This is a genomic window from Bradyrhizobium sp. UFLA05-89 (genome assembly GCF_059803475.1).
The window spans coordinates 52,780-109,971 of record NZ_JBANBA010000015.1; the positions used below are offsets into that span (position 1 = coordinate 52,780).

At 63.0% G+C, this 57,192-nt stretch carries 51 protein-coding genes and 1 pseudogene (2 of these 52 cut by a window edge); 28 read left to right on the top strand and 24 right to left on the bottom strand.

The window, feature by feature from the left end; translation table 11 throughout:
• The 6 genes and pseudogenes from SO139_RS10875 to SO139_RS10900 all read left to right on the top strand — a co-directional run.
• Positions 1-2,917, top strand: the 3' portion of a protein-coding gene (locus tag SO139_RS10875) for an autotransporter outer membrane beta-barrel domain-containing protein (protein ID WP_498540045.1). It extends 596 nt beyond the left edge of the window; only the last 2,917 of its 3,513 coding nucleotides appear in the window; its start codon lies beyond the left edge, outside the window; the stop codon is at positions 2,915-2,917.
• Between the two features lie 392 nt (positions 2,918-3,309).
• Positions 3,310-3,930 carry a hypothetical protein gene (locus tag SO139_RS10880; protein ID WP_498540046.1) on the top strand — a complete coding sequence of 207 codons (621 nt, stop codon included), beginning with the start codon at positions 3,310-3,312 and terminating at the stop codon, positions 3,928-3,930.
• 97 nt (positions 3,931-4,027) lie between these two features.
• Positions 4,028-4,296: pseudogene (locus SO139_RS10885) on the top strand (hypothetical protein).
• Positions 4,297-4,831: 535 nt separating this feature from the next.
• A complete protein-coding gene (locus tag SO139_RS10890; RefSeq protein WP_498540063.1) occupies positions 4,832-5,863 on the top strand; it encodes a PrsW family intramembrane metalloprotease in 1,032 nt (343 codons plus the stop codon).
• Between the two features lie 71 nt (positions 5,864-5,934).
• Entirely contained in the window at positions 5,935-6,513 is a 579-nt protein-coding gene (locus SO139_RS10895; protein ID WP_449381749.1) for an HdeD family acid-resistance protein, read from the top strand.
• 235 nt (positions 6,514-6,748) lie between these two features.
• Positions 6,749-7,834 carry a 3-deoxy-7-phosphoheptulonate synthase gene (locus SO139_RS10900; RefSeq protein ID WP_449381748.1) on the top strand — a complete coding sequence of 362 codons (1,086 nt, stop codon included), beginning with the start codon at positions 6,749-6,751 and terminating at the stop codon, positions 7,832-7,834.
• Between the two features lie 52 nt (positions 7,835-7,886).
• Here SO139_RS10900 and SO139_RS10905 read toward each other — a convergent pair whose 3' ends face one another.
• The 3 genes from SO139_RS10905 to epmA are packed head-to-tail and all read right to left on the bottom strand — an operon-like array spanning position 7,887 to position 10,331.
• Complete coding sequence (locus SO139_RS10905; RefSeq protein ID WP_449381747.1) at positions 7,887-8,141, bottom strand: hypothetical protein; 255 nt, start codon at positions 8,139-8,141, stop codon at positions 7,887-7,889.
• 46 nt (positions 8,142-8,187) lie between these two features.
• Positions 8,188-9,282 (bottom strand): lysine-2,3-aminomutase-like protein, encoded by a 1,095-nt coding sequence (locus SO139_RS10910; RefSeq protein WP_449381746.1) that lies wholly within the window; start codon positions 9,280-9,282, stop codon positions 8,188-8,190.
• Positions 9,279-10,331, bottom strand: coding sequence for an EF-P lysine aminoacylase EpmA (epmA, locus tag SO139_RS10915; RefSeq protein WP_449381745.1), 1,053 nt, complete (start codon positions 10,329-10,331; stop codon positions 9,279-9,281). The genes SO139_RS10910 and epmA overlap by 4 nt, the downstream gene beginning before the upstream one ends.
• A 162-nt stretch (positions 10,332-10,493) precedes the next feature.
• Between epmA and efp the strand changes: the two genes are divergently transcribed.
• From efp to SO139_RS10930, 3 genes are all read left to right on the top strand, one after another.
• Positions 10,494-11,060, top strand: coding sequence for an elongation factor P (gene efp / locus SO139_RS10920; protein ID WP_194476041.1), 567 nt, complete (start codon positions 10,494-10,496; stop codon positions 11,058-11,060).
• A gap of 53 nt (positions 11,061-11,113) precedes the next feature.
• Positions 11,114-12,721, top strand: a complete 1,608-nt coding sequence (locus SO139_RS10925; RefSeq protein WP_498540047.1) for a M23 family peptidase — start codon at positions 11,114-11,116, stop codon at positions 12,719-12,721.
• A 324-nt stretch (positions 12,722-13,045) separates the two neighbouring features.
• Positions 13,046-13,258 (top strand): hypothetical protein, encoded by a 213-nt coding sequence (locus SO139_RS10930; protein WP_449381743.1) that lies wholly within the window; start codon positions 13,046-13,048, stop codon positions 13,256-13,258.
• 37 nt (positions 13,259-13,295) lie between these two features.
• Here SO139_RS10930 and SO139_RS10935 read toward each other — a convergent pair whose 3' ends face one another.
• Positions 13,296-13,805, bottom strand: a complete 510-nt coding sequence (locus tag SO139_RS10935) for a cupin domain-containing protein (RefSeq protein ID WP_498540048.1) — start codon at positions 13,803-13,805, stop codon at positions 13,296-13,298.
• 28 nt (positions 13,806-13,833) lie between these two features.
• Complete coding sequence (locus SO139_RS10940) at positions 13,834-14,313, bottom strand: carboxymuconolactone decarboxylase family protein (RefSeq protein WP_449381741.1); 480 nt, start codon at positions 14,311-14,313, stop codon at positions 13,834-13,836.
• Between the two features lie 56 nt (positions 14,314-14,369).
• On the opposite strand from SO139_RS10940, the gene SO139_RS10945 reads away from it, so the two are divergent.
• Positions 14,370-14,870: a MarR family winged helix-turn-helix transcriptional regulator gene (locus SO139_RS10945; protein WP_449381740.1), complete on the top strand. Its 501-nt coding sequence runs from the start codon at positions 14,370-14,372 to the stop codon at positions 14,868-14,870.
• 11 nt (positions 14,871-14,881) lie between these two features.
• Here SO139_RS10945 and SO139_RS10950 read toward each other — a convergent pair whose 3' ends face one another.
• Positions 14,882-15,049, bottom strand: coding sequence for a hypothetical protein (locus SO139_RS10950; protein WP_449381739.1), 168 nt, complete (start codon positions 15,047-15,049; stop codon positions 14,882-14,884).
• A gap of 91 nt (positions 15,050-15,140) precedes the next feature.
• On the opposite strand from SO139_RS10950, the gene SO139_RS10955 reads away from it, so the two are divergent.
• The gene (locus tag SO139_RS10955; RefSeq protein ID WP_449381738.1) at positions 15,141-16,367 is read left to right on the top strand and encodes a lytic murein transglycosylase; all 1,227 of its coding nucleotides are present in this window, start codon (positions 15,141-15,143) and stop codon (positions 16,365-16,367) included.
• Between the two features lie 58 nt (positions 16,368-16,425).
• Here SO139_RS10955 and recJ read toward each other — a convergent pair whose 3' ends face one another.
• The gene (gene recJ, locus SO139_RS10960; RefSeq protein WP_498540049.1) at positions 16,426-18,267 is read right to left on the bottom strand and encodes a single-stranded-DNA-specific exonuclease RecJ; all 1,842 of its coding nucleotides are present in this window, start codon (positions 18,265-18,267) and stop codon (positions 16,426-16,428) included.
• A 268-nt stretch (positions 18,268-18,535) separates the two neighbouring features.
• Between recJ and SO139_RS10965 the strand changes: the two genes are divergently transcribed.
• From SO139_RS10965 to SO139_RS11000, 8 genes are all read left to right on the top strand, one after another.
• On the top strand, positions 18,536-19,624 hold the full coding sequence (locus SO139_RS10965; RefSeq protein ID WP_449381736.1) for a methyl-accepting chemotaxis protein: 1,089 nt from the start codon (positions 18,536-18,538) through the stop codon (positions 19,622-19,624).
• 408 nt (positions 19,625-20,032) lie between these two features.
• Entirely contained in the window at positions 20,033-21,265 is a 1,233-nt protein-coding gene (locus tag SO139_RS10970) for a serine hydrolase domain-containing protein (protein ID WP_498540050.1), read from the top strand.
• A complete protein-coding gene (locus SO139_RS10975) occupies positions 21,237-21,962 on the top strand; it encodes a PDZ domain-containing protein (RefSeq protein WP_498540051.1) in 726 nt (241 codons plus the stop codon). The genes SO139_RS10970 and SO139_RS10975 overlap by 29 nt, the downstream gene beginning before the upstream one ends.
• A 56-nt stretch (positions 21,963-22,018) precedes the next feature.
• A complete protein-coding gene (locus tag SO139_RS10980; RefSeq protein ID WP_449380838.1) occupies positions 22,019-22,378 on the top strand; it encodes a hypothetical protein in 360 nt (119 codons plus the stop codon).
• Positions 22,379-22,500: 122 nt separating this feature from the next.
• Entirely contained in the window at positions 22,501-22,686 is a 186-nt protein-coding gene (locus SO139_RS10985) for a hypothetical protein (protein ID WP_449380837.1), read from the top strand.
• A gap of 422 nt (positions 22,687-23,108) precedes the next feature.
• Entirely contained in the window at positions 23,109-26,021 is a 2,913-nt protein-coding gene (locus SO139_RS10990) for a PAS domain S-box protein (protein ID WP_449380836.1), read from the top strand.
• A 35-nt stretch (positions 26,022-26,056) separates the two neighbouring features.
• Positions 26,057-27,634, top strand: coding sequence for a CHAT domain-containing protein (locus SO139_RS10995; RefSeq protein ID WP_498540052.1), 1,578 nt, complete (start codon positions 26,057-26,059; stop codon positions 27,632-27,634).
• 21 nt (positions 27,635-27,655) lie between these two features.
• Positions 27,656-28,906: a hypothetical protein gene (locus tag SO139_RS11000; protein WP_449380834.1), complete on the top strand. Its 1,251-nt coding sequence runs from the start codon at positions 27,656-27,658 to the stop codon at positions 28,904-28,906.
• A gap of 122 nt (positions 28,907-29,028) precedes the next feature.
• Here SO139_RS11000 and SO139_RS11005 read toward each other — a convergent pair whose 3' ends face one another.
• From SO139_RS11005 to SO139_RS11045, 9 genes are all read right to left on the bottom strand, one after another.
• A complete protein-coding gene (locus SO139_RS11005) occupies positions 29,029-29,463 on the bottom strand; it encodes a response regulator (RefSeq protein WP_449380833.1) in 435 nt (144 codons plus the stop codon).
• Positions 29,464-29,530: 67 nt separating this feature from the next.
• Positions 29,531-29,881 (bottom strand): response regulator, encoded by a 351-nt coding sequence (locus tag SO139_RS11010; RefSeq protein WP_498540053.1) that lies wholly within the window; start codon positions 29,879-29,881, stop codon positions 29,531-29,533.
• Positions 29,882-30,106: 225 nt separating this feature from the next.
• Complete coding sequence (locus SO139_RS11015) at positions 30,107-30,277, bottom strand: hypothetical protein (protein WP_449380831.1); 171 nt, start codon at positions 30,275-30,277, stop codon at positions 30,107-30,109.
• A gap of 167 nt (positions 30,278-30,444) precedes the next feature.
• Entirely contained in the window at positions 30,445-30,861 is a 417-nt protein-coding gene (locus SO139_RS11020; protein ID WP_449380830.1) for an ASCH domain-containing protein, read from the bottom strand.
• 294 nt (positions 30,862-31,155) lie between these two features.
• Entirely contained in the window at positions 31,156-31,875 is a 720-nt protein-coding gene (locus tag SO139_RS11025; RefSeq protein WP_449380829.1) for a haloacid dehalogenase type II, read from the bottom strand.
• A 79-nt stretch (positions 31,876-31,954) separates the two neighbouring features.
• Positions 31,955-32,956: a class II fructose-bisphosphatase gene (glpX, locus tag SO139_RS11030; RefSeq protein ID WP_449380828.1), complete on the bottom strand. Its 1,002-nt coding sequence runs from the start codon at positions 32,954-32,956 to the stop codon at positions 31,955-31,957.
• A 157-nt stretch (positions 32,957-33,113) separates the two neighbouring features.
• Positions 33,114-34,430, bottom strand: coding sequence for a homoserine dehydrogenase (locus tag SO139_RS11035; protein WP_449380827.1), 1,317 nt, complete (start codon positions 34,428-34,430; stop codon positions 33,114-33,116).
• A 27-nt stretch (positions 34,431-34,457) separates the two neighbouring features.
• Positions 34,458-35,678, bottom strand: a complete 1,221-nt coding sequence (locus SO139_RS11040) for an LL-diaminopimelate aminotransferase (protein ID WP_449380826.1) — start codon at positions 35,676-35,678, stop codon at positions 34,458-34,460.
• 247 nt (positions 35,679-35,925) lie between these two features.
• Complete coding sequence (locus tag SO139_RS11045) at positions 35,926-36,210, bottom strand: hypothetical protein (protein ID WP_449380825.1); 285 nt, start codon at positions 36,208-36,210, stop codon at positions 35,926-35,928.
• A gap of 249 nt (positions 36,211-36,459) precedes the next feature.
• Between SO139_RS11045 and SO139_RS11050 the strand changes: the two genes are divergently transcribed.
• On the top strand, positions 36,460-38,268 hold the full coding sequence (locus SO139_RS11050) for a PHA/PHB synthase family protein (protein WP_449380824.1): 1,809 nt from the start codon (positions 36,460-36,462) through the stop codon (positions 38,266-38,268).
• A gap of 65 nt (positions 38,269-38,333) precedes the next feature.
• The gene (locus SO139_RS11055; protein WP_449380823.1) at positions 38,334-38,732 is read left to right on the top strand and encodes an MAPEG family protein; all 399 of its coding nucleotides are present in this window, start codon (positions 38,334-38,336) and stop codon (positions 38,730-38,732) included.
• 104 nt (positions 38,733-38,836) lie between these two features.
• On the opposite strand, the gene argC is transcribed toward SO139_RS11055, so the two are convergent.
• The 4 genes from argC to SO139_RS11075 all read right to left on the bottom strand — a co-directional run bounded on the left by argC (position 38,837) and on the right by SO139_RS11075 (position 44,134).
• Positions 38,837-39,820, bottom strand: coding sequence for an N-acetyl-gamma-glutamyl-phosphate reductase (argC, locus tag SO139_RS11060; protein WP_449380822.1), 984 nt, complete (start codon positions 39,818-39,820; stop codon positions 38,837-38,839).
• Positions 39,817-40,497: an FMN-binding negative transcriptional regulator gene (locus tag SO139_RS11065; protein WP_498540054.1), complete on the bottom strand. Its 681-nt coding sequence runs from the start codon at positions 40,495-40,497 to the stop codon at positions 39,817-39,819. The genes argC and SO139_RS11065 overlap by 4 nt, the downstream gene beginning before the upstream one ends.
• Positions 40,498-40,797: 300 nt before the next feature.
• A complete protein-coding gene (locus SO139_RS11070) occupies positions 40,798-43,323 on the bottom strand; it encodes a DUF3857 domain-containing protein (RefSeq protein ID WP_498540055.1) in 2,526 nt (841 codons plus the stop codon).
• Positions 43,324-43,603: 280 nt separating this feature from the next.
• Positions 43,604-44,134, bottom strand: a complete 531-nt coding sequence (locus tag SO139_RS11075; protein WP_449380842.1) for a DedA family protein — start codon at positions 44,132-44,134, stop codon at positions 43,604-43,606.
• 275 nt (positions 44,135-44,409) lie between these two features.
• Between SO139_RS11075 and parE the strand changes: the two genes are divergently transcribed.
• The 5 genes from parE to SO139_RS11100 all read left to right on the top strand — a co-directional run bounded on the left by parE (position 44,410) and on the right by SO139_RS11100 (position 50,068).
• Positions 44,410-46,455, top strand: coding sequence for a DNA topoisomerase IV subunit B (gene parE, locus SO139_RS11080; RefSeq protein ID WP_449380819.1), 2,046 nt, complete (start codon positions 44,410-44,412; stop codon positions 46,453-46,455).
• A 481-nt stretch (positions 46,456-46,936) separates the two neighbouring features.
• Positions 46,937-47,710: an outer membrane protein gene (locus SO139_RS11085; RefSeq protein ID WP_449380818.1), complete on the top strand. Its 774-nt coding sequence runs from the start codon at positions 46,937-46,939 to the stop codon at positions 47,708-47,710.
• Between the two features lie 243 nt (positions 47,711-47,953).
• Entirely contained in the window at positions 47,954-48,754 is an 801-nt protein-coding gene (locus SO139_RS11090; RefSeq protein ID WP_449380817.1) for an outer membrane protein, read from the top strand.
• 329 nt (positions 48,755-49,083) lie between these two features.
• Complete coding sequence (locus SO139_RS11095) at positions 49,084-49,269, top strand: hypothetical protein (RefSeq protein WP_449380816.1); 186 nt, start codon at positions 49,084-49,086, stop codon at positions 49,267-49,269.
• A gap of 28 nt (positions 49,270-49,297) precedes the next feature.
• Complete coding sequence (locus SO139_RS11100) at positions 49,298-50,068, top strand: SDR family NAD(P)-dependent oxidoreductase (RefSeq protein WP_449380815.1); 771 nt, start codon at positions 49,298-49,300, stop codon at positions 50,066-50,068.
• 70 nt (positions 50,069-50,138) lie between these two features.
• On the opposite strand, the gene SO139_RS11105 is transcribed toward SO139_RS11100, so the two are convergent.
• The 4 genes from SO139_RS11105 to SO139_RS11120 all read right to left on the bottom strand — a co-directional run bounded on the left by SO139_RS11105 (position 50,139) and on the right by SO139_RS11120 (position 54,489).
• Complete coding sequence (locus SO139_RS11105; protein WP_498540056.1) at positions 50,139-51,038, bottom strand: outer membrane protein; 900 nt, start codon at positions 51,036-51,038, stop codon at positions 50,139-50,141.
• A gap of 272 nt (positions 51,039-51,310) precedes the next feature.
• The gene (locus tag SO139_RS11110; protein WP_449380813.1) at positions 51,311-52,087 is read right to left on the bottom strand and encodes an outer membrane protein; all 777 of its coding nucleotides are present in this window, start codon (positions 52,085-52,087) and stop codon (positions 51,311-51,313) included.
• Between the two features lie 192 nt (positions 52,088-52,279).
• On the bottom strand, positions 52,280-53,539 hold the full coding sequence (locus SO139_RS11115; protein ID WP_449380812.1) for an FAD-dependent oxidoreductase: 1,260 nt from the start codon (positions 53,537-53,539) through the stop codon (positions 52,280-52,282).
• A gap of 38 nt (positions 53,540-53,577) precedes the next feature.
• Positions 53,578-54,489 carry a LysR family transcriptional regulator gene (locus tag SO139_RS11120; protein WP_449380811.1) on the bottom strand — a complete coding sequence of 304 codons (912 nt, stop codon included), beginning with the start codon at positions 54,487-54,489 and terminating at the stop codon, positions 53,578-53,580.
• Between the two features lie 102 nt (positions 54,490-54,591).
• Here SO139_RS11120 and SO139_RS11125 point away from each other — a divergent pair, with 102 nt between their 5' ends.
• Complete coding sequence (locus tag SO139_RS11125; protein ID WP_449380810.1) at positions 54,592-55,932, top strand: MFS transporter; 1,341 nt, start codon at positions 54,592-54,594, stop codon at positions 55,930-55,932.
• Between the two features lie 51 nt (positions 55,933-55,983).
• A protein-coding gene (locus SO139_RS11130; RefSeq protein ID WP_498540057.1) for a M81 family metallopeptidase crosses the window boundary here: on the top strand, positions 55,984-57,192 show its 5' portion. Its footprint extends 291 nt past the window's final position; the window shows 1,209 of its 1,500 coding nt (coding positions 1-1,209); its start codon is at positions 55,984-55,986; its stop codon lies off the right edge, out of view.

A 57,192-nucleotide genomic window follows, 5' to 3' on the forward strand; every position in this document is an offset into this window, starting at 1 on the left:
CGTTGCGTTCGCGATGCCAAACCTGACGGGGATTCCTCATCTGGCGGGCGTAACCTGGAGCGGCGGGAGCCTAACCTCCAGCGGAACCGAGGCTACTGGCATCCAGGCCGATAACCGCGGAACAGGAAATGCCGCAATAGTTGCTTCCGGCAATATCACGGGCACGCCGGGTGTGAGTGGGTCCGGCTTTTACGGCTTGATCGCTCATGCCGGAGACTCATTGCTTGTCCCGTCGGGAGCCGGCGATGCGTCGGTGACTTACAATAGCGGCACGATCAACGTGTTTGGAAACAGGCCTCGTGGCATCGTCGTATGGGTCGAGGGCGACGGGTCGGCATCGGTCACCACCAGCCCCGGCACCGTCATCACAGTCAGTGGCGCGAACCCCGGGGACAGCAGCCGTACACAACCTGTGAAGGCTGGGATCGCCGTCCAGTTGGATTCGGCCACCGCAGCAAACGGTCGGTCGCTAACTGCGAGCGTAGCATCGACCATCATGAGCTTCGGGACCGCGGTCCCCGATTCGAATATTTTCAACAACCCCGTAGCTATCCGAACCATCAGTTACGCCGACGCGCCAACCACGGTGACCTACACCGGTCCGGGCATTACCACCCAGGGCGGTGGCGGCGCTGGCATCGTTGCCCTTTCCGGCAGTGGCAGCATCACCGTCAATGCCACCGGGCCGATCGATACGACCAACAGCTCCAATGCTGTTGGCATATTGGCTGACAGTGGCACGATACTCGCCAGAAGCAACGGGCTGCTCACCGATACCCAGACTTTGCACGGGCCGATTGCGCGCTCCACAACGACAGGACATGTCGAAGTCAACGCGGCCAACGTATCGACACCGGGACAGTTCGGTACCGCAATCGGCGCAACCAGCGGCAGCGGTGGCGTGACGGTCAATATCGCGCCAGGCGGATCGATCATGGGCGGCTGGCAGGCCGACCTGACCAGCGTCGGACCAATTTGGGGTTTGCAGGCTACCGGTGTTTTCCTCAGCTCCGCCGGTGGGATCGCGACCCTGACCAATGACGGAAGTATTGGGGCACTGTCCGATCGCGCCATTGCCGGCGATCCGATCATCATCAACAACGGCACCATCACGGGTTTTGTCCAGCTCGCGGGTGTGAACGATGTCATCAACAACGGCATCTTCAACTTGCGCCATTTCGCCGACACCAATGGTGACGGAGTTCGCGACACGCTGCGTGTCGCGGTTTCAGATCTTGGTGGCGGTCCCAGTACCTTCACCAATAACGGAACGTTGGCGTTGCTGGGCGGTCCCGGGGCGACCATCCTTGATGCCACCGGCCAGTATTTGCCACTGGGACTGAATTTCAACGCGATGGCGCTCGGCGGCCCGGTGCAGGGCCAGATTCTCGGTGCGACCAGCTTCACCAATTCCGGCATCATCGATCTGCAGGCCAATCCGGTTGCCGGTGACGTGTTGCTGATTTCGGGTGGCCATACGCCCGGAATGAACGGTGGTGGCACATTCATCGCGAACGGCGGTCAGCTCCTGCTCGATACCGTGCTGAACGAGGGGGGCGCCAACTCGCATTCCGACGTGCTCGTGGTCGATGGCACCTCCCTTGGCGCTGGCGGTGCGACGCGGCTTTTTGCCAAGAATGCCGGTGGTGCCGGCGCGCTGACGGTCAACGACGGCATCCTGGTCGTGCAGGCACTTGATCCCGGCCGGTCAGCCGGTGGCGTATTCACGCTCGGCGCTCCCGCCGTCGCCGGCCCTTACGAATACACCCTGTTCCTGGGCGGCGTCGGCGCCGATGCAGGAAACGGCAACTGGTACCTGCGCTCGACGCTGAATTGCACGCTGACCCCGAACTTGCCGGAGTGTCAGACACCGGTTCCTCCCATTCCACCGACGCCGACCACTCCAAACTTCCGCATCGAGACCTCCCTCTATGCGGCGATCCCGTCGATGGCGCTCCTGTATGGCCGCAATCTGCTCGACACATTGCACGAGCGCGTCGGAGAGGAGTTCGATCCAACCGCGGCCCCAGCCGGATACTACAAGGCCGCCCCGCTCGTTCCCGGCTCACCATATCTTGGCTGGGGTCGGATCATCGGCGTCAACGGTACCCAGCACGGCGATAGCCTCGGCGTGTTGAGTGGTGGCACCGGCGGTCCGCGTTTTGAATACCAATTCCTGGGGCTGCAGGCGGGCATGGATTTCCTCCGCCAAGACCGACCCGATGGTTCGCGCGATCACGCCGGTGGTTATTTCGCAATCGGCGGCAACCAGGGACAGGTCACCCATTTCGACGGCAGGGAAGGCAACAGCGACTTCACCGCCTACACGCTCGGCGGCTACTGGACTCACTTCGGGCCGAGCGGCTGGTACCTCGATGCGATCCTGCAGGGCACCTTCTACGACATCAACTCGACGGCTAGCCGCGGCCTGCCGACATTCAGGACTCAAGGCCAGGGTTTGGCCACCTCGTTCGAGGGCGGCTATCCCTTCAAGTTCGCCGGCGGCTGGTTCATCGAACCGCAGGCGCAGCTGATCTATCAGAACATCAACATCCATGACGCCTCCGACGTCGCCGCCCAGGTCCGCTTTGCCGACGTCGATTCGCTCGCCGCTCGATTTGGCGCAAGGTTTGGTCGTACATGGGCACTTGACGGGTTCGCGCAACAAATTACCGCCTGGATCCGGCCAAACCTCTGGAACGAATTCCGCGGCAACCCGGTCACGTCGTTCTCTTCAGAGACCGGCTTCATTCCGTTCTTTGCTGATCTCGGCGGTCTCTGGGGCGAGCTCAATGTCGGTGTCAGCGCGCAGGTGAGACCGAACACAACGCTCTACGCCAACGCGTCCTACCAGAGCCGGTTTGACGGCGGCGGATTCGCCTACACCGGCAAGGCCGGACTGCGGGTAGGCTGGTGACGGGTAAGATTGCCATCGTCGAAATCAGAATGTCCCGTCCCGGCGAGGATAAGGAGCGCCCTCGCGTCGGAGACGCGAAAAAAGCTATTGGAGCTCCCCCATACGCTCATCAACCAATTGAGTTTGAAGGAACTACCGGCTCCGCCGGGGGAGCCAGCGCCGGACTTGCCGAAACCAACGTATAGCTATCGCAATACCGCGAATTCCGGCCTCATCGGTCGGCATGAGGAACGAAACAGTCTGGATCATCCTCCCCGCGATCGGGTTCGCCATTGTCTTGGCGACGATCGTCCTGCTCATCGGCCGGTGATATCTAGGTTCCGCCAGCCCGAGACCTCATCCGGACTGTCGCAGATCTGAAAATGTAATAGAGTTCGACGAGAGGATATTTCATGCTGCCTTCCGTCGATGACGTCCGCCTTCGTCCGGTCGAGCCACACCATGCACCGGCCTTCAGTTTCGCGCTGCTGATCGTCTCATGCATGCTTGCGAGCTTCGCGCTCGCCTGTGCAACGCCCTTTGCGGCGTTCTCGGTCATTGCCGCGGCGACACTGCCGCTACGGCCGGCGCTGCTTGTCGTCGCCGGTGCGTGGCTCGTCAATCAGACCATCGGGTTCGCCGCGCTTCACTATCCGATCGAGCCAAGCACGATGGCCTGGGGCCTTGCGATCGGTGCCGCCGCACTGACTGCGACCGCGGCAGCATCAGTCGTGCTCCAGCATCTCTCCTCGAAGAGCACGCTGCTCGTGCTCACGCTTGCGCTCCTTTGTGCCTACGGCGCATACGAGCTCACGCTGCTCGCTGTCACGCCTCTCCTTGGCGGTGCCGGTGCCTTCACGACGGCAGTCGTGGCGAGCCTCGGACTGCTCAACATCGCATGGTTGATCGGCCTCGTTGCGACCTGCGAAGTCGTCGGCTGGTTGCCCCCGTGCGTCGCGGTCACGTGCTTTCGCGATGACGGGCCGGCCCATGGTCTCGATGGCCGCGGGGCGGTCTTAACCGCGTTCGACTGATTGCCTTGTCTTGGCCCAAATTGCTGAGGCAAACTCATGTCGACCGTGCCTTGTGCGCGGCCATCGTTGTCATTGCTCGCTTGCGATCGGAGACCGAATGGCTGTCAACAAGATCACCTGGGAACGCGTCGGCCGAGTCACCGAGCCTGGACGCTACATGTACACGTTCGGCTGGCTGACAATCACGGAGGGCGACCTCAGGTCTGGCAGCAATATCCCGATGCGGCCTTCACGCTCCTCGCGCACGTGCCGTCGGCCGATGCCGTCGGCGATGAATTCCATCTCGGCGCGTTCGACATCTCGCCCGACGCTCAATCAGCTTCCGACAGCTCATATGCGGGTGCGGCGACAGGTGAGCTGCACTAGCGGCGCGTCTGCATCGGACGCGGAGCGCCGCCGGGAACAGATGGCATAGCTGTTGCTTTGTCAGGGGCATGATACACCTTGCCGCTCCCGATCAGGCCGTCGTGCTATTGCTCATCATCATTTGCCTAGGCTCATGTTTTGTGCGGGTCTTCTGGCAGCTGGAGCAGGTGCGCTCGCGCCGCAACCAATCGCCGCCTCAACGATAGGCGCTCCAAGTGCCTCCGCCTGCCCGGCTTTTGCGATTTCGCTTATGGACACGCGGTACGAACGCGCGCATCGTGGCGCGAAGAAAAGGTCTGAATTCTTTGATTTTTCGGACTAATCATCGCTCTATGCAATGTGCGCGGTGCTTGATGTAAAAATCGAGCGGAAATGGTTATGCACTTGATTGCGCTGGGGCTTTTGATTCGCGCGCCGCGCACTGATGAACGGAAGCTGTCGGGACCGTTAAGCGTTGCGACAGCAAGCACATGACACATCGTCGCATCGCTTCAAGTGGATAAGCTGACCAAGGGAACCTATTGTCCAGCCGATGATGACACTGCTTGAAGCATTGCCGACCGTGATCGGGACGGCCGCCGTCGCACCGGCCTTGTTGATGCTCTGGCTCGTCATCGCGGCCGAAGAGCGCCCCGGCCCGCCGGCCCAGGTCTGGACCGCCTTCCTGCTCGGCGCGGCCAGCATTTCGCTGCTGGGGCTCGCGCGTGCGCCGTTCGCCAAGATGGTCGCAGCCCCCGACGATCCCTGGGCAGCGCTCGCCATGCATTCGATCTTCGGCGTGGCGCTGCCGGAGGAAGCGGTGAAGGTCATCGCCATCGTGCTGGTCTCCTCGACCAAGCGGCGGACCTTTGCCAATCCGATGGACACAGTGGTCTATGGCGCCGCAGTCGGGCTCGGCTTTGCCGCCTACGAAAACCTCGCCTATCTCGTGCAGCATGCCGACATGTGGCGCGCGCTCGCGGCCTTGCGCAGCGTGCTCACAGTGCCCTTTCACGGCGCACTCGGCATCATTGCGGGAGCCTATCTCGCCATCGCCCGCTCGGGTACGGCGCTCGGCGCGCATCGTCATCATCGCGACTGGGCGCGTTTCTCTAGCCGCGTCCTGATGCTGATGGGGCCGCTCGCACTGCATGCGAGCTTCGATTTTCCGCTGCTGACCTTGCAGCGGATGCCCGACCTCGACCCGAATGTGCGGATGTGGTTCGGCGCGGCGAGCCTTCTGATCGGATTCAGTTCGATCGCTTTCGCCATCCGCCTGGTGCGGCGTGTCGCGCGCCACCACGCGCCGCGCACTGAGGTCGCGCGCGAGCGCCTCAGCCAGCTCCGGCGCATGTGGGCGCTGCTGGTGATCGGCGGCGGCGTCGGCTTTGTCGGCCTCGCCTTCGTGCTGACCTCGATCCATCACTGGCTGGTCAATCCCGATCACAACGTGACCCTGGTGCTCATTCCCATCGGTCTGACCTCGATCCTGCTCGGTATCGCCCTACTGGTTGTCACAACGGCGATCTACGTTCTCGGCCGCAACCGCATCCGCACCAGCGCGGAAGGGTTCTCATCCGCGCCCTGAGGCGGGTGGTCACCGCGGAACGCACACACTAGAGTGAGCCGCATCTCGTCGTTGCGGCCCTGGAGGTCTCCATGACGTCGCCCGAGCAATTTGCGCGCTTGCAGTCCGCCATGAGCCGAGCAGTCAAGGCGCATTGGAAAGCCTTCCTGTTCGAAGGCATCCTGCTCGTCATTCTCGGCATCGCCGCGCTGATCCTGCCGCCGCTCGCGAGCCTTGCGATCACGATCTTCCTCGGCTGGATGTTCCTGATCAGCGGCATCGGCGGGCTGCTCGTGACCTTCTGGGCGCGCAGCATGCCGGGCTTCTGGTGGTCATTGATCTCCGCGGCGCTCGCCGTGCTCGCCGGCATGGTCCTTTTGGCGCGGCCGATGCAGGCGGTGCTGACGCTGACGATCGTGCTCGGGGCATATTTCCTCGCCGAAGGCGTCGCCACCATCATGTATGCGCTGGAGCATCGCCGCGAGCTGACCGGCCGCTGGTCGTGGCTCGTGATCTCCGGCCTCGTCGACATCGTGATCTCGTTCCTGGTCATCACGGGCCTGCCCAGCTCGGCGGAATGGGCGATCGGTATCCTCGTCGGGATCAACCTCCTGTTCGGCGGCGCCACGCTGATCGGCATCTCGCTTGCGGCACGCAACAGCAACACTTGATCGGCGCGTCGCGCTCACCCTCTTGTTTGGGGGGTGACAAGCCCTAAATGCTGCGCTATAGAGCCCGCCATGATCACCTTCGCCACCAGCTATTTTTGGTACTTTAGCTACGACAGCTCGCTGGCGGCGGGAGGATCGCGCTCAATCTGACACATTGCAGCAAGACATCTGAACAGCCGCCAGACCTGGCGGCTTTTTTATTGGCCGGCAGGTTCTCTAACAACAGGAGCCCGCCGTGCTGAGCACGACCGACGATCTTCGCATCCGCGAACTTAAAGAGCTGAGCACGCCGGAAGAGGTGATGCGGGAGATCCCGCGCACGCTCACCGCAACCCGCGTGGTAATGGCGGCGCGCAATGCGATCCATGCCATCCTCAACGGCCAGGACGACCGCCTTCTGGTCGTCGTCGGGCCCTGCTCCGTGCACGATCCCGAGGCCGCGATCGACTACGCCGATAAGCTCGCACGCCTGCGCGAGGATCTTGCCGACCAGCTCGAGATCGTGATGCGGGTCTATTTCGAGAAGCCGCGCACCACCGTCGGCTGGAAGGGTCTGATCAACGACCCCGACCTCGATGGCAGCTTCGACATCAACAAGGGCCTGCGGCTTGCGCGCAGCGTGCTCTCGGCCGTCAACAATCTCGGCCTGCCCGCCGGCGCCGAATTCCTCGACATGACGACACCGCAATACATCGCCGACCTCGTGTCCTGGGCTGCGATCGGCGCGCGCACGACCGAAAGCCAGATCCATCGCGAGCTGGCATCGGGGCTGTCCTGCCCGGTCGGCTTCAAAAACGGCACCGACGGTAATGTTCGCATCGCTGCGGACGCGGTGAAATCGGCCGCCCATCCGCACCATTTCATGGCGGTGACCAAGCGCGGCCGCTCGGCGATCGCGTCAACCGCCGGCAACGAGGACTGCCACATCATCCTGCGCGGCGGCAGTAAGCCGAACTACGACGCTGCGAGCGTTGCGGCGGCCTGCAACGAGCTCGCCAAGTCCGGCGTTGGGCCGCGCCTGATGGTGGATGCGAGCCACGCCAATTCGAGCAAGGAGCCGGAGAACCAGCCGATCGTCACCGCCGACATCGCCGGCCAGATCGCTGGTGGCGAGAGCCGCATCATGGGCGTGATGATCGAGAGCAACCTCGTCGCCGGCCGCCAGGACGTGGTGCCGGGCAAGCCGCTCACTTACGGCCAGAGCATCACCGACGGCTGCATCGATTGGACGACGACGGCGAGTGCGCTCGAGCAGCTCGCCGACGCGGTCGAGATCCGGCGCAACGCACAGCGCGCGGGCATTCACGAGCGCTCTGCCTAGGCGGACCCTTGCGGGCGGGGCGAGCTGTCGCGCCCTGCCCGCGGAGAATAACCTAGCACCCGCGGCAGATGCTCTTGATCTTCTTGTCGAGCGCCTGGTTTTCCTTGCTCAGGGGATCACTGGGATCGCTGAGGTTCTTCTCGTTCGGCACGTCCGAGGCGCGCGGCTGGCGATGGCCGACCGGTGCGGGCAGTACGGATCCGCCGCCGGATTGACCCGACGTCGTCGATCCCTTGCTGCCGGTCTGGGCGATGGCCGTGCCGCCGAACAGGACCAGCAGCGACAGTGCCACGACGATTTTTCTCATTCTGCTCCTCCACTCCGAAAGGCCGGTGCGTCCTCGTCTTGTCCGCTCAGCTCTCAGGCGGATAGAGATGAACGTCGCCGCAATAGTCAACGATACGATAGCGCGTTTCCGACGCCGCATCACCTTTGGCGGCTGCGGTATTTTGCACCGCCAACACGTAATTCGGGCCAACCGGTGATTTGCCGGCGCCACCGGGAAGATCGAGCACGAACTCCGGCTGACACAATCCCGACACCCGGCCGCGCAGCTCGCGCATCAAGGCCTGCCCGTCCGCGAGCGTGGTGCGCAGATGCGACGTGCCCGGCGCGAGGTCGCCGTGATGCAGGTAGTAGGGCTTGATCCGGCATTCGACGAAAGCACGCATCAAATCCGACAAAGCGGCGACGCTGTCATTGACGCCGCGCAACAGCACCGACTGGCTGACCATCGGAATACCGGCATCAACGAGGCGGGCGCAGACGTCGCGCGCCTTGTCCGTAAGCTCGCGGGCGTGGTTGGCGTGCAGCGCGACCCAGGTCGTGGCGCCCTTCACCTTCAAGGCGGCGACCATCTCGTCGGTGACGCGGTCGGGATCGGCCACCGGCACGCGGGTGTGCAGGCGGATGACCTTGACGTGATCGATCCCGGCGAGATCGGCCATGATCTCGCCCATCCGCCGCGGCGACAGCATCAGGGGATCGCCGCCGGTAAGGATCACCTCCCAGATCTCGCTGCGCGCGCGGATATACGCGATCGCTGCGCGATAGGCGCTCTCCGACAGCGCGTTCTCCTTGCCCGGGCCGACCATTTCCCGGCGGAAGCAAAAGCGGCAATAGACCGCGCAGACGTGCACGAGCTTGAACAGAACCCGGTCGGGATAGCGATGCACGATGCCAGGAACCGGCGACCAGGCGTGATCGCCGATCGGATCGGCATCCTCGCCCGGCTGGACCTCGAGTTCCGCAGCATTCGGAACGAATTGCCGCGCGATGGGATCATCGGGATCTGAGCTGTCGATGAGACTGGCGAGCTCCGGCGTGATCGCGACCGCGTAGCGCGAGGCGACGCGCTCGAGCGCCGCGAGCTCCGGGGCCGGCGCGAGACCGCGCTCTACGAGCTCGCTGGGCTCACGCAAGGTGCGTGCAAGATTGGCCTTCGTCATGTCTCACCCTGAGGCGGCGTCCATACCACCTGATCAATCCGTTGTGCGCCGCTCGCCAGCATCACCAGCCGGTCGAAGCCGAGCGCCACGCCACTCGCTTCCGGCATTTGGCCGACGGCGGCAAGAAAATCCTCGTCCAGGGGATACGCCTCGCCGTAGCGCCGCTGCTTCTCCGCCATCGACAGTTGAAAGCGCCGGCGCTGCTCCGGGGCATCGGTCAATTCGCCGAAGCCGTTGGCAAGCTCCACCCCGCAGGCATAGACCTCGAACCGTTCGGCGACCCGCGGATCGTCCGCCTTCGCCCGGGCCAGCGCTGCCTCGGGAGATGGGTATTCGAACAGAATGGTCAAACGCCCCTGCCCCAGATGCGGCTCGACGTGCTCGACCAGGACCTTGCTGAAGATATCCGACCAGGTGTCGTCCTCCGTCACCCGCACCTTCGTCCCGGCGGCAGCGGCGAGCGCATCGCGGTCGCCCTCGTCGCCTAAAATGGTCGACAGCAGGTCGATGCCTGCGAATTGCTCGAAGGCATAGGCAACCGTCAAAAGCTCCGGCTCCGCGGAGGGGTCGGCGGTCCGGCCACGGAATGAGAACCGGCCGATTCCGGTCGCCTGCGCGGCGTGTGCGATCACGACGACGCAGTCGGCCATGATGGCGTCATAGGGGGCGCCAGCGCGGTACCATTCCAGCATGGTGAATTCGGGCAGATGCAGGTCGCCCCGCTCCCGGTCGCGGAACACCCGCGCCAGCTCGAAAATCCGGGGCTCACCGGCCGCAAGCAGCTTCTTGCAGGCAAATTCCGGCGAAGTCCGCAAATACCGCGTCACCGCGCTACCGTCGGGGCGAATGATCCCGGTTCGGGGCGCATGCAGATGGGTTTCATTGCCCGGCGAGACCTGCAAAACCGAGGTTTCGACCTCGACAAAGCCCTGCTCGGCGAAGAAGGCCCGGACTGCCGCCGTGATCGCCCCCCTTGCCTGGAGGAACGGTCGTCGGTCGATGTGCCGGTTGGGGGCCCAAAACGGGCTGATGGGCTTGTCCCCAACCATCAACGGACCATCCCGGGGGGCAGCAAAATGCTGGCATCCAACGGCAAAATCAGTATGTTGCGGCCCGAAAAGGGCGCCGAGGTCCGACTCAAGGCCCGCAGTCCCCCATCAATTTGACCACGCCCTGGCCGGTGCCGGGCTAAGCAAGCAGGAAATACAGCTTTGAGAGTCATCGCCAGTTCTATTCGCAAGGGCAACGTGATCGAGCAAGACGGCAAGCTTTATGTCGTCGTGAGCGCCGAGAACATCCATCCCGGCAAGGGCACGCCGGTCAGCCAGATCGAAATGCGCCGAATCTCGGACGGGGTAAAGATCTCCGAGCGCTACAAGACCACCGACCAGGTCGAGAAGGCCACGATCGAAGAGCGCAACTACACGTTCCTCTATGAAGATGGCGACGGCTTCCACTTCATGAACCCCGAGACCTATGACCAAGTCCAGGTCCCCAAGGACGTCGTCGGCGATGCCGCCGCCTATCTTCAGCCAGACATGACCGTCAAGCTGTCGACCCACGATGTCAACGTGGTCTCGCTCGCTCTGCCGCAGCGCGTGACACTGGAAGTGGTCGAGACCGAGCCGGTGACCAAGGGCCAGACGGCTTCGTCGTCCTACAAGCCCGCCGTGCTCTCCAACGGCATCCGCACCACCGTGCCGCCGCACATCTCGGTCGGCACCCGCATCGTGGTGATGACTGAAGACGGCTCATACTCCGAGCGCGCCAAGGACTAGGCAAAGCGGCCGAGCGGTCGGAACAGGCAAGGTCGCCGGGGGGCGGGACAACAGTGGGCAGGCACAGGTTCCGCTTCGTCTCGTCTCTTCTGGGGTTGCTTACGCTTCTGGTTGCCGAGGCGGTGCCGCTGTCCGCGGACGAATTCCGCACCCCCTCGCTCACGGCGCTGCGCATCGACTGGCGTGTAGCTCTCGACCAGCTCCGCAGCGAAATCAACGCCCATCCCGCGATCGCCGGTGACTTCGTGTTCGCACAGCGCCGATCGGTCGGCCGCTTCGACCCTCGCGCGCTGCCAGCGCTGGTGCAACTCAACGGGGTTTCCTCGCAATTCTTCTCAGGTATCGCCCGCAGCTCCGTTCCGGTGCTGCTGCCCTTCGATGCCGCCGCCTATCTCGACGCGCAGCGCAGCGGCGCGCCAGCGAACCTGTCGCTTACCCGCTACCAGTCCGACTTCAGTGCGGCCGACCTGTTCGATGCGGGACCTGCCGGCTACAACGCCGTTTTCTCGCTCGAGCCGGGTGCCGGCGACGGCCTGCCGCAACGGGTGTTCGCAAAGCCGGTAGAGGTCCAGATCACTGGTTCCGCCCTGATTTACGATCTTGCCGATCCCGCCGGCGGCAAGGGCGAGCCGGTCAAGTCCCTATCCGGCCAATATCCGGATCTGCGCCGTTTCATCCGCGAAGGCTATGTGCGCTACGCCTTCAGCCGCTTCGGCGCCGCCTATGTCGTGTCGATCCAGTGCCTCGACAGCGTTGCCAAGCCGCGGCGGCTCGCCTGCAAGGAGGCCTACCCGGTCGCGGAGCGTTTCCTGAAGGCGTTGCATGTGGCAGGCGGCCAGCGCGTGCGTCCGCTGACGGACATCGCCTCCGAAATCGTCGATCGGCCTTTGGGGCGATCGGCGGATTTCGACTACCGGCCGAGCGGCGACATCATTCCCAACACCGGCTACCGCAAGCAGACGGGCCATCCCGACGTCATGGCCTATGCGCAGATTCGCTTTCCGCTGGCGAAGGCGACGGCCTTCGTCCGCTCGCAATCCTATGGCAAGCGCGACCGGATCGACGGGCCGGCCACTTATCCCTGGCGCGATAATTTTTGCGAGTCCCGCAGCTTCGCGGTCTGGCAGTGCCCGGGCGGCTATGGCCACCAGGGTGAGGACATCCGCGCCGCCGATTGCGCGGCGAATACTGACGCCGGCCAACGCTGCGACCCCAAGCAGCGGAGCGTCGTCGCCGTGCGCGATGCGACCGTGATCCGCGGGCCGAATGACCAAGCGGCGACGCTCCAGGTCAACAGCCGCACCGAGCATATCCGCTTCCGCTATATGCACATGAACCCCTCCGCGATGAACGCCGACGGCCTCGTCAACGGCCACGCCGTCAGCGAGGGCGAGAAGATCGGCGTGATCTCCAACTATCTTGACCATCCCGGCGGCACCTCGCTGCACCTGCATTTCGACGTCCAAGTGTTCACCCGCGACGGCTGGATCTGGGTCAATCCCTACGTCACCCTCGTCTCCGCCTATGAACGCCTGATCCGCGGCCGCGGCCGCGAGATCGGCCCGGAGGTCGCCGGCGCGGCGCAACCGCTTGCGCACGCGCTACCCGAAGATGCGGTCAAGCCGGACCAGCGCGAAGGCTCAAGCAGCGAAGACAATTGAGGCGAGCCGCGCTTGGCGCAATGCGAGGCGCTTTGAACATCCTGGCGTTTGGAACGCCAATGGCATGCAAAAATGCTCTCACAGTCGCGATGTCCCCAATCCCCATCATCGTCGGCATTCGCAGTGTGGGAATGGCCGCAGGCTATGACGTCCGAGATGCAATATCGCGACAGCCGGCGCAGAAGGTCGAGGCGCGTCGGTTAGGTTCGGAACTTCCGTGGTTCACGATCTTCTGACGCTGCCCTCGGTTCCGGAACGCGCCGCGAGCCCCTATTGTGCGGCACGTCGCGCGCCACTGATTACACCGAATAGGATGTCCGGATCATGCAGAAAAGACCATCCACATTGGCCGTGCTTGCGAGCACCGTATTTCTGCTGTGCGCGCATCGGGATGCCTCCGCCATGCTGAAGGATGCCTCCATCAATCACGACACGGGCAAGGCCAAACGCAACTTCGAGCGCATGATCCATTCCGATCATGCCTCCGCGATCGACTGGAAGTCGATGGTGTCGGGCGCCGGCAAGGCGACGCAATAGCGCGAACTTACGCCGGCGCCATTCTAACCACACAGCGTTAGTCGATGAACGTCGTGAGCTGGGCGCCTTCATCCGCCACGAACACGGCGATCAGCTCCGCCTGCTCCGTGTTGCTCGCATTCGCCGACACCAGATGCGTCGAGCCCGGCGGTTCGAAGAAGGATTGCCCGACTGTGAAGGTCTCGACCGGGCCGCCGCCGAGCTGAGAGCGGATCTCGCCCTTGGTGATATAGGCGGTGACGGAACCGGCGTGCCGGTGCGGCCGCGAGAAGCCGCCCGGGCCGTAAGTGACGCGCACGATGGTGACACGCTTACCCGGCACGTTCGGCAGCGCATAGGAGCCGATAGGCTCGACCTTGTCGAGCGACGATCCATCCGCTGCGTTGGCGCACAGCGGCGCCAGCACACCGGAGACGGTGTCCATCGTTACCGGCAGCGCCTTTCCAACGGCCAACGCGCAGGCGAACCCCGCGACGATCGCGAGCGACAGCGGTCGCGATTGAAGCCGCCAGGGAGCAGTGGAGATGGCTGATATCGTTGACGACATTCTTGTGTCCTCCCGAAAGGGTAACGGATCATGACGCCTTGGCGTGCGCCACGGCCGGCCGCTGCGGCGGCGTCCAGCGATAGGCGACCCCAAAGCGGTTCCAGACATTGATCGAGGCGATCGCCGAGGTCAGGTACATTAGCTCCACCGCCGAGAATTCGCGGCTTGCCTCGGCATAGACGTCGTCGCTGACACCCTCGGGCAGGAATGTCAGCACCTCGGTCCAGGCGAGCGCCGCCCGCTCGCGCGCCGAGAAGATCGGCGCCTCGCGCCACACTGCGACCAGATTGAGCTTGTCGATGGGTACGCCGAGCCGTTCGGACAGCAGGATGTGATGCTGCACGCAGAAAGCGCAGCCGTTGATCTGCGAGGCGCGCAGCTTGATCAACTCGAGCAGATGCTTGTCGAGGCCGGCCTTGGCTGCAAGCTGGCCAAGCGCGAGCGTCATGTCATAGGCGTCCGGGGCAAGCGCCTTGAAGTCTTCATATTCACTGCGGGCGTGTGACATGGACCTCACCTCCTGATATTGTCAGTGTACTTACAAGTTATCAGGGCTCTGATATTATGCGCAAGCCTCGTCGGATCACAAATATGCAACTGGAGCGGACAATCGCTCCGCCCGCTCCCGGCGAAGGCAAACGCGGCGAAGCGGGCTATCTCGGCTATCTCTTGCGCCAGGCCCAGGCCGCCGTGAGGCTCAGCATGGAGCGCAGCCTCACCGATCTCGGCGTCACGCCACCGCAATTTGCGGTGCTGACCATGCTGAAGGCCTATCCCGGTCTCTCCGGAGCGGAGGTCGCCCGCCTGACCTTTTTGACGCCGCAGACCGTCGGCGTAATCATCGGCAATCTCGAACGCGACGGCGCGATCCGCAAGTCGCCCCATCCCGTGCACGGCCGCATCCTGCAATGGACGCTGACAGCGCGCGGCAAGATACTCCTGAAGACATGCCGGGAGCGTGTTCTCGCTTTGGAGCAGCGCCTTGCCGCAGGGCTCGACGCGAAGGCCGAAACTACCATCCGCCGCTGGCTGGCGCGGATCGCAACGGAGTTGCAGGCGGACTAGGAAGACCCGGTCTAGTCGTCCCAGGAAATGTCAGGGAATTCGGTGCCATCGCCACCGCGTCCGTAATGTTCCGCCAGAATCGCCACGATGACGACGATCAACCCGGCGGCAAAGGGCCATGGATTGGCGCGGATGAGGTCGAATAGCTCCTGCATGGCCGTCATTCTGTGCAATGACATGCGAAAGTTCCGTAAACCGATGGGCCGAAAGTCGCCCCTCCGGCTTCAGGTTTCACCAACGAGAGCGCCTGCTTCCGGCTAAACTGCCCGCATGAACCAGCCTGATTCCTCACCCCACCCGACCCGTCGCAGTGCGCTGCAATCCCTGCTCGGCGCGGCCGCCCTCATCGCTTCGCCTGCCCTTGCAGCCACCCCGCCCGGCTTCGAGGAATGGCGCGAGAGTTTTCGTGCACGCGCGATGGCGAAGGGCATTTCGGCCGCCACCTGGCAGCGCGCGATGGCGCATGTCGAGCCGGACATGAGCGTGTTCAAGGAGATCCGCAACCAGCCGGAGTTCAACGAACAGGTCTGGCAGTACATCAACCGCCGCGTCTCCGACTGGCGCATCATCAACGGCAAGATCGCTCTGAAGAACAACGAGGCACTGTTCGCCCGCATCGAGCGTGATTTCGGCGTCGAGCGCGGCACGTTGCTTGCGCTGTGGGGCGTGGAATCCGCCTATGGCGATCCGCTGGTGCAGCAGAACCACATGAAGCCGGTTTTTCCCTCGCTTGCTGCGCTCGCCTGGAACGAGCCGCGCCGAAAGGCCTATTGGCAGACCGAGCTGATCAACGCGCTACGCATCGTCGACAAGGGCTGGAGCACGCCGGAAGAGATGCACGGCTCCTGGGCCGGCGCGATGGGGCATTCGCAGTGGATGCCGGAAGTCTGGCTCAATGTCGGCATCGACTATGACGGCGACGGCAAGGTCTCACCATTCGGCAGGCCCGATGATGCGCTGGGCTCGACGGCAAAATATCTGGTCAACCGCGGCAAGTGGCATCGCGGCGAGCATTGGGGTTATGAGGTACGCGCGCCCGGCAACCTAAGCGGCGGTCGAACATATGCGGCCTGGCAAGCCGCTGGCGTCACGCGCGCCGACGGCCAGCCATTTCCGCAACCCAATGCCTCGGCTCAGATCTGGACGCCGGTCGCGGGCGGGCCGACGTTCTTGCTGGGGCCAAACTTCTATTCGGTGAAGAGCTACAATCCATCGATGAACTATGCGCTGGCGATCTGCCATCTCGGCGACCGTTGCCTCGGCGCGCCGCCCTTCATCCAGCCTTTCCCCGGCTCGGAGCGCGCATTGACGCTCGCCGAGGTGCAGGAGATGCAGACGCGATTGACGAAAGCCGGATTCGACACCGGCGGCACCGATGGCCGCGTCGGCAACGATACGATGAAAGCGATCAAGGATTTTCAGCAAAGGGCTGGCATCACACCCACGGATGGTTATGGCGGGCTGAAGGTGCTGGCGAAGCTGCGGCAGGGTGGCTGATACCTTGGCGTAAGCTCACATCCTCCGCGGCCTGCACCTCCTTTTTTTGTTGGTGCGCCTATCGGATGGTTTGCGGCCCCTGGTCAGGCAAGGCGACGTCGATGACGCGAAGTTGCACGCGCTCGGCGCCCTGGTAGCGGTCGAGCGACAGCGCGCCCGCGACGTGCAACTGCTGGCCGCGATTGGCGAGAAGCGCGTTGCCGAGCTTCTGGCCGATGGAGCGGAACGCGATGCCGTTGACGATCGCGCCGTCGCCCGATTTGAACCGCAACCGCAAATGCGCCTGCCCGACCTCGTCGGCATAGACGAGCTGATGCGCCGGCAGCGCCAGCACGGCTTCCGGATTGCCACTGCCGAATGGGCCGGCGCGATTGAGCGTGTTGGCGAGTTCGGGCGTCACCGCGCGCGCGGACACCGCGCCATCGATGAAGAGCTCGTTGACGTGGCGTGCTTCCGCAACGTCGCGCGCGAGCGCACTTTCGAGGTAGGCGCGGAATTCGGCGAGCTTCTCCTTGCGCAGCGTGACGCCGGCGGCCATGGCATGCCCGCCGCCCTTGAGCAGGATGCCATCGGCGACAGCCTGCCGAACCGCCTTGCCAAGATCGACGCCGGCGATTGAGCGGCCCGAACCGGTGCCGATGCCACCGGGCTCGAGCGCGATGGCAAACGCGGGCCGCGAAAACTTCTCCTTCAGGCGGGAGGCGACGAGGCCGACCACGCCGGGATGCCAGCCTTCGGAGGCCGTGACGATCACGCCGAGCTTATCCTCGAGGCCGATCGAGGCGAGCGCCTCGGCTTCGGCCTGCGCTTCGGCAGCCTGCTCGATGATGCGGCGCTCACCGTTGAGGCGGTCGAGCTCGGCCGCGATGCGTGCGGCCTCGACGCTATCGCCTTCCAGCAGCAGCCGCACGCCGAGATCGGCGCGGCCGATGCGGCCGCCGGCATTGATGCGCGGTCCCAGCATGAAGCCGAGATGCCAGGCCTCCGGCGGACCGTTGAGCCGCGCGATGTCCATCAGCGCGGTGTGGCCGACATGGTCGCGCCGCCGCATCGCGATCAGCCCTTTGACGACAAAAGCGCGGTTGAGGCCAATCAGTGGCGCCACGTCAGCCACCGTGCCGAGCGCGACGTGATGCAGCATGCCCAGGAGATCGGGCTCGGGCATCTCGGACGTCCAGAAGCCGCGCTGGCGCAACTCGCGATTGACCGCGACCAGCGTGACCAGCACCAGCCCAGCGGCGGCAAGATGGCCGAGGCCGGAGAGATCGTCGAGCCGGTTCGGATTGACCAACGCGTCGACCGCCGGCAGCTCCGCGCCGGCCTGATGGTGATCGATCACCACCACGGACATGCCGAGCCGTTTTGCTTCGGCGAGCGGTTCGATGCTGGTGGTGCCGCAATCGACGGTGACGAGCAGCGTCGCGCCCTTCGCAGCAAGCGCCCGCACCGCTTCCGTGTTCGGGCCGTAGCCTTCGAAAATGCGGTCAGGAATGTGGATCAGGGGATCGAGCCCGCAATGGCGCAGGTGCCAGGCGAGCAGCGCGGCCGAGGTCGCGCCGTCGACATCGTAATCGCCGAAGATAGCGACCTTCTCGCCCCGCACCGCCGCCTCCGCGATGCGCTTGGCGGCGGCCTCCATCTCCGTCACCGTGAACGGGTCCGGCAGCAGTTTGCGGATGGTCGGATCGAGGAAGTCGCTGACCGCGTCGATGTCGACGTCGCGCCCCGCCAGCACCCGCGCCAAAAGCTCCGGCAGCTGGTGGCGCTGGACGATGGCGAGCGCCCTCGCCGCCCCGCGCGCGTCCAGCCGGTCACGCCAGAGCTTGTCGGTGAGCGAGCGCGTAACGCCAAGGAACGCCTGGGGCAGCTCGACGGGCAACGCGGTGGCAGACGGCATCATGATTCGGCGGCTTCGATGAGTTCAGATCAGGTCGTGTGGCTATGGCGATCAGGATTCCGCCGGGAAACTCGAGCCATTTGCAATGTCCGGGCCGAATAAAGCGGTGGATTGCCGAATCCGTATGCGATCTGATTATCATTTGAGCAGTCGGGGCGGCAGCAAATTAAGTGGGCGTTAGGCGGAATCCTCGAAAAAGGCCCGTATTCGATCTGTAATTTTTAGTTCCGGGTCATTGCAGGTCAGACTTCATTGCAAGGGAATCCCCTCGATGTCTGCTGCGCTGGCCCTGAAGACCAAGCCGCTTCCCACCGGAACCAATCCTGAAGCCGCCGACGACAATTCCGACATCTCCGCCCTGATCAACCGCCTGACGGCCGAGGTCAACCAGATCGCGGTCGACAAGACCAAATCGATCCAGCAGATCACCAACCAGATGAAGATGCTGGCGCTGAACGCGCTGATCGAAAGCTCGCGCGCCGGCGCGCAAGGCGCGGGCTTTGCGGTGGTGGCGCAGGAGGTGCGCGGCGTCGGCCAGCAAGTCGAGACCATCGCACGCGAGCTCGAGACCCAACTGACGAAACGCACCGGCGATCTCGTCTCCTCGATCGAGCGGATGAGCCAGCGCTCGCGCGGCGAGCGCATGGTCGATCTGTCGCTCAATGCCATCGAGCTGATCGACCGCAACCTCTATGAACGCACCTGCGACGTACGCTGGTGGGCGACCGACTCCGCCGTGGTCGACTGCGCCGCCTCCCCGAGCGCGGCGGCGGTTTCGCACGCCTCGCAGCGCCTCGGCGTCATCCTCGGCGCCTACACCGTCTATCTCGATCTCTGGCTCTGCGACCTCGACGGCAACGTGATCGCCAACGGCCGCGCCGACCGTTTTCGCGTAGTCGGCCAGAACGTCGCCAACACGAAATGGTTTCGTGAGGCGCGCACCTTGCGTTCCGGCGACGATTACGTCGCTGGCGACGTCGAGAACCAGCCACTGCTCGGCAATGCGCAGGTTGCGACCTATTGCGCGAGCGTCCGCGCGGGCGGCGAGGCCAATGGCGCACCAATCGGCGTGCTCGCCATCCATTTCGACTGGGAGTCGCAGGCCCGCGCCATCGTGCAGGGCGTGCGCGTCGGCGACAGCGACAAGGCGCGTGTGCTGCTGGTCGACTCGAACTTGCGCGTCATCGCCGCATCCGACGGCCAGGGCATTTTGTCGGAGCGCGTCTCGCTATCGATGAACGGCCAGCGCTCCGGATTCTATCACGACCGCACTGGCGCCCTCGTCGCCTTCCACGCCACGCCGGGCTATGAGACCTACCGCGGGCTCGGCTGGTACGGCGTGATCATCTGCGGGGCGTAAGGCCTAGGAAGCAAAACTCGTAAAACAACCCCAAGCAAAGTAGCCGGGGTTGTTGGTAAGACGCGTTGCATTTCGGAAAATCGGTTGACCCGTCGGGCAAAACAGTGGCACACCTGCAACGATTGCTAAGAGTTCGCTGGGGTCACGCCACCGTGCGCTAGAAAACACCAAAACAGACGCACGTAGAGATGCCGAACGTTGACGGCACTTGCGGCTAAATGTAGCGTTACGATACGTAACGTATAGACCGGTTTCCGTTGCAGGAACGATGCCGCATTGGTCGTCGATGGTTTTCGAGAGCAGAATGGGCTTGTTACGGGCTAAAGGCTCATCTGCGACGATCGAGCCGAACGGCGGCTCCGGCCGTGAGGCCCCATCATGACAATCACGGTTCGGGAGCGCTCTCCCATGAAAATCGTCCGGGCCCCATGCATGGCGGTGGTCATGCTCTGTCTGACGGGTGCAGCACTGGCCGACGACTTGCAGACCGTTGGCGATCCCGACAGCCTCGGCTTTTCGGCTCGGCGTTTGGCGCGCATCACCTCCTGGTTCGAGGCGCAGACCAAGAAGGACGATCCCTCCGGTTTCGTCGTGGCGATCGCCCGCAACGGAAAGCTCGCTTATTTGCAGCCGACCGGCTTTGCGGATCACGACAAGACAATTCCGATGCGGGCGGATTCGATCTTCCGCATCGGCTCGATGTCCAAGCAGGTCACCAGTGTCGCGACCATGATGCTGGTCGATGACGGCAAGCTCGAGCTCGATGCGCCCGTGGCGCAGTATCTGCCGGAGCTCAGGGACATTCAGGTCGTCAAGACCGATCCGGCCACCGGGGATGCCATCCTCATCGCGCTTGAACCTGCGAAGCGGCCGATGACCATTCGGGACCTCCTGCGCAACACGTCCGGCCTCGTTTATACGGGGCCCGACTTTGCCGATCCCGGATATGGCAATGCGGTGATCCACGCGCTTTACGGCGCCAGGGCGCCGTTCCGACGCGACAAGCCCATCGCCTCCTTCGTCGGCAGCCTTGCCACGCTCCCGCTCCTGCACCAGCCGGGCGAAGTCTGGGAATATGCGATCGGTTACGACGTGCTCGGGCGTGTCATTGAAGTCGTCTCGGGTCAGACATTCGACCAGTTTCTGCAAAACCGCCTGTTCGCGCCGCTGCGCATGGTCGACAGCGGATTCCACGTGCCGGAGGACAAGCTCGCCCGTCTCGTGGCCGTACCGGGCGCGCAGCCCGCGCCGCTTTCGGATGGCGACGTCACGCATCCGCAGACGTTCTTTTCAGGCGGCGGCGGGATCGTTTCGACGGCCCCCGACTTCCTGCGCTTCTGCCAGATGCTGCTCAATGGCGGCGAGCTCGACGGCGTGCGCATCCTGAAGCCGGAAACGGTCCGGCTGATGACGACGAACTCGATGCCGTCAGACATCCATTTCGCAGGGCACGAGGTGGGCCCGGCTTTCGGGACCGGTTGGGGGGCTCGGCTTCGCCGTTCGCACCAACCCGGATTTCAGCCTGATCCCGGGCGCGGTCGGCAGCTTCAACTGGCAGGGAAGCTGGGGCACGTTCTTCTCGATCGATCCGGCCCAGAAGCTGATCCTGGTGATGATGATGCAGCGGAGCCAGTTCAGTGAGAACGGCTTCTATTTCAACGCCATCCGTCGCCTGCCCTACGCGGCGTTGAAGATTCCCGAAGCTCCCACGCCCGTCGCCTCGGAGCAGTCGAATGCCGCGGCTCTCACCGACTATGTCGGACGTTACGTTTTCGGCGGATCCGCAAGCCCGCTGGACAGACAAGTCGCGGTCGCGGACGGCAACGGCTGGACCGGCCTTGAGTCCGTTGTCGTGGAGACGGACGGACTAAGAGTGATCAAACCGGTTGGCGGCGGCCCCGCCGCGAGGGCCGGCGTCATGGCGGGAGACCTCATAGCAGCGATCGACGGAGTCTCGGCCAGAGGCATGAGCCTGGAAGCGGCCTTTCGCCGGATTTCGGGGCCGACAAACGCGATGATCAAGCTCAAGATCATCCGCGCGAAGCAGACCGATCCGCTCGTTGTCGCCTTTGCCCGGGAGGCAGTTCCGTCGCGCAGTGTCGCGCTTCAAGTCGGTGTTGCGGACGGCAAGCTCGTCGTCGAGGCAACAGGCGCCTGGTCGATCCTCGATTTCGACAAGGGCCAGCCGACGCCGCTGGCGGCCCTGTCAAAAGATGAATTCCACGTCGAAAGCGGCGATCACACACGGATCGCCTTCCGTCGCGACGAGGCCGGAAAGGTCAACGGCGCGGTCCTCAATCCGGGACCGTTGGAGCAACGGGGCGCGCTCGTCCCATAGAGGCTAGCACTCCGATTTGAATCGCCTCCCCACAATCGACCGTCTATTGTCTGCTGATGTCGCGCCTCGTGTTTCCATCGATCGCCGTCGTTCTGTCGCTGCTGCCGGTCGTCGCGCCGGCTGCGGCAAGTCACAAGCGGCCGGCGCCAGTCTGGCGTGGCTACGGCTTCTTGCCGGGCTATCACCAGCCGCCGAGCAACAGCCTTCCGCCCTATGCGCAGAAGGCCGCGGTGCGTCGCATGGCGCGCAGCAGCCGGCGCCCCTGGTACATCGACCCGGTCCCCAGCTATTACGGGTTTGACGGCAACTGGCACTATTTTGGCCGGCCCGGCTTCTATGATGGCCGTTACAACAACGGCACCTTTGGCCCGTGCTGGACGCGGACACCAATCGGACCGATCTGGAATTGCGGCTGATTGGCTGATCACTCCGAGATCGCATGGTCAATCCGCGCGCATCGGCGTGACATGGCCCAAAATGCATTGCCAATTTGGCCCTTCGTGCTAGGAAGCGCCCTCCCCAAAAACAGGAAGTCGTGATGGCCAAGAAAGCCAAGAAAAGAATTATTCGCCGCGAATACTCCGCAGCCGACGTCAAGCAACTTCGCGCCCACTCAAAGGCAAAGACGCCTGTTGTTAAGATAGCAAAACAGATGAAGCGAACGGAAGGCTCGGTACGCCAAAAGGCATTGAAGCTCGGCCTCCCGATTGGCCATCGTCGCTGAGTTGCTTGCTACACGCGGCCACCAGAAAGCCCTGCGACGGCTACGCCTCGAAAAAGATCGAGGAACGCCGAGGTGCCGCTCGGACCCGAAATTCTCTGTTTTGGGAGCCTGATCTGTGAATTAGCTAACACATTCGAAGGTCGTATTTCGCCTAGACTACAGCCGGACGACGTCGTGGCGAGTGTTGGCCCTTGAGCCTTGGCCTTTGGAGCCTTGACCTTTGGAGCCTTGACCTTTGGAGCCTTGACCTTTGGAGCCTTGACCTTTGGAGCCTTGGCCTGTGAGTCCCGGCCGGTGACAACCGGCCTCCTCCTTCGTCCTGGCCACAATCGCATCGACGCAATCGACGCAAATGCAATTGAAGTCTGTTTAAGGTCAAATCGATGTAAGCGTTCGCGTAACGTTGAGTGTGTGAGGCTGCCATGCCTGAGTTCAGCTCGACACTATCGCCCGTCCTGGATGTTCGGGCCCGCGACCTCCTGAGTACGGAGCAAAGCATACGGCGACATGTGATCGGAGCGCTTCGCGGTCGGCGAACGAGCCTGAAAAGTGCACTGCAGCCACTGATCGACGAACAGACCCAAATGCTGGCCCTGAAGCACGGGCTGGATACTTCAACCATAGACAAGATCCTTCAATCGCAGTGCGCTGTCCTCAATGTGCTGTCCGATCGCTACGATGCGCTCGACGAAGCTGTGCACAAAAGCCAAATCCCCTTTGTCGAATTAGGCAACGACGGTCGCATCATCTACGCGAACGCCGCCTTCGACAGGCTTGCTCCGGACACGTATGGCACCCCCTTCCCCGTCCTCTTTGGAAGCCGCGCTGCTGACATCTGTGCGGCTCTCAAGGCCGAAACAAACACGAGCCTGCGCGTGGACATTCAATCCCGCGGTACCGTTCTTCAGGTCAGGGTGGAGATCGGACCATTACGCGATGAAAGCGGTCAGCAGGGCAACTACGCTCTTTTGCTCGATCAGAGCGCCGAGCGAAGCCGGCTTGACGCTCTACAGGACGGTGTCCTCCGCACAGACCTGAGCGGCAGGATTCGGTTTGCCAACGAGCGCGCCACCCAGATTCTTGGCTTCTCCGAAGCCGACCTCAAGAAGATGCTACTGTCCGAGGCACTCGAGCTCGAAGGGGAAGATGCTGGCGAAAAACAAGCGGAATGGCTCGATGCGCTGACGGGTTTCTCTGATTTCGTCAAACTCCGCACAAGTGACGGGCAATCCAAACCCGCCAGGATCAGTGGAGCGCCCTATCAGGAGGGGCCGAATGGCCGCGCCGGACTCCGGCTGCTCTTTGCCCCGCTCGATGAAGATCTCGCCCGCCAGCAATTGAAGACCATCCTGGTTGACCACGAGGATCCGCAGGAAATCATCGAGGCGACGCTTGCCGCAATCCGCAAAGTCATACCGTTCGAGATGGCCACGTTCGGAATCTATAACGAGGCATGCGATCATTGGCGGGCACACGCGATCGTGCCGCAGCCCCAATGGGAGTGGAGTACGCGCTGGTTCAAAGTCTCGCCCGGCGTGATCGACTGGCTCAAGCAAGGACAGACCTGGGACAACGATCTGCGCTTGTTCGTCGAGCGCCTTAACCCGGACGAGAGGGAGAATCCCGTCAGCAAGGCCATCCTTCGCGACGGGCTCGACAGGATGATCGTGCTGCCGATCCGGGAGGCCGGCGGCCGCTTCCGGAGCGCGTTGTGCCTGCTGAGCCGCACCCACAAATTCACTGCAGCCGATCTGCGAACCTTGCACAATCTCGGCGTCGAGGAAGTCTTGCAGGCCGCGGACGCAGCCATCGAACGCTCCCGCGCCCTCGCTCAGCGACGACTCCGGGACGACCTGAACAAGGCCCTCAGCACCCACGCGATCGCGGAACTCCTGGCCAAGGGAACCATGCATTGCTTTGGCTGGGAATATGTCGGCGTATTCCGGGTCGACCGCGCTCGTTCGTGCTTTGTGTTGTTCGCTGAGCATTGCGAAAATGACCGGGATCTCCTGGTCAGGGAGGCCGGCAGTCGGGAAGAATACACGCAGGGTCTATCCGCAGGCATGCTTGGCCATTGCCTGGCCGAACAGTCGATCCTGGTCGCCCCTGACGTCACCGATTGCGAGCGAAACTACGGCTTCATTCGCACTGCGCCGGATCAAAGGTCGGCGATGACGGTGCCGCTGTTCGTGAACGGCAAGATCGAGATGGTTCTGGATCTTGAATCCTCCGAGTTCAATGCGTTCCTTGGACCCGATCGGGAAGCCGCCCGCGGACTGGCCGCCGATTGCGAGCAGATTTTCGCCGCCCGTTGGCACCAAACGATCGAAAAGCGGCTCATGGATAGAATTGAGCAGGTCGCCATAATCGTAGATGCGGTCGGCGAGATTCGTGATCTGAACCGTGCCGCCGAAGTCATGTTCGGGCAGGTCCGAGGCGCACGGCTCGCTTCATTCGGCGCCCGCGACGAGGATTGCACGGCATTGGCCCAGTCGGGCATCGAGCATCGCATCCGCATCCGTCTGCTCATAGGCGCCGAGCCTCGTGTCGAGGTGGCGACGCTGGCAAACTGCGATCCGCTCCATGACGATTACGGCCATCATCTCTGGCTCTTTACCAACCTCGCCGACCAAAGCCGGGAGAGCGACTTGCACTATCTGGAGGAGACGGTCACCGCCGTCGCCCGTCAGACTCGCGCTCCCCTGCTGATGGCCGACGGCCTGTTACGAAGCGCCAAGAACCGCTTGCGCGAGCCTGAACAGATGCAGGACTGCGCCAGGCTGCTCGACCAGGCTGCGAATCACCTCTTGAAGGCCGATCTCACTTTCGAACGGTTGTCCGACCGTCTGACCGTCCAGCAGACACCACGGGATGCGCCAATCGAGTTCGACGTACTGCAAGCCCTCTACCGGGACATCGACAATCTGCCGCAGGAAGATCGGGAGGCAGTCACCATCATCGACAAGATCGACCTTGCCGCGCGTGTGCTCGTGAAGGGTTGGCCCGAGCGGCTAAGCTTTGCGTTCCGCTCGGCATTGGGCTCCCTGCTCATGCTGCGCGTGACCCTGACCGACAAGCTGACGGTCGAAATCGCGGAGAGTTCGCCGCGTCACGTCTTGATACGCATGCACCTGCCTGAACTTGCTACTCAGGCTCTTGAAAGCCAGGTTGCAGACCCCATCGAGCGCAGTCAAATCCGGGCCCGGGAAATGGCCAGTGTCGCGATTGAGGCAATTGAGATGTCCGTCGGGCAGCACGGCGGCACGTTGACCGAACAACACGGCATGGGATTTGAGATCAGGTTGCCGCTGTGCACCGAGGAGGCCGCGCCATGACCGCCAAGATTGCGATAGCAACTGCTGAACAGGATATGTTCGACACGCTGTCCAGGCTCCTGCACGCGGCAGACATCGCGCGGGATGACGTGCATGCCAAACCCCTGAAGACCGCGGACCAGACAAGCGAATGGATCACCGCCGGCGAACCCGGGCTGCTCGTCCTTGACGCCGAGTTGCCGATAGATCCGCGCGCGCGGCGGGATACGCGCTCGACCCGCGGCGCGCGGAGCGTCTTCGAGGTCGTGCGAGCCCGCGAGCCCCGTACGCCCGTCCTGGTCATCGTTCCGAATTTCGCCGCCGGCGCAGAGCTGGAGGCCGAATGCACGGCGACAGGCAACGCCCTGATGTTGCCGATGGACACGCTCCAGCTGCATCAGCATAGGATTCTGCGTCCGTTCATCGCAATGCTCACCGGACGCCCCGATAACACGAATGCGATCCCAGGGGGCTTTCGCGTGATCGAGACGGAGATCCAAAGCAGCAAGGTCGAATGCCGTCTGGGCGTCGGCGATGGCGCCACCATGCTGCGCTGGAATACGGTCAGCGACCTGGAAGATCTCAAGTCCGTCGCCCAGGATTATGCCCGGGACGAGATGCCGCAAGACTGCGCCGACCCCGCGTACCGGATCGGCACGAGCTTGCCCAGGAGCTGGCTCGACAAGACGCGCGTGGTCGGGACGCGGCTGTTCAAGAGCTTCGTGGTCAAGGCTGTTGGTGAGCAACTGTTCTCGCAGATCGAGAATGCGGCCGGCGGGCTGGAGGGGCTGTCATTTCGGTTCGTGATCAATGATGCGGACTTCTATCCCGCACCGTTTGAAGCAAGCGTTCGTTATCTCCGGACCGAGGAGAACGGGCCATTCGTGCTTCTCCACGCCCCGATCGTCCGACGCATACCACCCGCAGCTCGGCTCAGGGCGCCAGCCGCCCAGACACGTATCCCACGAGGAGCGACGCTGCTGTTCGTTCGCTCGCAGGTCGGAGAACACCCTGCGAAGCAATACGAGCGTGTCACGTACGATGGAAAGCAGTTCGATAAGCTCGGCAACATTGACATTGAGCTGCAATACCTGCGCGCGCTGCGAGAAGCCGACCATTTCGACGTCAAGGAGGTCGACTTGTCCCAGGCACCGCCGGGCAAGGCAGCAACGCATCTACTTGCCCGGATCCACGAGGTGCAGCCGACAATCCTGCATTACGCCGGCCACGCCTGGAGCGACGGCCAAAAGAGCGCGACCCTCATCCTGCCCGGCGAGAAACCAGAGGAAGCGATGGGGCTGAAGCTCGACAAGTTGGCTGCACATCACGGCCTTTCGGCCACCAGGCTCGTCTATCTTTCGGCGTGCCGCGGCATCTCCAAGGGCAGCGTGCAACAATTGGTCATGAATGGGATTCCCTATGCCCTGGGTTTCCGCTGGAATGTCGAGGATGACCGCGCGCCGGACTTCGCGAGGGCCTTTTACAACGAGCTGTGCATGACCCAATCCGTCTGCCTTGCCTTCCGCAGGGCCTGCCGCACCTCTTGGGAAGGGCTGAGCCATGACGAGGAGAGTCCGATCTGGATCTCGCCCATTTTGCTCGCCCAGTCGACGGACTGGGCAATGAGGTCCTAATTCGCGGATGGGGAGTTAGCCATGACGCTCTGGACCACGCTGAGGGACACCGTCGATCACTGGTCAAGCCGGGGGCTCGAGCGTCCATTCGTCGGCTATGTCGGATCCGCCAGTGGCAGCAGCGCAATTGCGACGGGCAAGGCATTCGTCCCAGAGGCGAGCTATTTCGGCGTCCGCATGGTCGAGATGAACTTGCGGGAGGGCGGAAAATTCTTCAATTCGTTTCTTCCGCTCGGGGTCGTGCTCACAGAGTTCAGCTTCGGCAGTGAACGCCAGCGCCGACCCACGATCCTGAGTAACGACGAGATCGCTGCCCAGCTCAAGGCCGCAGGTGCCACCCCGGGCTATATCGAATTCAAGAACATTTATGCCGTCAGGCGGGCTCCGATGAAGCAGGATAACCTTTCCCTCTTCGTGGGACTGTTTCGCCTGCCCTTCCACGACATCGCCCAACAGGTCTTGCAACTCGCCGCGGACTTGACTTCGCAGACCGGGCTCGTTCCGGGCGCAACCGAAGGCTTGAAAGTGGCGGAAAAGGTCTATGACCGTATCGCCGGCCTGTTCGGGCTGAACATCGTCACACCGCTGTTTTCTTATGCCGATGGGAACACGCTCGGTCAAAGCGGTTATCTGCTGGTCGCAGGATCCACTCTGGACGACGCCACGGCAAGCCGCCTGACGGTGACGGACAACAGACTTCTTCTGGACGGCCGGCGCATCTCCGGACTTGACTACTGCCTCCTCGCCATCGAGCACACGGCCACCCTCCTGCCCGACGGGCCTGACTCGATCAATCCGCTGACGCAGCTCGGCTTTCATCAGCGTTGGCGAGATGTCGCACTCAACACCATGAAACGGGATTTTGAGAAGGCCGAAGAGCAAATGCTGAACCTGCGAGCCGATGTGATCACCTCACCCGAATTGGCCGAGAACGATCGCATCGTCGCTATTGGTGCCTACGAAACCAGCTTCGACAAGCTCAAGGAGCGGATGACGCCAAAGGACACACATCGTGGGGCGCGGGTCCCCCTGCTGCTCGGACTCAAGGAGACGGCGAACGGAGCGCCGGCCGTGACAGAAGTCTTGGGAGGCGTTCGGCAGCGCTTGCTCGCGGGGGTGAAGAATGCGCCCGAGGACCCGGACAAGCTCTTCGCACTGGAAGCCTCCGAGCTCAAGAAGACGCTCGACCAGGTGCCGACGATTGACGCGAACGCAGCCACCACGCTCGCTCGTGCGTTCGACCGAGCGGCGACACAGCGTGGCCCCAACTAATCTAAAGCGCGATGAGATTAGGATGACTCGTCATCGCACTTTAGGTGTTGTTTGAGCGTGATCTCCGCGCAAACGCGTTCCGCGTTTATCGCGAGGGAACACCGCTCCACACTTTTCCGATATCATCCTCTAAACATCGCGCCCGTCGCTGGCGCATCAGGCTTCATTCCCGCTTGAAGCGCGTTGCGCTTTCGGTCCCCTCCAAGAGACTTCCGGCTTGCAATCAAGCGCAACAGTCGGCGGTGCAATAGCTGCGGATCATATGGCGGGGGCAGCGGTCCATTCTCGCAAAGCGACGTTGCCACATTGGCTGCGCGTTTGGGCGTACCGGTCAGGATCAGCGTAAGATGCGGCGCGTTGTTTCGGATCCAGTTCGCGATACCGAAGCCATCGCCGGCGAGCTCTACATTGCTCACAACGACTTCGGGAGTGAACGTGTCAGCCTCGATGAGCGCAATGGCTTCTTCCGCCGATCTGGCTTCCAGCACGCGATAACCACATCCGCGCAGGAACTCGGCGAGCGACATGCGCATCAGCACGTCATCTTCGGCGAGCAAGACGGTCCGCGTCTTCGTGTCTGGTCCTACGTCCATGCCGGCTAACCGGCGCAGCGCTGGAGTGTTCCTAGCCGTTCAGCAGGGATTTGACGCCTCTGATCACGTGGCCGACATCCCACGGCTTGGCGAAGAATTCATCGCAGAGAGCATCTTCCGGAGGTCGCTCCGAAGACGTAAGGGCGATCTTGAGATCGGGATGCGTGGTTCTAACAGCTTTCGCCAAACCAACGCCGTCCATCGAACCCGGCATGCGAACATCGCTCAGCAAGAGCGCCACGGCTATTCCCGACCCCAGGATTTCCAGGGCTTCGTCCGCATCGCCGCACTCGATGACGACCAACTCCGCGCCTCGCAGAACATCCGCGATCATTGAGCGGACCAGGACATCGTCGTCCACCACAAGTACCGGACGCTTCATGGAGCTGTCTGCGACCGGTTCCAGCATCCCGCCTGTGTTCACTTTCGCATCTGCCTCAGTAAGCTAGCATGAACCAAGTCGATCCCGACGACGAAGGTTCCGAGGCGCATCGGTAACTCCCTCGTGCAATAGCCATAGAATGGTCGAGTCGCCTTTAACTGGGTTAAGGGCAGCGTCCGCCACGCCAGTGGACCAACCGCAGGCCGCCCTCTGTCGGATTGAGGGTCATGGCTTCTTGTGATCTCTGCCTTTGGCCAACCACTCCAGCAACTCCAGCGCTGTATCGATTTGCTCGAGCTGACGCTCGGCTTGCTGGCGTGACACTTCCGACGCGCCACTCTCGAGCTGCTTGAGCAACTGTTGCCTTCGAGCAAGCAGATTTGTCACGGCTGACATGATCGGCAACCAGGGCCGACCTCCGACGTTCCTACGCCCGCGTGACAGCACCCGAGCCGATCGGTGCTGCCGCCCATCTGTGACGACAAGATCCAAGATGCCGGTGGCTCTGAAATTGGCGCCCTTCAAGCGAGCGCGTTCGGTCGGCCACGTGCAAGCAACGTCAGCTACTGTTCGGACTGTGGGAGATCGTCGAACACCTCGATCAGACGAAAGCGCTCGCACATCAGCATCATGTCCTCTTGGAATCGTCCGAGCCGGCCGAAATAAGTACGATGGGCACAAGCCCAATAGGCCAGGCTCCGATCGCCTTCCCCTTCATCGTAGGCAAAAGCGGCGTCGACTTCATGGAAGCGCCGATACGTGACCTCGGTGGTTTCGATGACACAGCGCGGTTCTCCGCGTCCGTCGAGCACGACCCAACGCTCACCGGGCGTCGAGGTGTTCGGCTCGTCTTCGGTGCTGCAAGTTGCGGTCTTGATGCCCTTGATGACCAGTTCGAGCAATGCATCGGCGAGCGCAGGACTGTCGCCGAACGCAAACGTCCGAAGGTGCCGATACCGTTCTGGGACTGTCTTGCTCATGGTCATCTCAACTGGCAATTTTGGAACGCTGTTTGCGCCCGTTCATTGCCACTCATGTTGCGCGCCGATGAAATGAAGATGAAAGCCGACCAATGCGAGGAGATGGCCAGCAGGGCCTCCGATCGCCTGACGGCGTACACTCTCCGGGAGTTGGCTGACCAATGGCGGACCATGGCCGTCCAGCTTGACGCGCTGGAGGGCGCCTCGGTCTATCGGGCGATACGGAACCGCCGGAGCGAATGAGGTGTGGCTCCCTGATCGCGCCAACCAAGGTGCGCCGTTGGCCATCCCGCTTTAGCACCCCAACCGATCGGCGATCCCGCCAAAGTCCTTGGCGACGATGTCCCACTTGCCGGTGGCTTCAAAGTCGACCTTTTGATGGGGGCCGTATTCGGTCGGCCGTGCCACGAACGCGGTCTTGAGGCCATTCTCCTGCGCAGCCGCAAGATCGCCGTTGTGGGCGGCGACCATCATCACCTCCTCCGGCTTGAGGCCGAGGAGGCGCGCGGCGCCGAGATAGGTTTCGGGATCGGGCTTGTAGTGCTCGAACAGCTCGGCGGACATCACGAGGTCCCAGGGCAGGCCAGCGAACTTCGCCATGTTGGTGAGCAGCGCGACGTTGCCGTTCGAAAGCGGCGAGATCACGAATTTTGTCTTGAGCCGCGTCAGGCCGGCGACGCTGTCGGGCCAGGGGTGGAGGCGATGCCAGCCCTTGGTGAGGTAATCGAGATCGGCTTCGTTAAGGCCCTTGATCGCGAACTTCTCGACCAGCTTCTCCAGCGAGCGGCGATGCAAGTCGTCGAGGATGACATAGCCGCGCTCGGGGTGCTTGCGCACGTCGTCCATCGAGGCGACGTACATCCCCCGCCATCCATCGACCAGCGCGGTCCAGTCGGCAGTGACGCCGCGGCCCTTGGCCCACCACATGAAGTCGGTGATCAGGCTGGTGCGCCAGTCGACGACCGTGCCGAACACGTCGAAGACGAGGGCTTTGACGGCGGAGAGATCGGACATGTGCGCTTCCCTCCTCGCTCTCATTCCGGGCTCGCGACTGCGTCGCGCCCCGGAATGACGGCAGTTGTTGTTGCCTTGCTCAGTCCAGATGGAACTTCTCGAGCTGCCGGTGCTCGGCCTTGATGTAGCGCACGGTGCCGGTGACCGAGCGCATCACGACGGTCTCGGTCTCGATCACGCCGTCCTTGCGGAACTTGACGCCCGAGAGCAGCGAGCCGGTGGTGACGCCGGTGGCGGCGAACAGGCAGTCGCCGCGCGCCATGTCCTCGATGCCGTAGATCATCTTGGGATCGTTGACGCCCATCTTGGCGGCGCGCTCGCGCTTCTCGTCGGAGTCAAGGATCAGGCGGCACTGCATCTGGCCGCCGATGCAGCGCAGCGCCACGGCGGCGAGCACGCCTTCCGGCGCGCCGCCAGTGCCGAGATACATGTCGACGCCGGTATTATCGGGGTCGGCGCAGTGGATCACGCCGGCGACGTCGCCGTCCGTGATGAGGCGCACGGCAGCGCCGGTCGAGCGCACACCCTGGATGATGTCGGCGTGGCGCGGACGATCGAGCACGAGGACGGTGATGCCTTCCGGCTTGACGCCCTTGGCCTTGGCGAGACGACGGACGTTATCGGCCGGCGAGGCATCGAGCTCGACGACGCCCTTGTCGTAGCCGGGACCGATCGCGAGCTTCTGCATGTAGACGTCGGGCGCGTGCAGGAGCGTGCCGCCATCGGCCATCGCCATCGTGGCGATCGAACCCGGCATGTTCTTGGCGCACAGTGTGGTGCCCTCGAGCGGGTCGACCGCGATGTCGACCTGGGGGCCAGCCTTGAGGCCGACCTGCTCGCCGATATAGAGCATCGGAGCCTCGTCGCGCTCGCCCTCGCCGATCACGATGGTGCCCTGGATCGGCAGCTTGTTGAGCTCGCGCCGCATCGCGTCGACCGCGGCCTGGTCGGCCTGCTTCTCGTTGCCGTGGCCGCGCAATCGCGCCGAGGACACCGCCGCCCGTTCCGTCACCCGCACGATCTCCAGCGTGAGAATGCGCTCGAGCAAGGCATGCGGGGGGACTTCAATATGGGTCGACATTGGCTCACTCCTTCAAAACCTAGCCCAAGCGGACATCTGTCCGCATCAATTCGTGACGCGTCGGTTCGGTTCGAACCGCTCTTTGTTTGAGCATGATCTTATCGGAAAACCGCTGCACGCTTTGCGCTAATGCGGCCATCCGGGTCCGGATCATGCTCTAGTTCTTCTCGATCCGGATCACCTGCGGCCGTCCGCTAATCACCTTGTCGTGCTGAACAGCGGCAAGCGCGCGGCGGACGGCGTCCTCATGGGTCGCATAGGTGATCAGGATGACGGGCACGGGCACAGCCTTGCCGCCGGTCTGCGCGGGGCCGCCATTGGGATGGCGCTGCACGATGGATTCGATCGAGATCTTCTGCTCGGCGAGCCTCGTGGCGATCGCAGCCGCAGTGCCCGGGAAATCACGCGCCAGCAGGCGGATGTAATAGCCGCCCTCGTGCCGCTCCATCGGCGCCTTGCTGGTATCCTGCAATTGCGCGACCGGCCGGCCGAACGGATTGGCGCGAATGCCGCGCGCTACGTCGGCGATGTCGGCGACCACGGCAGAGGCCGTCGCGGCACCGCCCGCACCGGGGCCGACCAACGTGATCGGCGGAATGCCCTCGCCATCTATCGTGACCGCATTGGTGACGCCCATCACCTGCGCAATCGAGGACGACTTTGGAACCATGGTCGGATGCACGCGCTGCTCGATGCCCTTGGCAGTGCGAACGGCAACGCCGAGCAGCTTGACGCGGTAACCGAGATCGGCGGCCGCGCGAAGATCTTCCGGAGCGATCGAGGAGATGCCTTCGACATACACCGCGCTTTGAGCAACTTTCGTGCCGAAGGCGAGGCTCGCCAGGATCGCGAGCTTCTGCGCGGTATCGTGGCCGTCGACGTCGAAGGACGGATTGGCCTCAGCATAGCCGAGCCGCTGCGCATCCTTCAGGCATTCGGCGAACGACAGGCCCTCCTGCTCCATCCGTGTCAGGATGTAGTTGCAGGTGCCGTTGAGGATGCCGTAGACGCGGTTGATACCGGTTCCGGCGAGACCTTCACGCAACGTTTTGATGACGGGAATCGCGGCGCCGACGGCTGCCTCGAAATTCAGCGCACCGCCGTGCTTTTCGGCGGCTTTCGCCAGCTTGATGCCGTGCTTGGCAAGGAGCGCCTTGTTGGCGGTGACGACGGACTTCCCGGCGCTCAGCGCCGCCTCGACCGCAGAGAGCGCGGGGTCGCTTGCGCCGCCCATCAGCTCGACGAAGCAGTCGATACCAGGATGGGTAGCGAGCGCGAGCGGATCCTTGGCCCATTCGACGCCGCGCAGATCGATGCCGCGCTTCTTCGCCTTGGAGCGCGCGGTGACGGCGACGACGCGAATGCCACGGCCGCTGCGGCCCGCGAGCACGCGGGCCTGGGTTTCAATCAAGCGGACAACTTCGGCGCCCACAGTGCCGAGCCCCGCGATACCCACTTTCAGGGGTGCGACCATAATGCTTCGAAAACCTGCCGGAAGGAATTAACGCCGATTGGCGAGCGGAACCACGTTGTGCAACGTTTCGATGCCGCTTTCAAGGAAGCGGCGCAGGCCGCGCGCGGCCTGCCTGATCCGTTGCTCGTTTTCCACCATGGCGATGCGGACATATCCTTCACCATGCTCGCCGAAGCCGACGCCGGGCGATACCACCACGCCGGATTTCTCGACCATCAGGGTCGCGAACTCCATGCTGCCGACGCTGCGGAAGGCTTCCGGCAGCGGCGCCCATGCGAACATCGACGCGTCCGGCGGCGGGATCTCCCAGCCCGCGCGGCCGAACGACTCCACCAGCGCGTCGCGGCGCTTGCGATAGGTGTCGCGCATCTCCTTGATGCAATCATCGGGGCCGTTCAGCGCCGCGGTCGCGGCAACCTGAACCGGCGTGAACGCGCCGTAATCGAGATAGGACTTCACGCGGGCAAGCGCTGCGATGACGCGCTCGTTGCCGACCGCAAAGCCCATGCGCCAGCCGGCCATCGAATAGGTCTTCGACATCGAGGTGAACTCGACGGTGACGTCCATCGCGCCGGGCACCTGGAGCACGGAGGGCGGCGGGTTGTTCTCGTCGAAATAGACCTCGGCGTAAGCGAGATCGGACAGAATCAGGATCTCATGCTTCTTCGCGAAGGCGACGAGGTCCTTGTAGAAGTCGAGGCTCGCGACATAGGCCGTCGGGTTCGAAGGATAGCAGACGACGAGTGCGAGCGGCTTCGGGATCGAGTGGACGATGGCCCGCTCGACCGCTTCGAAGAACTGCGGCGTCGGCTCCGACGGCACCGAGCGGATGACACCGCCCGCCATCAAAAAGCCGAAGGCGTGAATCGGATAGCTCGGATTGGGACAGAGGATGACGTCGCCCGGCGCGGTGATCGCCTGCGCGACGTTGGCGAAGCCCTCCTTCGAACCCAGCGTCGCGACGATCTGGGTGTCCGGATTGAGCTTCACACCGAAGCGGCGGGCGTAATAGCCCGCCTGCGCCTTGCGCAAGCCGGGGATGCCGCGCGAGGCGGAGTAGCGATCGGTGCGCGGCTTGCCGAGGGTCTCCTTGAGCTTCTCCAGCACATGCGGCGGGGCCGGCAGGTCCGGGTTGCCCATGCCGAGGTCGATGATGTCGGCGCCGGCGTTCCGCGCGGCCGCCTTGGCCCGGTTGACCTGTTCGAATACGTAAGGCGGCAGACGGCGGATACGGTAAAATTCTTCCATGGGTTCCAGGCTCCGAGCAACCGGCCAGGGCAGAATCGGGCGGCCTCGACACTACAATCGAGAGGATACCGGACCCTGCCTGAAAATCGCTCCAAATCAAATGCTTAGAGCAAGATCCTTAAGGCAGGGACTGAACTCCCTCACCCTGACTTTCGGCTGAATGAGGTCTTTTAGCACGGAGACGCGGACGCGCCAGCGATTACGTTGGCGCGGGGGTTGCTTAAGCTCGGGGCTACTTGGATCGGAATTACTTGCCGTTCGCATCCTTGGCCGCCGCCGCGGCCTGGCGGTCGCGCGCGGCGGCCAGCTCGGCTTCGATCTTGGCGCGCTGATCCGGCGGGATCACCGCCTCGTCGCGCGCCGGCGGCAGATCATGCACCGGCAGATAGCCACCCGCCTCTTTCGGATGCGGCTGCGTGTCAGCGGGCGTCAAGTCAGCAATCTGGCTTGAACATCCGCCGAGCGTAAACGCAATGATGAGCAGCGCGCACGGCGCAAGCCGCCTCGTCTGTCGGTCCCTCAACGCCAACACTGGGAATCCCCTACTCGTCCCAACAGCACGGCCGGTGGAGCTTACTCCAACAGCCAGCCTCAGCTCAAACCATTGCTGCCCTCAATGGCGTGAGCCGACCACATCCAAGGCCCCTGACGCCGTGGTGAACCCTGATTGTGACAGAACCAAGAACTATATCGCAGTGCAGCACATGTTCGCGCACGATTAACCCTAGATGGTGCGAGCTTCGCGGTGACGAACGCGGTTTGAATCGTTACTGTTCTCGTCATGAGTACCGTCACGACCGAAACGCCCACACCCGAGAAGACGTTCGATGCGGAAGCCTTCGCGATGAACGTCGCGCGGGCGATGGAAAGCGGAGGCAAGGCGCTTGCCGCCTATCTCAAGCCGCGCGAAACCGGCGAGGTCCAAGACCGGCCGCCGCCCGAACTGACCGAGATGGTCAAGACGTTCACTGCGGTCGCTCAATACTGGCTGTCAGATAACGCACGGTCCTCGGAGCTCCAGACGCGGCTTGCCAAGGACTATCTCGACCTCTGGGGCTCGGCGGCCCGGCGCATGGCCGGCGAGGACGCGCCGCCCGCGATCGTGCCCTCGCCCCGCGACAAGCGCTTCGCCGATCCGGAATGGAAATCGAACCAGTTCTTCGATTTCATGATGCAGCTCTATCTGCTCACCACCAAGCGCGCGCATGAACTGGTTGACGACGCCGACGGCCTCGATCCGCACACCCGCCGCAAGGCGGAGTTCTACATGCAGCAGCTCACCAACGCGCTGTCGCCGTCGAATTTCGTGCTGACCAATCCGGAGGTGCTGCGCGAGACGGTCGCAAGCTCCGGCGACAATCTGGCGCGTGGCCTGCAAATGCTTTCCGAGGACATCGCGGCCGGCAAGGGCATGCTGAAGATCCGCCAGTCCAATCCGGACAATCTCGAGCTTGGCGTCAACATGGCGACGACGCCCGGCAAGGTGATCTACCAGAACGAGATGATGCAGCTCATCCAGTATGAGCCCACCACCGAGAAGGTGCTGCGCACACCGCTCCTGATCGTGCCGCCCTGGATCAACAAGTTCTACATTCTCGATCTCAAGCCGGAAAAATCCTACATCAAATGGTGCGTCGATCAGGGCATCACGGTGTTCGTGATCTCCTGGGTCAATCCGGACAAGCGGCTCGGCGACAAGAGCTGGGAAGACTACATGAAGGAAGGCCCGCTCAAGGCGATGGACGTGATCGAGCGGGCGACCGGCGAGATGAAGGTGCACACCGCGGGCTATTGCGTCGGCGGCACGATGCTCGCGACCACGCTGGCCTGGCTTGCCGAGAAGCGCCGCCAGCGCGTTGCTTCGGCGACGTTCTTCGCGGCGCAGGTCGACTTCACCCATGCCGGCGATTTGCTCGTTTTCGTCGACGAGAACCAGATCTCGGCGCTCGAACACGACATGAAGACCGCCGGTGTGCTCGAAGGCTCCAAGATGGCGATGGCCTTCAACATGCTCCGCTCCAACGACCTGATCTGGTCCTATGTCGTCAGCAACTATCTGAAGGGCCAGCAGCCGAGCGCCTTCGACCTCCTGCACTGGAATTCGGACGCAACCCGCATGACGGCGGCGAACCATTCCTATTACTTGCGCAACTGCTACCTGGAGAACCGGCTGTCGACGGGCAGCATGGTGCTCGACAACACGCTGCTCGACCTCTCCAAGGTCAAGGTGCCCGTCTACAATCTCGCCACCCGCGAGGACCACATTGCGCCGGCCGAATCGGTGCTCTACGGCTCGCAGTTCTTTGGCGGTCCGGTGAAATATGTGCTGTCGGGCTCGGGCCACATCGCTGGCGTCGTCAACCCGCCTGCTTCGAACAAGTACCAGTACTGGACCAATGACAACATCAAGGACGTCAACGTCGCGCAGTGGATGAAGGGCGCAGAGGAGCACAAGGGCTCGTGGTGGCCGGACTGGCGCGAATGGCTGGGTGGGCTCGACCCCGAGGAGGTGCCGGCGCGTCCCGTCGGCAGTGCGGCGGTGCCGCCGATCGAGGACGCACCCGGCAGCTACGTCCGCGTTCGCGCGTAGCGGAATCTTTCGCGCTTTTGTATAAGCTCCCTCTTCGACACGGCGAATAAAGTGGGGATCGGACTATGACGCGCGAATTGTTCTGGCTGACCTTGACGGTGATCCTGACCGGCATCCTCTGGATCCCCTACATCATCAACCGCTGCCAGGTCCGCGGCCTCTCGGGCGCGATGGCCAATCCCTCGCGGGGCGACAAGCCGCATGCCGAATGGGCGAACCGGCTGATGTTCGCGCATGACAACGCGGTCGAGAACCTCGTGATCTTTGCACCGCTGGTGCTGATCCTGAACGCGATCGACTACTCGAGCAAATGGACGGTGCTGGCCTGCGCCGTCTACTTCTGGGCCCGCGTCGCGCATCTGATCGTCTACGCGCTGGGACTTCCGGTGTTCCGCACCCTCGCGTTCACCGTCGGTTTCATCGCCCAGGCCGTGCTGGCGCTGGCGATCTTCCAGTTGCTCTGATCGAACGACCGTTGCGACGTCATTCCGGGGCGGTGCGCAGCACCGAACCCGGAATCTCGAGATTCCGGGTTCGCGCTGTGCGCGCCCCGGAATGACGACAATCCCTACTCCTCCGGCAATCCCAGCATCAGCCGCATGTTCTGCACGGCCGCACCCGAGGCGCCCTTGCCGAGATTGTCGAGGCGCGCGACCAGCACCGCCTGGTGGTACTTGTCGCTGGCGAAGACGTAGAGCTCGAGCTGGTTGGTCTCGTTGAGCGCCTCCGGCTCGATCCGCCCCGCCTTGGTTGCTTCGTTTTGAAGCGGCATCACCGAGACGTATTTCGAGCCGGCGTAGCGCTTGGCGAGCGCGGCCTGCAGATCGGCTCCGCCAGGCTTGCCCGGCAGCGTGTCGAGCTGGAGCGGCACCGAGACCAGCATGCCCTGCCGGTAGTTGCCGACCGAGGGAATGAAGATCGGCCGCCGCGTCAGGTTCGAATAGAGCTGCATCTCCGGCAGATGCTTGTGCTCGAAGCCGAGGCCGTAGAGCTCGAAGGATGGTGCGCTGCCGTCCTCGAAGCTCGCGATCATCGACTTGCCCCCGCCGGAATAGCCGCTCACCGCGTTGACGGTGACGGGATAGTCCTGTGGCAAGAGGCCGGCATCGACGATCGGCCGCAGCAGCGCGATCGCGCCGGTCGGATAGCAGCCGGGATTCGAGACCTTTTTGGCGGCCTTGATCTTGCCAGCCTGATCGGGCGTGAGCTCGGCAAATCCGTAGGCCCAGTCGGGCGCGACACGATACGCGGTCGAGGCGTCCAGCACTTTCGGAGCCGCGGCGCCCATGCCGTCGACCAGCGCGACCGTCTCCTTCGCGGCGTCGTCGGGCAGGCAGAGAATGACGAGATCGACCTCCTCCATCAGCGCCTTCTTGGCCGCGGGATCCTTGCGCTTGTCGTCGGCAATCGTCTTCACCGCGACGTCGCCCTGCAGCTTGAGCCGCTCGTTGATGCCAAGGCCGGTCGTGCCGGAGCCGCCGTCGACGAAGACGACCGGCTTCTTGGTGGCAGCACCGACCGTCGGGGCTTGTTTGGTCTCAGCGAGGCTCATGTCGCGCTCCTTTCGAGCTTGTTCGTGTCATCTGCAATGACTTGATCAGTGAAGATTTGCGGCCGCGTCTGCCGCATCAATCGTGAAATCGCTTTCGCGTCGGCATCGCCATCGCCGAGCGCATTTGCGATCGCGGCGAAGTCGGCTTCGGACTTGTGCTGGTTGAGCTTGAAGCTGCCTTCGACCTCTTCAACCGTCATGACCAGACCCACGATCGCCTTCTTCATCGCCTCGAGTCGCCCCGCTGCCATCTTCGCCGAGGTCCATGGCTTCTTCGGCAGCAGCCACTCCTCGAACTTGGCACTGAGCGTGTCGATCTGCACGCTGAGCTCCACGTCCGACAAGACCCGCACGGGCCCGGTCAGATGCACCGACTGGTAGAGCCAGGTCGGCACCTGGTCCGGCGAGACGTACCAGTCCGGCGATACATAGGCATCCGGACCATTGACCGCGAGCAGCCAGGACGTCGCCCCGTCCGCAAGTTTTACCAGCGGATTGTGACGGGCAACATGAAAGGCGGCGTGCGGCGTGCCGTCGGCGGCGTAGCTCACATAGAACGGCAATTGTGACGCGATCGGCCTGGTGCCGTCCCACGCGCAGATGGTGCCGAAGCCGCGCTCGTCCGCAAGCTTGAGGCTCGCGGCGCGGTCCCGCTTGAAAAAGGGCGGTGTATACATCGTGGTCTCCTGCCGGGGCTCCTTGTAGGGGCCGCCGGATCAGATCGCGCTGACAGGAGAGAGAATGCCGCGGATCGGATCCAGCGGCAAAGGCGATGATCTCAAACGCGATCGACCGCCCAAACCGCTAAAGTGCGGCGGCGGCGACGGGCGAACAGAATGGTCGCAGCGTTGATCATGGCGCGCCGCTATAAGGCCATATCGGCTGGACGTCAAGGTTTGGAACTGTCGTTCGGGGCCGCCGGAGCGTGGATCCGGCGTGACCGGCGATCGCAAACGGCTAGCGTCACATCGCCGTCGTTACCATCTGGCCATGCCGAGACGGCCGAAGAGCGCCTCCCAAAAGGAGCCTCCCCGGGTCAACTCGTACAAGTGAGCGCTTGCCTGCTCGTTCCCGAGATCGGATGCCTTGCTGTACCATTTGATCGCCTGCCGAGTATCCTTGGCCACGCCCGTGCCGCTCTCATATGCCCAACCCAAATTGTATTGAGCCAACCCGTCGTTCTGCTCGGCGGCCTTGCGCAGCAGCGATATGCCCTTGGTGAAATCTTGCGGCACGCCTTCGCCCTTGATGTGCAGGAGGCCGAGGTTCGTCTGCGCGAACGTCAATCCCTGTTCAGCGGCCCTCGAAAACAGATCGACGGCCAAAGCATAGTCCTGGGGAACACCGCGTCCGTCCCGGTACATGGCTGCAAGGCGGGACTGGCTATAGGCGTTGCCCTGATCTGCGGCCTTGGCGTACCAGTCGGCTGCCTGCTTCTCGTCCCGAGCCGTCCCGAGGCCGATCTCGTAGACGTAAGCCAGATTCGCCTGTCCGTACGCGTCGCCCTGTTCGGCCGACAGGCGAAACCATTTGATCGCCTCCGCGCCGTCGCGCTTTGTTCCGCTCCCGTCCCGGTACATCACCCCCAGATAGGACTGCGCACGTGCGCTGCCCATTTCGGCCAGCGGCTTCAATCGCTCCATCGCGCCCACAAAATCATGAGCGAGATATGCGCTCACGCCGTCCCTGAAGTCGGCGCCGACATCGACGACGGAGGCTCCCTCTTTCGGGGTCAGCCCGATCAGCCCGTATTTGAACTCGTCGAGCTTATCAAACCCCTTCTCGATCGCCTGGGCAAACTCCGCCGGGCAGACCGGCGCATCGAACGTCAGGCGAAAAACGGCGTTGGAGCGAATGGTTCGGCCATCGACGTCAATCGTGCCGCTGACGTCGATCCGGCCATGGACGGCTCCATAACCCGTCCGCCCCTCGAACGTGGCCGAATAGTCGACGGGTGCCGGTTTCTCGTAGAAGAAGATGTTCTCGGGGACCGCCAGCGAAGCGGTCTCGCGATATTCCATCGGCCGGCAAACAAACGGCCGGCCGTTCGTCTGGCGGGCAGCCAACCGCAGCAGCGGCCGCCTTGGATCAGTCAACGGCAACATCCTGACGCGCGCGGGCCGATCGAGATCGACGGCCTTGCTGATCTGAAACGTCGATGTGATCGCGTAGTTGTCCGAGAGGTCGCGGGGATTTGGATAGGTGTAGTCGCCGCTGCCGGTCAGGCCGGCCTGCTCGATCAGGCGCTTGGCGGTCATCCGCCGGTCTGCATCATCCAATCCCTGTGCGACCACACGTCCGAGTTGCGCGCCGACGCCCGTGCCGGACAGGATCGACCGTGCTTCGCGTTTGCCGTCGCGATCGAGGACGTAGTCCGTCTCCGCAGAGAGCCGGAAGCGTGCCGGGTCGCTCATCGGGATGCGTCCCAAGGTGCCCTTGTCGATGTTGAGGACCGGCTTGCCCGCGAGATCCGGCGGCAGTGAGCCGAAGGCGAAGAGTGAGGCGGTCGGGTCGAGATATTGATCGATCTCCGGGACATAGGCGATCGCGTGATCGAAATTCGGCGTAGCAATTTCGGTGAGCGTATACCTTGCGTCAGAGTTCACCGCGACGAGATTGGCCTCTATGCCTTGGGCAGCGAGCAACGCCTTGAACAGCGTCGCGTGCGCCTTGCAATCGCCGTAGCGCGACGCAAGCACGGCCACGGCCGGCTGCGACGTCCAGCCGCCGTCCTCAAGCCCAATTCCGACATAGCGGATGTTGCGCGCGACCCAATTATAGATGCGCTCGATTTTCGCGCGCGAGTCCATGGCATCGCCTGCGATCTCCCGCGAAAGTCTCGTGATCTTCTCGTTCGGTCTTGCCATGGGCGCGTTGCGGGCGTTCAGCGCCGCCGCGAAAGCGGAATAGTCGGCAAATGTGCTCACCTCGAAACGCGCGGCGTATGAGAGAGTCTCATCGTCGATCTGGCCGGGCCTCGGCGTGTCTTGCCGAAAGCGCCCGCGATGAACGATGCGATCGTTGATCCTCTCTTCCGAGTGCTCGACATTGCGCAGCGCGATCCGCAGCGGCCTGGATGACGGACCGTCCACGATCACTTCGAGCACTTCCGGCGGTTGGCCTGCCGGCTCGCTCCAGACGCGCGCGAACTCGCCTGGAAATCTCGCCTGCTTTGTCTTGTAAACCAGACGCCCGCGGATGCTGTCGCCGGGCGCAACGTGCGGAAAGGCGATGATCCTGTTGCGGACCTCGTCGAAATAGGGCGAAGAGGAATCTGTCGAGGCCGGTTGATCGCGAATGGCCCGCTCGTCGACCGCGGCCACGCTGCCATCTGCCTTGTGGGTGGCAAGCTCCGTTGACGACAATTCGTCAAAATAGCTGTTGTACTGAAAGCTCTGCTGCGCGATCGCCTCGGCGCCCTTCTCGTCCAGCGCCTTGATCTCGAATTCGAAGACCTCGTTGCTCAGCCCGGTCTCGTCGAATGTAATGGTATGACGGGCCAACGTTCGCCGCCAACCCGGATCGATCCAGCCGGGCCTCGCGTCCGAGCTTGATGCTTCCGCGGCATACGATTTCATGTTTGGCGACAGGAGGAGCAATACCGCCAGGAATGCTGAATAAATTCGTACGATCATCTGTTGAGCGCTCGGCCGATCAATTCCGCAGCTCAACTAGCAAGCGAAGATTACCGGCGGCACTCCCAGAAAGAACGTTTTTTAAGTTTCTCCGGTCCCGATGGTCCGATTTGCTCACGAGCCAGCTCGTTCACACCAGCCGCCTCGTTCACACCAGCCGCAAGATCCACTCCATGATCTTGGCCATCACATCACCGAACAACAGCAGCGCCGCCGCCCAGATCAGGGCCGAGACAAAGTTGGCAGCCTGAAAGCTCCAATACGGCATTTCGAAAATGCCGGCGGCGAGCGGCACGGAGGCGCGCAAGGGGCCGAAGAAGCGGCCGATGAAGATGCTCGGCACGCCCCAGCTCCGCACGAAGGCCTCCCCGCGCGGCAGGATTTCCGGATAGCGCGACAACGGCCACATCTGCGCGACCTGCTCCTTGTAGCGGAAGCCGAACCAGTATGAGACCCAGTCGCCGAGGGCTGCCCCGATCGCACCCGCAATCCACACCGGATAGAAGCTGATGCCGCTCACTCCGATCAGGGCGCCGATCGCAACCAGCGCGCCCCAGGCCGGGATCAGTAGCGAGATGAAGGCGAGCGATTCACCGAATGCCAGAAGGAACACGATCGGTGCCGCCCAGACCTGGTGAACACGCACGAAGTCGGCCAGTGCGTGCGCATACTGCTCCATTGCCAAAAATGCCTTCCCCGCCCCACCGCGCGTCCTGGATCGTGAAAAGGACTGGTAAGCCAACGCCTTGCGTGACATCAAGTCACAAAGACCGGCTCGGGAGGAGCCACGATGTCAAATTGCCGGGAACAAAGGGCCCGGGTGGCGTAAAATCGCCGGGATTGGCCCGCAACGACACCTGCGACCGGTGCAACGGTCACTTTTTTAGGCCAGCCGTGGCATAGTCGGCCTAACCGATTCGCCGCCTCCGCGGCCCTCAAAACGCATCAAGACATATGTCCAAGCAATTGAAAACCAAAGCAAAAGACGACCTGTTCGGCGGCTCTGAGCCAAAGCCCCGCGCCCCCGCCAAGGCGGCCTCGCGCGCGAGCGGCGGGGAAGCCGATTACACCGCAGCCGACATCGAGGTCCTCGAAGGCCTGGAACCGGTCCGGCGCCGGCCCGGCATGTATATCGGCGGCACCGACGAGAAGGCGTTGCACCACCTCTTTGCCGAGGTCATCGACAACTCGATGGACGAGGCGCTTGCCGGGCACGCGACCTTCATCGAGGTCGACCTGAGCGCGGACGGTTTTCTCACGGTCACCGATAACGGCCGCGGCATCCCGATCGATCCGCATCCAAAATTCCCGAAGAAGTCGGCGCTCGAAGTCATCATGTGCACGCTGCATTCGGGCGGCAAGTTCGACTCCAAGGTCTACGAGACCTCGGGCGGTCTGCATGGCGTCGGTATCTCCGTCGTCAATGCCCTCTCCTCGCGCCTCGAGGTCGAGGTGGCGCGCAGCCAAAAACTCCATCGCATGACGTTCGAGCGTGGGCACCCGAAGGGCAAGCTCGAGGATCTCGGAAAGGTCAGCAACCGCCGCGGCACGCGCGTGCGTTTCAAGCCCGACACCGACATCTTTGGCGCCAAGGCGGCGTTCAAGCCGCAGCGCCTGTTCAAGATGACGCGTTCGAAAGCCTATCTGTTCGGCGGCGTCGAGATCCGCTGGAATTGCGCGCCCGAGCTCCTGAAGGGTGTCGAGGACGTGCCGGCGGAAGCGACGTTCCACTTCCCCGGTGGGTTGAAGGACTATCTCGCCGCCGCGATCCATGCCGACACGCTGGTGCATCCCGACATCTTCTCCGGCAAGTCGGGCCGCAACGGCGCGCACGGCGCCTGCGAATGGGCTGTGGCATGGACTGCTGACGCCGACGGCTTCCTGTCCTCCTACACCAACACCGTGCCAACGCCCGATGGCGGCACGCACGAATCCGGCTTGCGCAGCGCGCTGCTGCGTGGCCTGAAGGACCACGCTGAGCGCGTCGGCCAAGGCAAGCGCGCGGCCTCCGTCACCTCGGAAGACGTGATGGTAGGCGCGGCCGTGATGCTCTCGGTGTTCGTGCGCGAGCCGGAATTCCAGGGCCAGACCAAGGATCGTCTCGCCACCGCCGAAGCGCAGCGCATCGTCGAGCAGGCGATGAAGGATCCGTTCGACCACTGGCTCTCCGGCAATCCGAACCAGGCCAACAGGCTGCTCGACTTCGTGATCGATCGCGCCGAGGAGAGACTGCGCCGTCGCCAGGAAAAGGAAACCGCGCGCAAAACCGCCGGCAAGAAGCTGCGCCTGCCCGGCAAGCTCGCCGACTGCACCGATGCGGGCACGGAAGGCTCCGAGCTCTTCATCGTCGAGGGCGACTCGGCCGGCGGCAGCGCCAAGCAGGCGCGCGACCGCAAGACCCAGGCCGTGCTGCCGCTGCGCGGCAAGATCCTCAACGTCGCCTCTGCCGGCAAGGACAAGCTGACGGCAAATGCCCAGCTCGCCGACCTCGTACAGGCGATCGGCTCCGGTACGCTCGCGCAATATCGCGAAGAGGATCTGCGCTATCAGCGCATCATCATCATGACCGACGCCGACGTCGACGGCGCCCATATCGCCTCGCTGCTGATCACCTTTTTCTACCGGCAGATGCCGCGACTGATCGACGAGGGCCACCTCTTCCTTGCAGTGCCGCCGCTCTACAAGCTGACGCACGGTTCCAAGTCGGTCTACGCCCGCGACGATGCCCACAAGGAAGTGCTGCTCAAGAGCGAGTTCAATGCCAACGCCAAGGTCGAGGTGAACCGCTTCAAAGGTCTCGGCGAGATGATGCCGGCGCAGCTCAAGGAAACCACAATGGACCCGGCCCGGCGGACGCTCCTCAAGGTGGTCCTGCTTGCCGACGATCGCGACACCACAGCCGATTCGGTTGAGCGACTCATGGGCACCAAGGCGGAGGCGCGGTTTGCCTTCATTTCGGACAAAGCCGAATTCGCCAGCGAGGACCTGCTCGACGTCTAGTCTAGAGCGGCCCGTCGACGTCCATAGCCGGACTTAATTCCGGCTATGTCTATGAAATATCACAACTTCTCTGGATGATGCAACCTTGGTTCCACGCTCAGAGCATGGGCCGCCGGTCGCGGCAAGGTATTAGCCCTCGCGAAACGACGGGATCGGCGGCCCGATTCGGTCGAGCGACTCATTGGACGCCAAGGCGGAGGCACGGTTTGCGCTGCTTTCGAACGAAGCCGACGTCGCCGGGAAGGAGATGCCGGAAGCGCGAGGCCGCCTCCCTTCCTAAGCTACTGATCCAGCGACAAAATCCGCTGCGACCGGAGACCCCGAACGAAGTGTGTCCTCCGTACAACTGCGGAGGGTTTTCCGGCGGTTGTGTCTGCGCCGCAACAGCTTTTCGACATGAACCGGCTATAGTCCGGACATCAGATTTGACTTGGAACGGCGCTCGCGCCTTGGCACGCAGACCAAAGTTGGGGATTTGGATATGAATAAGATTGTACTCGCTCTGACGGCGGTCGTTGCGATGACAGGTGCGGCTTCCGCGGCTGACTTGGCTGCGCGGCCCTACACCAAGGCCCCGGTGGTTGCGGCTCCGGTCACCAGCTGGACCGGCTGCTATCTCGGCGGCGGCGGCGGCGGCGCGATGACCAACAACGACAACAACCTCGTCGATCCCGTGACCGGCGCTGCCTTGAATGCGAACCAGACGAACGGTGCGCGTGGTTGGTTTGGCACGGTTCAGGGTGGTTGCGACTACCAGTTCCAGAACTGGGTGGTTGGTGGTTTCGCTGACTACGATTTCATGGACATCCACGGTGACACCACTCTGGGCACGGGCTTCTTCACCGGCCGACAGAAGCAGGATTGGCAATGGGCCGTGGGCGCTCGCGTCGGCTATCTGGTTCTGCCGCAATTGCTCACCTACGTTTCGGGCGGTTACACTCAGGCGCATTGGAAGTCGACCGACCTGACCGCGTTCGGGTTTGGCACGCCGTCATTCACCTCGCCCGGCTTCACCAAGGGCGGCTGGTTCATCGGCACTGGCGACGAATACGCGCTGACCACCTTCCTGCCCGGCCTGTTCTGGAAGACCGAGTATCGCTACTCCGAGTTTGACAGGCAGAACAGCCCCATCAACGATTTCACGACCGGTACCTTCACTGGCGTCAACACGACCCAGAAGCTCCGCGAGCACAGCGTGCGCAGCGAGCTGGTCTACCGCTTCAACTGGGGTGGCCCGGTGGTCGCCAAGTACTGATCTGATCTCGATACGAGAGTTTCAAAAGCCCCGGCATCGTCCGGGGCTTTTTCGTTGTGACACACCCTCGTCAGGACACCCCCGCCCTGACGCCCGAAGCCTAAACCGTCATGTCAGTCCGTGGAAACGCGTTGCTGTTGTGTCGGAACAGCAACAGCATTCTTCGGGGAACTGGCTATAAGCGACCTATCGGTTGAATCGTTTCCGGGGCACTCGCGCTCCCTTGCTGGGGTGGAATTCGAAATGAAGAAGTTTGTGTTTGCTTTCGCGGCGATCGCGGCAATGACGGGCGCAGCCTCGGCGGCTGACCTCGCGGCGCGGCCCTACACTAAGGCTCCGGTGGCTGTTGCTCCGGCTGTCAACTGGACCGGGTGCTACGTCGGTGCCGGCGGTGGCGGCGCGATGACCAACAACGATCGCAGCAATACCTACGACGCGACGACCTTCGTGCCGGTCACCAGCACTCCTAATGTCACGAACGGTGCGCGCGGCTGGTTCGGTACCGTCCAAGGTGGCTGCGACTACCAGTTCGCGGGAACCAACTGGCTGGTCGGTGGCTTCGCGGACTACGACTTCATGGATGTGAAGGGCGACGTCGGGATCGATGGTTTCTTCGTGCCTCCCTCCACTGGAAGCCAGAAGCAGGATCAGCAGTGGGCTGTCGGCCTCCGCGTGGGTTATCTGGTCCTCCCGCAATTGCTGACCTACGTGTCAGGCGGCTACACGCAGGCGCACTGGAAAAGCACGGCCCTAACGTCCGCCTTCTTCCCGGGTGGAACGGCAAGCCTGGGCGGAGCGACGAAGGGGGGCTGGTTCATCGGTACGGGCGACGAATATGCTCTGACGAGCTTCCTGCCCGGACTGTTCTGGAAGACCGAATACCGCTACTCCGAGTTCGATCGCGCCAATGTCACCATCGACTATACCGGGTTCGGCGGCCCCGCCACCGGCTTCGGCGAGTCCCAGAAGTTCCGCGAGCACAGCGTGCGCAGCGAGCTGGTCTATCGCTTCAACTGGGCCGGCCCGGTGGTCGCCAAGTACTGAGCCGATCAAGTACTGATCCGAGCTCGATGCGAGATCTCAAGAGCCCCGGCATCGTCCGGGGCTTTTTCTTTGCGGCCCTCAATTCCGCAGGCTTGCTTTCAGCGATTGGGGGTATCTCGAAGCGGCTTCTCGATCTCTGCCCAATCAGCCTCCGTGATCGCCTCGCTGCGCGCGTCGCGACGGTGTCCTCCCTCTTCCTCGCTGCTCCGTCAGCCCGGCGGCCATTGTCTCCACACCAAAGCTACGGCTAGTCTGGTCCAACGGTCTCGCGACCGCCGACATCGTCGATGCCGCGGCGCGACAGAAGCAGACCAACCGGAGGGGACCGTATGCGCAGATTTCTGCTGACCGCAGGCCTGTTTGCGACCGCCCTGGGTCTGATCTGGATCGGACAGGGCACGGGGACGTTTCCCTGGCCGCGATCGAGCTTCATGGTCAACCAGCTGCAATGGGCCGGCTATGGCGCGGCCATGGCCGGTTTCGGACTGGTCCTGATCTGGGAAAGCAGCCAGTAGAAGAAACCAAACAAGAAAAGGACACAGCATGACAGCCAGCCGGTTCGATCTTCACGGCAAGGTCGCGATCGTCACGGGAGGCAATGGCGGCATCGGGCTCGGCATGGCCCGCGGGCTTGCCGATGCCGGCGCCGACATCGCCGTCGTTGGACGCAACGAAGCGAAGTCGAAAGCGGCGGTCGAGGATCTCCGCCAGCGCGGCATCAAGGCAATCGTAGTCGCGACCGACGTCACCGACAAGGCCGCGGTCGAGGCGATGGTCGCGCATGTCGCAAAGGAGTTCGGCCGCATCGACATCCTCGTCAACAATGCCGGCATGAGCATACGCAAGCCGCCGCAAGACCTCGAGCTCGAGGAATGGAGCAAGGTGATCGACACGAATCTCACCAGCGCCTTCGTGTGCTCGAAGGCGGCCTATCCGGCGCTGAAGGCGTCCGGCCGCGGCAAGGTGATCAATATCGGCTCGATGATGTCGATCTTCGGTGCGAGCTTTGCGCCGGCCTATGCGGCGAGCAAAGGCGGCATCGTGCAGTTCACGCGCGCCTGCGCCAACGCCTGGGCGGGCGACAACATCCAGGTCAACGCGATCCTGCCAGGCTGGATCGACACCGATCTCACGCGCGGCGCACGTGAGCAGGTCAACGGGCTGCACGAGCGCGTGCTTGCGCGCACGCCCGCAGGACGCTGGGGCCATATCGACGACTTCGCCGGCATCGCGGTGTTCCTGGCATCATCCGCGTCCGACTTCGTCACCGGCGCGGCGATCCCCGTCGATGGCGGCTTCTCGGTGATGGCTTGAGATCCAGACACGCATGAAAAAAGCCCCGGCCAAGGCCGGGGCTTTGCATCAGACGATCGTCAAGCCGACATCAGTATCTGGCGACCACCGGTCCGCCAAAATGATAGTTGATCTTGACCCGTGCCACGTGCTCGCGGTCGTCAAATCGCGCGGTACTCGTATTGAAGAAAAAGCCACCTGCCGGCGCCAGCGTGAGCGTCGTCCTGCCAAGGTCGACATAGAGGTATTCGGCCCCGACCGACCAATTCCTCGCGAACAGCCATTCGGCGCCTGCGCCCACAGTCCAACCGACGCGCGTCGTGTCGTCGCTGACCGTACGACACGTTCCCGAGGGAGCAACCGGACAGGCGACGCCCGGGGCAAGGACTTCCGTCATCGAGTGCTTCACAGCGCCAACGGCGAGACCGCCGGTTGCGTAGACCAACCAGTTGCCGCCGGTATAGCCGATACGGCCACGAACTGTGCCGAGAGCACCCTGCTCAGAGCGGAAATAGGCGGTGTCCGTTGCGACAGTGCCCATGGGTGCTCCGGCCGCAGGGTTGTTCCCGAACTGGACGAAGCTGTGCTGGATGAGTTGTTGCCAGGCACCGTCACCCTCGATACCGACGACCCAAGTTCCGATCTGCCAGTTGTAGCCAATCTGCGCACCGCCAATAAAACTGCTCGGACGCGAGCAGTTGGTCGAGAGGTCGAAGGGATTGGCGCCCACGAGGACAGGGGCCGCTATACCTGCGGGTGAACCACAGAACGTGAAGATGTTGCCCGGCGTCGTGAACGGCATGTCATAGCCGAGTCTGTTGTCCGACCACGCCCCACCGAAATTGCCTCCGATATAGAAGCCGGTCCATGTCCAGACTTCCGGAAGCGGAACGGGTGTTGCCTTGACGGCCATATCTGCCGCCGATGCGGTTCCGACAATTCCTGCGGAGAAGAGTGACGCTGCGAGCGCCCAGCCCAAGCGATACTTCATTTATTCCCCCTGCAAAAAATTCATGAAAAAGCGAATTTAATTCCAGGAGAAAGGATAGCTTTCTTGACCCGATCAAACGAGTTGGAACCCTGGGCGCCGCTCCGCCTCGCTTCGCTTTTTCAGCTGACGTGGCGCGCTGGCAACATTCAGCAACACTTCAGCGGTAAAATAAGCTGCGATAGGTCAATAGCTCGCACCTAACTGTTGTGCAAAAAACAAAAAGCCCCGGCCGATGCCGGGGCTTTCCGCTCCATTGCCGAAGCGACTGAGTCTCAGTAGCGCGCGATGACGGGCGCGTCGAACTTGTAGCTCGCACGCACCACCGCCCACTGGATGTCGCGCGGCTTGGCGTCGAAGGTGTAAGTTCCCGCGGCCGTGCCGGCGAGCTGATAGGTCTGGCTCGTGAAGGCGGCGTAGTTGTATTCGACACCGACGATCCAGTTGCGGGTGATACCGTATTCCCAGCCGGCGCCGACGGTCCAGCCGCTGGCCCAGTGAGTCTGGCCACCCGCGCCGGTCGCCACGCCAACAGTGTCGGAGACAGAGAGACGGTTGTTTGCGCCGGCGTAGCCGCCCTTGATGTAGAACAGGTTGTTCTGCACGGCGAAGCCAGCACGACCGACGATCGTCGCCAGCACGTTGGTGCGCCAGCTGAACTGATCGTCCAGACCGACGCCGAACACCGTGTTATTGACAGTGCCGTGGTTGTCGAGCCCGGAGATCGTGCCCTCGAGGCCGAACACGTAATTGCTGGCCTGCCAGTTATAGCCAATCTGCGCACCGCCGATGAGGCCGGAGCCACGCTGGCGAAAACCCTCGCCCGGCGAAAGATCGCCGAATGCCGTGGTGTTCGCGCTGTTGATGAACTGCTCGTTGGTCCAGGCGCCACCGATGTGGCCGCCGACATAGAACCCCGTCCAGTTGAAGAGCGGCTCGATATAGGCCGGCGCCTTCGTGTAGGGCCGCGCAGCGAGATCGGCGGCTGAAACGCTACCGGCTGCGACGAGCGCGCTGGTGCAGGTGAAGACGGCAATCAACTTGGAACGCATGGTACAACCCCTTGTCCTCGGATGGGGCGCACGCTCACAGACAGTTCTTACTAAAATTGGAATCAACGGAATGGGCGCGCGAGATTCAACCGCGCGCACCTCGAATCTCGTTGCGCTGTTGCAGCTACGCAACTCACAAAACCCGATTTAACGCGATGTTATCCCTACTGAATCATTGGGCGCGATGCTCGATCACGACGCGCGCATGACCGGCGAATGCACATGCTCCGGCCGTACACCGAGCGCGACGAAGCGCGCAGGAAATTGCTGTAGCCATGGCCATGCCGTGACGAGACGGACGACCAGCGGAATCTTGAACGGCTGATTGCCGGGCCTGAGCGCACCGCTGATGATGTTGTTCTGTACGATCACCTGCATCGCCTGCGTCATTTTCACTGGGAACGTGCGGCGGCGGCGCACGGCATCGAGCTCATCCTCGGACGGGCACCCGGCCCGCAGTTTCTCTGCAAGCAGATTTGCGGTCGCAACCGCGTCCTGCACAGCGAGATTGACGCCGACACCGCCGACCGGCGACATCGCATGCGCGGCATCACCGATGCAGAGCAGACCCGGACGCGTCCAGTGCGTCAGACGGTTGATCGCAACGGTGAGGAGCTTGACGTCGTCCCAGCTCTTCACGTCTGAGATCCCGGATGAAAGGATCGGCGCCATGCGGACGACGTCATCCAGCAGGGCTTGCAGCCCCCTCGCCTTCACCGCCTCGTACTGCCCCTTGGCGATGACATAGGCGCATTGCCAGTACTCGCCGCGATCGAAGGTGACCATCATCTTGCCCGGTTCGACCCGTGCGAACACGTTCTCGGTCTCGTTCTGCCGCCGTCCGGCGCGAAACCACAGTACGTCCATCGGCGCGCCAATCTCCTCGACCGCGAGGCCCGCACGCTGGCGCACCGTCGAATGTCGGCCGTCGCAGGCAATGGTCAAATCTGCCTCGATGTCGATCGGGCCCTCCGGCGTCGTCGCGCGCACGCCGGCGATCGTTTCACCGCGCCGGATCAATTCGGTTGCCTCCGTGCTCATCATCACCTTGAGCGAGGGAAAGCGCTGACCGCTCTCGCGCAAGAAATTCAAGAAGTCCCATTGCGGCATGAAGGCGATGAATGGGTATTTGGTGTCGAGCCGGCGGAGATCGGCGATGCGCACCGACGTGCCGCCGAACATGCCGTCGAGCGTCTGCAGGCGCTGATGCGGCAGTTTCAAGAAGCCGTCGATCAGGCCGAGCTCGTCCATCACCTGGAGCGTCGAGGGATGCACGGTGTCGCCACGAAAATCGCGGAAGAAATCCGCGTGCTTCTCCAGCACCACGACATCGATGCCGGCACGCCCCAGGAGATAGCCGAGCATCATCCCGGCCGGCCCACCCCCGACGATGCAGCAGCGGGCTTTCAGGGAACGAGATGCGACGGGCGGTTCCGGCGCGTTAGCGTTCATGATCCGGTCCTCGGCGGTGGTTCGGTCCGCAACAATGATTATAGCGCGTGCTCGGCACCAAGTTGCCGAGTCACGAGATCGAGAAATTCACTGGCCAGCGGCGAGATGTTCAAGGACCGGTGGCGAATGACGCCGACAGTCCGCTTGATCTCGGGAGCAGAGATAGGGACTGCCCGGATATTGGAGCCGAGATTTGTCGGCAGGGCCATTGCCGGCAAGATGGCGCAGCCGACGCCCGCTTCTAGGAGCTCGAGAATGCAGGAGACGTGTTCGACTTCGTAGAACCACCGCAGCTTCAGGCCCGCATTTCCGAGCAGAACCTCGAGCAGGAGCCTGTTGCCGCTGTCGCGCCCCCCAATCATGAGCCGAACCTTTGGCATCGCCTGTAGCTCCTGCAACGCGATCTCCTGGCGAGCGACCAGCGCGTCGTCCTTATGCACGGCCAGGACGAAGCGGTCCGCCAGCAACGGTACGAATGTCAGATCCGGGTCAGGCCCGGGGTCCACGCCGACCCCGAATTCGGCCAACCCGGATAGGACCTGGCGAACGACAAAGTCCTGGTTACCGTCGAAGACCTGCACGCCGACGTTCGGATGCCGCTCGGTGAACGTCTTCAGCAGGAGCGGAAAGGCCTGGCAGACCACGGTCGGAATGCTGGCCACCCGAATCTTGCCGTAACGCCTTTCGGCGACCTCGCGGATCGAATCAAGCATCCCGTTCAGGTTGTTGATTTGCTGGCGAGCCATCGGAAGGAAGTGGCGTCCGGCTCCGGTGAGGACCACCGACCTGGTGGTGCGGCTGAACAGTTCGACGCCCAGCGTCTGCTCCAGCTTCTGAATTCGGCGCGACAAGCCGGGCTGGGTCAGATGGAGCTTCTCGGCTGCACGTTGGAAATTCAGCAGCTCTGCCGCGATCACGAAGGCTTCGAGTTCAGCGTTCTCGACTTTCATGCGCAAGTCTCATCAGTCGCAAGCGAACCCGCATTGGACCTCGAAGTCGGCGGTTTCTACGATCCTGGGGTTTAGCCAGACCGAAGGGAACAGGTAGCATCGATGCCCATCCAGCAGCAACTCGTGTCGCCCGTTACGATCGCCACCACTGCATCACCCCACGTCGCCGAGGCGGACGCGACGTACCGGAAGATCGTGCTTCGCATCATGCCGCTCATCCTCGTCTGCTACTTCTTTGGCTACCTGGATCGGGTGAACGTCGGCTTCGCCAAGCTCGGCATGGTCAACGATTTGCGTCTGAGCGAGGCCGCCTATGGCCTCGGTGCAGGCCTGTTCTTTATCGGCTATCTCCTGCTGCAGGTGCCCGCCGGCTACCTGGTTCAACTCTATGGCCCGAGGAAGTGCATCGCAGCGTCAATGATCTCATGGGGGCTCGTCTCCATGGCTACCTTGCTGACGCGGGACGAAACCAGCTTTTACGTACTTCGGTTCTTGCTCGGGATCACGGAGGCAGCCTTCTTCCCCGCCGTGATCGCCTTCTTCAGTGTCTGGTTTCCCTCATTCAGGCTCAGCAGGGTGATGTCCTTGCTCTTCCTCGCCCTGCCCCTCGGCGTGATCCTGGGCGGTCCCTTGTCCGGATGGATTATGGACGTCACCCACGGCGGCTACGGTCTGAAGGGCTGGCAATGGATGTTCCTGCTCGAAGGACTCCCGGCGATCCTGCTTGGGCTGATCTCGATCAGGACGATCGTCGAGCGGCCGGATGACGCAGCATGGTTGACCCCGGACGAGAAGGCCCTGGTGCAGCGAGAACTCGCTCAGGAATCAAGGGACAAGCAAACGAGCTTGTGGCCGGCGTTGCGTGAGCCCACTCTGTGGATTTTGTTCGCGACGTCGTTTCTCTACAACCTCGGCAATTACGGCCTCGTTTTCTGGATGCCGAGCATGATCAAGTCGATCGGCGGGTTGACGAACTTCCAGATCGGCGTCGTGACCGCACTGCCCTACCTGATCGCCGCCTGCGCCATGCAGATCAATTCGATCCACTCGGTGAAAACCGGCGAGAGGCTCTGGCATACCGCAGCGCCCCTGATCGCTGGCGGCGCCGCCTTGGTGGCGAGTGTGACGACGCGAGACGCGCCGGCGCTCTCTCTCTTGTGCCTGACCATCGGCATCTCCGGCATCCAGTGCACGCTGGCCATGTTCTGGAGCTTGCCTTCACGCGTGCTTGCTGGAACGGCAGCGGCCAGTGGGGCCGGACTGGTCAATATCGGCGCGGCCAGCGCGGGCTTTGCTGGTCCAGCCGTCCTGGGCGTCCTGAGCCAACTGACGGGCAGCATGACGGCCGGCGTCTCGCTGCTGGCGATCGCGCTGTTCGCCGCGGCCGCCCTGATCTTTGCGATTCCGCGGCACCTGATGGCCCGGCATGTCGTCTCGGTCTAGGGAAACGTCATGGTCCATGAGCCTTTAATCCCTTCCGGGCCCAGACACGACATGCACAGGCCATTTCGGATCGCTATCGCCGGCTTTCATATTGAGTCCGTGAGTTTTCTGCCAGCGGTCTCGACCTGGAACGATTTCGAGCAGGTGGCCCTGCGCGGCGATCGCATCGTCGAGGAGCTCCGAGGCACAAACACTGTGATGGGCGGCTTCATCGAGATCTGCGAACAGGCAGGCGTGGCGTTGGCTCCGCTCGTCCACACGGCGCTCGGCGCGGTGGGGCCGGCCACCGATGAAGCCGTCAGACGCTATGCGGACGAGATGGCAGAAGGCGTCCGCGCCTTGTCGGACCTCGATGGCGTGCTGCTCTTCCTCCACGGGGCGTGCTGGACAGCTTCCTATCCGGACCCCGAGCGCTTCATCATCGACGCTGTGCGCGCTGCCCTGGGGCAAGACAAGCCCTTGATCGTCGCGCTGGACTATCATGGCAACATCGATGCAAATACGCTGCAAAACGCGACCGCGGCGTTCGCCTATCGAAAATCGCCGCATACGGATACGGGAGACACGGGACGGCGTGCCGCCATCTGCATGCTCCGCACGCTGCGTGGAGAGATTTCGCCAACATGGGCGATCGCCAAGCCGGGCGTGCTCGTCCCGTCGATCTTCAGCGCGACTGCGCTGCGCCCCTTGGCGGATCTCATCGAGGAAGGCCGGCGCATCGAGCGTGACGGCGAGGGCTACACCGACATTTCGCTGATGGCCGGCTTTTCCTATGCAGACGCACACAATGCGGGCTTTTCGGTGCTGTGCGTCACCGACGGCGACCGCGCGCGCGCCCAGACGATCGCAGACCATCTTTCGGAACGGATCTGGAGCGAGCGGCATGCACTCTCCAGGCCCTTCGAGGTCTACACCGCCGAGGCAGCGGTTTCCCGGGCGTGCTCAGGCCTGACGACGCGCAAGACGCGGCGGCGCCCCTACGTCCTGGTCGAGCACGCAGACCGAATGAACGACTCCACGTACCTGTTGGCGGAGCTGCTGAGGCGCGGTGTCACGCGGGCTGCCGTGCCATTTCTCTGGGATGCGGCCGCAGCGCGGAAAGCGTTCGAAGCCGGCGTTGGTGCTTTGGTGAAGCTGAAGCTCGGCGGCCACAGCTCCGAGAAGGCGGGGCCGACGCTGGACATCACCGCGCGCGTGCAGTGGGCAGGCCCGAAATCGTACCGCGTGACGGGCTCCTACATGCATGGCATGCCTGTCGAC

What these genes read in the sequence shown, in the direction of transcription:
- SO139_RS10910 (WP_449381746.1), bottom strand. Translation starts at nt 9,282, where the DNA reads ATGACGAAGGCCAATCTTGCACGCACCTTGCGTGAGCCCAGCGAGCTC.
- SO139_RS10990 (WP_449380836.1), top strand. Translation starts at nt 23,109, where the DNA reads ATGCCTGAGTTCAGCTCGACACTATCGCCCGTCCTGGATGTTCGGGCC.
- SO139_RS11125 (WP_449380810.1), top strand. Translation starts at nt 54,592, where the DNA reads ATGCCCATCCAGCAGCAACTCGTGTCGCCCGTTACGATCGCCACCACT.
- SO139_RS10980 (WP_449380838.1), top strand. Translation starts at nt 22,019, where the DNA reads ATGTCGCGCCTCGTGTTTCCATCGATCGCCGTCGTTCTGTCGCTGCTG.
- epmA (WP_449381745.1), bottom strand. Translation starts at nt 10,331, where the DNA reads ATGGTTGGGGACAAGCCCATCAGCCCGTTTTGGGCCCCCAACCGGCAC.
- parE (WP_449380819.1), top strand. Translation starts at nt 44,410, where the DNA reads ATGTCCAAGCAATTGAAAACCAAAGCAAAAGACGACCTGTTCGGCGGC.
- SO139_RS10995 (WP_498540052.1), top strand. Translation starts at nt 26,057, where the DNA reads ATGTTCGACACGCTGTCCAGGCTCCTGCACGCGGCAGACATCGCGCGG.
- SO139_RS10880 (WP_498540046.1), top strand. Translation starts at nt 3,310, where the DNA reads ATGCTGCCTTCCGTCGATGACGTCCGCCTTCGTCCGGTCGAGCCACAC.
- SO139_RS11100 (WP_449380815.1), top strand. Translation starts at nt 49,298, where the DNA reads ATGACAGCCAGCCGGTTCGATCTTCACGGCAAGGTCGCGATCGTCACG.
- SO139_RS10970 (WP_498540050.1), top strand. Translation starts at nt 20,033, where the DNA reads ATGAAAATCGTCCGGGCCCCATGCATGGCGGTGGTCATGCTCTGTCTG.
- SO139_RS11110 (WP_449380813.1), bottom strand. Translation starts at nt 52,087, where the DNA reads ATGCGTTCCAAGTTGATTGCCGTCTTCACCTGCACCAGCGCGCTCGTC.
- recJ (WP_498540049.1), bottom strand. Translation starts at nt 18,267, where the DNA reads ATGATGCCGTCTGCCACCGCGTTGCCCGTCGAGCTGCCCCAGGCGTTC.
- SO139_RS10945 (WP_449381740.1), top strand. Translation starts at nt 14,370, where the DNA reads ATGCGCAAGCCTCGTCGGATCACAAATATGCAACTGGAGCGGACAATC.
- SO139_RS10955 (WP_449381738.1), top strand. Translation starts at nt 15,141, where the DNA reads ATGAACCAGCCTGATTCCTCACCCCACCCGACCCGTCGCAGTGCGCTG.
- SO139_RS11015 (WP_449380831.1), bottom strand. Translation starts at nt 30,277, where the DNA reads ATGTCAGCCGTGACAAATCTGCTTGCTCGAAGGCAACAGTTGCTCAAG.
- SO139_RS11020 (WP_449380830.1), bottom strand. Translation starts at nt 30,861, where the DNA reads ATGAGCAAGACAGTCCCAGAACGGTATCGGCACCTTCGGACGTTTGCG.
- SO139_RS11010 (WP_498540053.1), bottom strand. Translation starts at nt 29,881, where the DNA reads ATGAAGCGTCCGGTACTTGTGGTGGACGACGATGTCCTGGTCCGCTCA.
- SO139_RS10940 (WP_449381741.1), bottom strand. Translation starts at nt 14,313, where the DNA reads ATGTCACACGCCCGCAGTGAATATGAAGACTTCAAGGCGCTTGCCCCG.
- SO139_RS11055 (WP_449380823.1), top strand. Translation starts at nt 38,334, where the DNA reads ATGACGCGCGAATTGTTCTGGCTGACCTTGACGGTGATCCTGACCGGC.
- SO139_RS11115 (WP_449380812.1), bottom strand. Translation starts at nt 53,539, where the DNA reads ATGAACGCTAACGCGCCGGAACCGCCCGTCGCATCTCGTTCCCTGAAA.
- SO139_RS11095 (WP_449380816.1), top strand. Translation starts at nt 49,084, where the DNA reads ATGCGCAGATTTCTGCTGACCGCAGGCCTGTTTGCGACCGCCCTGGGT.
- SO139_RS11035 (WP_449380827.1), bottom strand. Translation starts at nt 34,430, where the DNA reads ATGGTCGCACCCCTGAAAGTGGGTATCGCGGGGCTCGGCACTGTGGGC.
- SO139_RS11090 (WP_449380817.1), top strand. Translation starts at nt 47,954, where the DNA reads ATGAAGAAGTTTGTGTTTGCTTTCGCGGCGATCGCGGCAATGACGGGC.
- SO139_RS10965 (WP_449381736.1), top strand. Translation starts at nt 18,536, where the DNA reads ATGTCTGCTGCGCTGGCCCTGAAGACCAAGCCGCTTCCCACCGGAACC.
- SO139_RS10975 (WP_498540051.1), top strand. Translation starts at nt 21,237, where the DNA reads ATGATGATGCAGCGGAGCCAGTTCAGTGAGAACGGCTTCTATTTCAAC.
- SO139_RS11120 (WP_449380811.1), bottom strand. Translation starts at nt 54,489, where the DNA reads ATGAAAGTCGAGAACGCTGAACTCGAAGCCTTCGTGATCGCGGCAGAG.
- argC (WP_449380822.1), bottom strand. Translation starts at nt 39,820, where the DNA reads ATGAGCCTCGCTGAGACCAAACAAGCCCCGACGGTCGGTGCTGCCACC.
- SO139_RS10930 (WP_449381743.1), top strand. Translation starts at nt 13,046, where the DNA reads ATGCAGAAAAGACCATCCACATTGGCCGTGCTTGCGAGCACCGTATTT.
- SO139_RS10935 (WP_498540048.1), bottom strand. Translation starts at nt 13,805, where the DNA reads ATGTCGTCAACGATATCAGCCATCTCCACTGCTCCCTGGCGGCTTCAA.
- SO139_RS10895 (WP_449381749.1), top strand. Translation starts at nt 5,935, where the DNA reads ATGACGTCGCCCGAGCAATTTGCGCGCTTGCAGTCCGCCATGAGCCGA.
- SO139_RS10890 (WP_498540063.1), top strand. Translation starts at nt 4,832, where the DNA reads ATGACACTGCTTGAAGCATTGCCGACCGTGATCGGGACGGCCGCCGTC.
- SO139_RS11075 (WP_449380842.1), bottom strand. Translation starts at nt 44,134, where the DNA reads ATGGAGCAGTATGCGCACGCACTGGCCGACTTCGTGCGTGTTCACCAG.
- SO139_RS11105 (WP_498540056.1), bottom strand. Translation starts at nt 51,038, where the DNA reads ATGAAGTATCGCTTGGGCTGGGCGCTCGCAGCGTCACTCTTCTCCGCA.
- glpX (WP_449380828.1), bottom strand. Translation starts at nt 32,956, where the DNA reads ATGTCGACCCATATTGAAGTCCCCCCGCATGCCTTGCTCGAGCGCATT.
- SO139_RS10985 (WP_449380837.1), top strand. Translation starts at nt 22,501, where the DNA reads ATGGCCAAGAAAGCCAAGAAAAGAATTATTCGCCGCGAATACTCCGCA.
- SO139_RS11050 (WP_449380824.1), top strand. Translation starts at nt 36,460, where the DNA reads ATGAGTACCGTCACGACCGAAACGCCCACACCCGAGAAGACGTTCGAT.
- SO139_RS11000 (WP_449380834.1), top strand. Translation starts at nt 27,656, where the DNA reads ATGACGCTCTGGACCACGCTGAGGGACACCGTCGATCACTGGTCAAGC.
- SO139_RS11040 (WP_449380826.1), bottom strand. Translation starts at nt 35,678, where the DNA reads ATGGAAGAATTTTACCGTATCCGCCGTCTGCCGCCTTACGTATTCGAA.
- SO139_RS11065 (WP_498540054.1), bottom strand. Translation starts at nt 40,497, where the DNA reads ATGTATACACCGCCCTTTTTCAAGCGGGACCGCGCCGCGAGCCTCAAG.
- SO139_RS10905 (WP_449381747.1), bottom strand. Translation starts at nt 8,141, where the DNA reads ATGAGAAAAATCGTCGTGGCACTGTCGCTGCTGGTCCTGTTCGGCGGC.
- SO139_RS11025 (WP_449380829.1), bottom strand. Translation starts at nt 31,875, where the DNA reads ATGTCCGATCTCTCCGCCGTCAAAGCCCTCGTCTTCGACGTGTTCGGC.
- SO139_RS10950 (WP_449381739.1), bottom strand. Translation starts at nt 15,049, where the DNA reads ATGTCATTGCACAGAATGACGGCCATGCAGGAGCTATTCGACCTCATC.
- SO139_RS11085 (WP_449380818.1), top strand. Translation starts at nt 46,937, where the DNA reads ATGAATAAGATTGTACTCGCTCTGACGGCGGTCGTTGCGATGACAGGT.